Source organism: Patescibacteria group bacterium (assembly GCA_041645165.1).
Taxonomy (GTDB): Bacteria; Patescibacteriota; Patescibacteriia; order 2-02-FULL-49-11; family 2-02-FULL-49-11; genus 2-02-FULL-49-11.
The window spans coordinates 57672-115342 of sequence record JBAZQN010000003.1; the positions used below are offsets into that span (position 1 = coordinate 57672).

Below are 57671 nucleotides of genomic sequence, written 5' to 3' on the forward strand. Positions count from 1 at the left end.
GAAGCGTCTGCGCCGTACTGGGAATAAAAAACACCCTCCGAAAAGAGTGTTCTTGTTTGATTACCAACCTGCTGTGAGGTTTTTGAGACGGAAACGGGCCTGCCGCGCCGGAGTCCAGAATCTCTGGACGCAGGTGGGTCTCTTCCTCCAGAGGCGGACAAGCGAACCGCGCAATAATTTGACTCCGAGGGCGAGATTCGAATCCCAAACCAATCCGCCGCAATTTCTCTGGCTCCCTAGCTCGGTCTGGTACTGAAAGTATAGCGGTTTCGCAAGGATTTCCGCGCCTCTTTCTTGATGCCCCGGAACGGAGCTGGGTCAGGCTCTTAAATGGAGGGATGAGACAAATGAGACAGTTCTTAAGGGCGGTCTTTCGTGTCTCATTTGACGCGACTGTCTCATTCGTGGTCTTCTTATTTCTCACTTATAACTTGACCTTCTTCATCTTTGCGATGAACCAACGGATATCGTCGTACGTGACAGAGTCGGGGCACTTTTCTTTGATTGAGCCGAGACGGGCAGGATCTTCGCATTCGCTCATGGCTTTGAGGGTCGCGCGTTCATGGTCGCGGGAAAGAAAGGAGTTGATTACCTAAACAATGATCGCACCCTTGGCAATGGTCCTTCTGAAGAGAAGAGCCGCCACCGAAATAATCAAGGATGATCTTACGGCGACAGGCGCGGGCGGTGGAATATTCCTGAATTTTCTTAAGTTTCTCATATTTAATCACGCGCACGACGGTTGCCTCTTGCAAGGGCTTCCCCCGCTCCAATGATTCCTCATAATTCTTCCCAATGAAGAATTCGTGGAGCGCGCTGTCTTTCCTGCTATGCAGAAGCACACAGTACGCAATCTCGCCGTCCCTTCCTGCGCGTCCCGCTTCCTGGTAGTAATTCTCCAGAGAGGCAGGCATATGCGCGTGGATGACAAAACGGACATCGGGCTTGTCCACCCCCATGCCAAAGGCAATGGTCGCAGTGATTACGGGCACTTCGTCCCGCATGAATTTCTCTTGTACGCGTGTCCTCTCCTCTGAATCCATGCCTGCATGATACGGAAGCGCCTTAATCCCGTGTTCTTGAAGATACCATGCGAGTTCCTCAGTCTTGTCTCGCGTGCCGCAGTACACGATGCCGGAACCTTTCATAGAACGCGCGAGCCGCACTACTTCTTCATCCCGCTCAAAATCGGAGAGATACGCACGGGTGAAGAACCGGAGGTTGGGGCGGTCAAACCCCCGCACGAACGTTTGGGGATCCTTGAGCCCCAACCGCTTGATGATGTCCGCTTTCACCTCGGGCGTGGCGGTCGCGGTAAAGGCGGCGAGGATGGGACGCTGTGGGAGGCAGGAAATGTGTTTCTGAATTTCGAGATAATCCGGCCGGAAATCGTGCCCCCACGCGGACACGCAATGCGCCTCATCTATGGCGACGAGGGAAACGAAAACTTTCTTCAACATCTCAATAAAGCCGGTGGTCAGACGCTCCGGGGCAACGTAGAGGAGCTTAGTCTTTCCCGCTAACACCTCTTGTGTGCGCCGTTCAATTTCGTCATCCGGCAGGGATGAGTTAATAAAACTTGCCGCGATCCCCCTGACGTTCAGCGCATCCACCTGATCCTTCATGAGCGCAATCAAGGGCGAGATCACCACGGTCGTGCCGGGAAGCGCGAGCGCGGGCAGTTGGAAACACAAGGACTTCCCCCCTCCGGTGGGCATGAGCGCGAGCGTATCGCGTCCCGCAAGAATACTTGCGACAATCTCCTCCTGCCCGGGACGGAAAGAGACAAAGCCGTAATGGAATTTCAAGAGTTCATCAAGGTCAGGCATGGACTCTATTAAACCACCCTCCTTTCATGCATATATGAACGAATGGACACATCTTATTCCGCTGTGGCGCATTTGGCGAATTTCAACGCTTCAGCTTAATCTCATACGCGATCCGCTCCAATTTCACGAGATTGCGCTCCAGGTCGTCATACTTTTCCCGGAGCTTGCCGGAGAAGGATACATGAGAGAGCTCGTCCATAATTGATTGCGTTATACGGACATACGACTCAATCTCTTTAAGGTGCGTGGTGTCGGCAATGCTCATGGCCTTGCGCACCAGTTCTCCGGTAAAATCACAAACCCCGCCCAGAGCTTCGTCGGTATCGAGAGGAATGAACGATGGGATAGTGAGTCTCCCGCCAGTAAGAAAACTCAAATACGCTTTTGCCTCCACGTATTCCTCCAGCGCCTCGCGGAAGAAGCCTTCGGTGGCGAGCAGTGGCTGGCGCGTGAGCAGAGCTTGAACCGATCTCAGAGTGCGTTCGGCATCGGCCAGCAACCGCTTCCCGTCCTGAAACTTATCCTGCCGCATCAGGGTGATTGCCTGCTTGGCTAGAGAGCGCGTCTGATCGGAAGGCGCCTTCAGCCGATGCCGCAAGTCTTGATATTGCCGGTAGTCTTTGACTAACCGTCGAAGAGTTTTGGTATCAAACATAATGCGAATGTTAAAATTCGTACCCTTGACGCATCTTGGCGGGATATGCTATCTTAATACTGCGATAGCACTCTGGAGTATTCCGCAAGGAATAGCTCCAGATTCTTTTTTATTGGCTGATCTCGGCTTTTAACTTCCTTAGATCAACGAATTTCGCGAGGTTAAGGAGTTCTTTACCGACCCTTCCGCGCGTAGACATCACAATGACCCGCTTTCCCCTTTGTTTAAGCCGCTCCAGAGCGGGCGCAAAATCGCTGTCGCCGGAAACGAGAACGGCGGTATCGTATTTCTCCGCGAGCTCCACCATTTCAAAGGCGAGTTCAATGTCGAGACTGCCCTTATGTTTATTGCCTTCGTTAGTTTTAATCTCTTTGAGCGCTTTGGTACGCAGAATATAACCGTTGATATCGAGCATGTCAAGGAATTTGCGTTCGGCGAGATTGTTTTCATCGACGGCGGCGTAAGCGAAACACTTCATGCCCTCGCCGCATTCGCGCTTAAGGTACCGCATCAACTTGGCATAAGCAACCTTCCAGCCAAGCGTGCGCTGCGAATAGAAGACATTAGAAACGTCGATGAAAACGTAGACTTTGCCGTGGACGAATGAGGAAATCATAATGGTAGCGTAGCAAAAAAGCGTGTTTTTCACAATATTACCCGTTCATACGGGTTAACAACGACGGCGACACGTTCCACTGCCGCCCGTCGCCAGTTCTGACCGTGACACTCCGGCGGTTTACCCCGCAGTGCGGGGTGAAGGAGTAATTGTCATGTGGTATACTACAAGTAGAATCAGTTTGTTTCTTTACTTAATTTATGACCAAACTCATTCGGCTGAAAGTTTCCCGCATCAAATACACCGGCGATTCCATCGGCGATGACATCCGCATTGAAGTCGAGAGCCTGAACAAGTTCGTGGGGTTGAATATGCGGCTGAAGCGGGGAAGCGATAGAGCGCTGAATGTCGAAATAGGGCAATTCTTTGGCGACGGTGTGTCGTTCGCCCTGCCAGTAACAATCAGAATCATCGAACGAGATCTAGTATTCAACGACGTAGGAAGCGTGCAAAAAACGATCAAGGTCAATTTGAGCGACCCTTCGTCTCAACGTAACATCTATACGATAGAAGTGCGGGAACGGCGCGGTTATCTGACCCGGAAAAAGGCGGTCTTTGAAGTAACTTTGGAAGCAGGCGTGTCGGATACGATTTTGTACGTAGCAGACGAGAGCGGAGACGGCTGGGTGGTCACCGTGCCAGAACACGGTACCGAGAACATAAGCCTTCCATACCACTTAAAAATCTCGTTAGAAAAATACGATACTAAGCGCCAGTACTTTAAAATCATGGAAGGGATCATACAGGGCACGAAGGCTTCAGTACAAATCGAATCAAACGGCACATCACACCTCCGTACTGAAAATCCGCATACCGGATCGGCGCATCTCACATATTCGCTTTCTCGAGGAACGTTAAAGATGAACCGTAACGTCTACAAAGTCCTTAACTTCCCCCAAGACCCTGAACCATGGAAAAATGGTCTTTATGATATCGAAATACCTGACGCGCCGCATGAGCCCGGAGAAGCATATTTAGACCGTGCCAGATTGGCAAAAGTCTGGTTCCGCGTTGGTCACGGCGGAGAGAGGTACCTCCATACCGGCAGCGTGACACTTGGGTGCATCACGTTGACGGAAGTAGAACGCTGGGATTATATGTGTAAAGTACTCATGAAAGCGCGCAAAGGCGATGGGGAGAGCATCGGCGTGTTAGAGATAACCGACTGAGACTCTATGCACCGAAAATATGCTCTCATCGCGTGTATAAGTCTCATACTCGTGACTGGCTTGGCCGCGCTGGTTCTCTACCGCTTCCGGGTTTCAGCCCCCTTGCGGAGCGTGCGTGAATTTGGCCCATTAACATTAGGAAGCAGTATGCCGTTAGCAGGACCGGGAGATTGGACGTTCGCACCGTACAAAAAGATACCTGAGTCAGATTTTTACGTACTCGTCGTCCAATATGATAATTGGTGCATCCAAGCTTCATGCAGTCTTGATGGCGCTTTGGTACAAACTATGGGCGGATGGCTGCAAGGAGAAACAACGCGTAATTTCCCAGACTTACCGGAGATCATTGGTTTTGACCGGGAAGAAAATAGGAAAGTGAAATCCATCGTCGTCATCGGCGACTCGAAGGGGAGGATTGCCGGCATCTATCCGAACAAGGGCATGGAAGACCTTATCCCCGTCTTGAAACTCCATCCTGATATTGCCGACTTCAGCCTCTTAAACGGCGTGGACGCATTCGGTCCGCTCAAAGTCGGAGAACCTTCACCGGTACAGCCCGGCAATCCGACCGGCTACCAGGCGGGAGCGCCAACGTCGTTTCCTTACATCCAAATACCAGCAGGAAAAAAATTTTATGTATTCTCATTTCAACAAGAACTAACGGGAACAGGCTATTGCGCGTTCTGGAATTGCATCACGAGCAACTATGGCTACCGTAACTATACCGCGAACTATGTTGAAGATTTGGGCGGGTGGTGGTCAAGCGACGGATTACCTGAAACGGCACGGAAATTCGGCCTTGACCCTAACCGCGTGGCAAAAGGAGAAGCCTCGCTCGTGGTCGTGACCGACCCCTCCGGCGCCATCGTCGCCATTCATCCCAACAAAACCATACGGGACATCCTCTCCATCCTGCGGCAACTTCCCGAACTCGCTGACGTGGAACGGTTATTCGGGGACCGCGCCGACGACGCTCCCATTTGAAAATGCTATGCCTTGATCCTCGTTAAAAACGACGGCGAGACGTTCCATTGGCGCCCATCGCCAGTCTTGATTGTTACGCTCCGGCGGTTGAGTTTCATGACGATGCCGACGATCTGCTTCCCCTCATGTGTAAAGTACACTCTGTCCATGAGATTGAATTTCGCAAGACCCTTCAAGTCACGGGCTTTGTGATAGAGCTTTAATCGTTCAACGACCATTCGGTTAAGCAGCCTCAAATCTTCTTCACTCAAACGATTGAGGAAATGCTCGAATTCGGTGACAGGTTGGAGATGTTGATCCGGCATACATTAATCAAGCGCAGGATATTGTTCGGGCGCGACGCCGCGCTGGTCTATCACGCGCGGAAAATCGCGTGCTGTTTCTTGTTTATCAACGTGACGCGTTCCTTTCAACTTAACATCAAACCTGTGGCCGTCGCCAAAGTCAAACATGAATTCCAGCCTTGGGTGCCGGGAGTAATCGAGGTCGCAGATGCGGATTTCGTCTGTCTTGAACGTCGGATGCGGATCGTCTTCCCAACCCGGCGCAAAAAACGCAATGGATGAACCGGTGAACAATGGATCTGGTCTTTTACGCGTGTCGAGAAATTCAAAACCGTGCATGTGATCGTTATCCCAGCACATCGACTCAATTATCGTCTCGGCAAGATCGCAAAAAGTCTGCGTACCCAAAATTGCGATATCCCGCCATACAGGCCTTTTCAGGAGATACGTTGCACGGAACGCATACACCGCATCTTTGGGATTCTTGTCCGTAAAATTTTTCTCAAACTCCAGCTTATACTCCTTGTACTTCTTCAGCACTTCCTGTAAATACTCAACATGCCGCTCTTCTGTTATGGCACGATTGATACTCTCGTGAAAATTACCTTCTTGGATTTTTGGGTGCATATATAAGGCAGCTAAGCCATAGCGATACGCATACGGTCCATGGCGGCATTCCCACAACGCCCCCCTCGCTTTCAACGCCGACGGAATTTGTGCCAGCAGAAAGCTCTCGCGCCGCTTTATTTATTTTTTAATCCAAGTCCGAACAACTTCTTGAAAATTGCGAGGTTTCTGTTGTTGGGTTTCCCATTCTTCCTGTCTGACGTAAAGCATTTTGTAAACGACGTTCTTTTGATTCGCGTTTACATCCACGCACCATTGAGCAAGCCGTTTAATTTTCTCGACATCATCGAGATCCTCTCGCCCTTTGGTTTCAACGACATAGTATTCTTCAGGGCGTACTTTTACAATATAATCCGGGTAGTAATCTGAAATGCTTCCGTCCGCGTTTTTATAATCAATTTTGAAATGCACCGCAAAATAGTTTTTGGCGTAAGAAATTATATCCTCGCAATTTTCAAGAAAGCTCGCGAATTCCAACTCAAAATGGCTATCACCAATAATTTTATTAAAAATGCTTCGCTTTGGCACAATATACTCCTGATCTTTGACCACGAACGGGCGACTTTTGCCGATTTTTATATAGTCCCGAATTTCCGTCTCGCCTTTATCCAAAACAGTGAGCGTGTTGATTTCTTTTTTGAATGTTTCAAAGATCGTCCGCGAAGCCTCAATTTCGGATAGATTGCGAAGCGAATTGAGGTTATCAAGATCAATACGCGTATTAAATAAATGTCCTTGGATAAACTCCTTAACCTTGCCGTAAAGTATGTCATAGCCGGAAACAAGCCGGAGTTCTTTCATAATAACCTGCGTAAAATATCCGATTACGCTTTGATAGTTAGGCACAAAATTGCTATCAAGCTCCGTTTTGTGGGTAATATCTCCGCTCGCTATATCACGAAAGACAATCTCTCGTTTTTCCTCCTCCGAAAACTCTTTGATAGGGATTTTTTTATGACCGAATTTCGCGACATCAAGTCCGGACAAATTTTTATATTCGCGATAAATGCGGGGAGTAAGAACCGGAATTTGAATATCCATTTTCTCAATGTCCTTTTTCATATTCTCGCGATCAACTTCAACCACGAGCGGACTTTTTGGGCCGGTGCCTTCGCCCATCTTGCGGTGTTCAAATTCAACTCCCTCGTTTTTGATAGATTCCACAAAATCCATAAATGCGTCAGTGCCTACAACACTGACAAGCTCCGGCAAGTCCGGATCGCGATACATTCGGCGCAAACCTCGTCCAAGCGTCTGCTCGGGCAGAATGTTGCTTTGCGCAACATAAGCCCGTAGGCCGACAATAGTCGTTACATTACGAACATCCCAGCCCTCTTTGAGCATAAGCACCGAAACAATCGCTTTGTACGGACTGTCGAGCTGATCAATCTCATTAGCCGCCTTACGCAGTATTTTTAGTTCTTCCTCTTTTTTGCCAGTTACACTTTCCGAAATTTCTCCGTTGTTTTTCGTGTGAATCACTAACACCGCGTCTTTTAGCTCCGCATAGGTGTTTTCAAGATATTCCGCCACCTCATCGCAATTTTTTGTATCATCTGTCATCAAAAATAAGACTGCTTTTTTGCCGAGCTTAGTGTGCACGTCGTACACTTTTTTCCATTCAAGAAAACCGAGATGGATATAATCTTTATATTTCTCGGTATACTTCGCGCTTTTGTGTTCCTGTAATTTTGCGCGGCTGGCTGAATCCGGCAAAACAGGGTGCTTAACGACATTTTGATGGATTGCTTCAACAAGCGGGTAGTCGCTTATCGTTTGCACAAAAATTGCGCCGCTGTTGTGCTTCGGCGTAGCCGTTACATCAACCTGCAAAGCAAGCTGACCACCTTTCATCTTGAGCCGATTGTGAATATCCTCAATTGCCTTGAACCACGCCAAGCGCGGATCGTGGATATGGTGGGCTTCATCGTTTAGCACAATAAGTTCGTCCACATTGCGAACAATATCCCCAAGATCAAGTTTTGATTCGTTCGTCGCGCCAACCGGCTGCTTTCCAAGAAAATAATCGGTTGTATCGGGATCACCGAAGCTCGCCGACTCTATCGCGCCCTCGTAGACACGGTGAATGTTCGTAAGAAAGATATTGCCGGTTTTTCGCACAGTGCCAATTTCATCCTGAATATGAAGCGTCATTTGAAAATCATCGCGCCAGTTCCGTCCTTGATAGCCGTTGTCGGGAAGCACGGGATCCCCAAAAAATATTTTGAGTCCGTCAAAATCGGCGCGAATACGATCAAGAACGATAATATTGGGCGTAATGACCAGAAAATTGCGGGCCAACCGCGAATCGTCCTCATAAAGTTTGTGATAGTAGCACCATGCCAAAATCAAACTCAATACTTTTGTTTTTCCACTACCAGTTGCCATCTTTACTACATATCGCGTCCATGTCTCGCTAAACATACTTGTTGAAATCGCCCGCGAGCTATCAAATTGCATAAGTGCGTATGGATCTCTCGCCTTGGCGATTTCATACAGCCAAATAATCGTTTCCACCGCCTCTCGTTGGGCAAAGTAGTATTGAAAAAGAAATATCTCGCCGTCTGATGTTTCTGTCGGATGATCAGTTAAAAACCACCACTTGAGCAATGTTTTGCTTGTTTCGCTAGCGCCGTCATAACCGGACAATCGCCAATCCCGAACTTTTTTGCGAAGTTCGGCAACGAGTGGAGGGAGTAGTTTTTCATATCCCTTTTCACGCAAATTCTCATCAGCCGGAAACCACCGGATCGCCGGATCAAGAATTTCATATGGTGATTGTGGAAACTTTTGATGAAGTGCCATAAAACTATTTAAAGTTTCAACTAATTCCAGCCCTTATTTTAAGCCAAATTTTAATCATTTTTTAACTAATTCGTCTCTCTTTTAACTAACTTCCAAACCGCAATTCCGATCTTTTCTTCTAATCCCTTAGCTAGGATAATGACCCGCCCAGAAACGGCCTTAAAATAGAGCCTAAATCGGCCTATCATGTTTTATTATCAACCCCCCTTGAAAATAAACCCTTGGGCATCTCTTGCCCAGGCTTTCTATAGTAACGATCCTTTTTTGCCTTACCAATTTTTTCTAGCAGTCCTTTTTCAACCCAGGCCTTCAAAATCCTAGACATTCTTAAGACATCGTGTACGCCGGTTGTTTCACGGGCCTGTTTATTCGTAATGCGATAGTTTGCATCTAAATATTTACTGACGGTATCCCAATATTCAACTTTTTGCAGATTAAGAAGTATAAGCAACACCGAGTTCGGTTTTATTGTCGGCGGAAAGTATAACGGTTCGTATAGATTTTTCTCTTTCATCACTTTATACATACGATCAACGCCTTCTCCAATATCCAGGTTTGGAGCAACTTGAAAACGATTCAATGTTCTTAATATTAAAGGGTTTCTGGCGAATCTTTCTGACCGTATATTTTCAGTAGTGATGTGTCCCGGATAAGTCCCCGGACTTTCCACCTCAACACGATCGTCAAAGAATCTAACCTGTATATCGTTCTGGACAAAATAATTTCTATGAATAACTGCGTTCGTAATAGCTTCTTGAAATGCCCACTCGGGAATCATAAAAGTTGGTCTAAATGAGGCGCCGCTTAGTTTTGGTCGAGAACTTTTCGCCACACTCTTAAAATAGTCAACAGCTTTTTCTATCTGATGCAAGAGAGATCCTTCAAGAGTAAATGGCCGGTCTACAAAATTTGGCTCACCTGTATAATTTGGTTTGGTCCCATAATAGTGAGAAATTTTAATTCCGCATTTATTTTTCAACATAACCGATGGATTTTTACCGAACAATAAGACTCCGGCTGTGGTGAGCTCGTGCTTTCCAGCTTGATCAATCGAAAGTCCGTTATCTTTCAAAAACTGCCAGTCATTCAAGCTTTCACTTGCGGTATCCTTTTTATATTGCTTCAGTAAATTTTCATCCACGTCGTCGAGCGTAAAAATGTCTGATTTCTCACTTTCAAATTTTATAGCGCCCTTCTCATACTTAAGACGCATTATTTCCGTAGAGCCGATTTTTACATTCTGCCTGCCTTTCCTTACGAAAGTATCGCCGCGCTTGAGGGAATGCACATCATTGCTCTTTTTTACACTCACTACAAACAACTTGTCCGGCTGCCTATTCACATTGGTTATATCGAGTTCAAATTTTCCCCAAAGATTAAGCGGTGGTTCAATTTCTTTTTCAATGAGCTTCAAAAACTCTGAAATATTATCCAGGTTTTCACTGATTCCAAGTAGTCGTTTGTGGCCTTCTGCTTTTGACGGATCTTCAAGCCCAACGACAATGTAACCACCTTCCGTATTTGCAAAGGAAACAACCGTCTCTAAAAGTTTCGCCGGCTCAATAGCGGCTCGCTTACACTCAAAAGTCTGCCACTCCTGGGTATCTAGAAAAATCTTTATTATTTCTTGGTCATTCATATATTCACCTCAATTATCTTCATCGTATCATTGCCGAAAATATCCACGACCTTGATTGCAAGCTTGTGCTTGCCCTTTCCAAGCTCGCGGGAAATAGATGTAAGTTCAAGCTCGCGCTTCTTCTTCGTACGGAAATCCTGCCACTCGTTTTCAAACACATAATCGCCAGTCCATACTTCTTCATATTCCAAGAGGTTCACCTGCGTTGGATTCGTTGAGCCGTCCAGTTTTATCTGCGTGGCTTCTTTTTTGGGTACGCGAACAACTTCTTTTTTGCTCTCAAAATTAAAATCAACCGCCCAATAATCAATCCAGTCCGTCCATTTTTTCGTGAGCGTCTCTCGCTCCACAATACCATCTTTGTCTTTGGATATTTTGATGATTTGGCCGTTTTCCACCACCAGCTTTTTACCCCCGGCTTTAAGATTTTCCTCAACTTCTTTGATTGAATCCTGATTATAAAATACTGAAAAATCAGTCAGCTCAACCGCTACCATTCCTTTTTTAACAATAGGTTTTACTTCAATATAGCTCACATCATGGAATACTACTTGATTCTTCTCAATCGCGCGCTTGTCAAACACATCGCGGGGAATGTATTTGAGCGCGAGATCAACGCCTTTGCCTTTGGCTTCTTCCTGAATGTTGGGAAATAATCCCATTTCAAACTCAAACGCCAAAACATCAACTTTGGTGATTTGCTTTTCAACTGCTTCTGTTATCACCGCGTCAACGAACAGCCGCGAGACCGGCATATTGATTGGCCCAATGGCAACGAGGCGAGAATTTTTCTTACCATGAAATGTTTTAAAGCCGTCAAAACTTTCGGCTTTGTATGCCGAAATAATAAGTGCAATAAAATCTTTTTCTTTTTGAGCGATTTGCTTTTGTTTCTCATCTTCGCGCAGGTTCGGATTGATACCAACAAACATCTGGCGTTCGTATTTTCCGAGATTTAAAATTTCAAAGGCGCGAAAATCTTTTCCCGCTTTTGCCAGTTCACGCTGAACACCAATCATTCGCTTGCGAGTTGTATGAATTGAGAATTTGCCTAAATCAGAACCAATCCACTTACGCCCGAGCTTTTCCGCAACAGCGAGCGTAGTACCCGAACCAGCAAAAAAATCCGCAACGAGATCGCCTTCGTTAGACGATGCTTTAACAATTCTCTCTAATAAATCTTCATGTTTTTGAGTAGGATAACCAACTTTTTTGTCCCCTCTTAACGCTGGCAATTCGATAAAATTATCGGCCTTGTTTTCCGTAACTTCAAAATAAACAATTTTGCCATTTTCGTCTCTTAGTCTTTGGGCTTTCCCCGTAACTGGATCCCAGACATGCTTGCTTGCGGTTCTAAATCCTTCTTCATTTTTAATTTTTTCGTAAACAATATTCCAGATATGCTCACCCTTGTTTTTTGCGTAATAAAATACCGTCTCGGTATTTTGATGAAATTTTTTCGACAAAGCTTTTAAACCTACTGCTGTGTAATGTATGACAATTTCATTTTGAAAATTATTTTCATTGAATATCTCATCCAGTAATATTTTAATATACGGGCTTACTCTCCAATCGCAATGCACATAAATACTTCCATCTTCAGCAAGTAAACCGTGCATAAGCGACAATCTCTCATATATCATCGCGATAAAACTATCCGCGCCCTTGCCCCATGTGTCACGATACGCTAATTCTTCCAGCACGCCGGGCTTTTTAGTAAATTCTTCTTCCCCGACTTCAATGTTCATTGAAAAATCCGCACCAACATCAAACGGCGGATCAATGTAAATCAATTTAATTCCACCTTGTTCTTGGATTTCTTGCCGAAGCGGACCATTTTTCAAACTGGAAAGGATTAATTTGTTGTCGCCCCAAATGAGCTTATTCGTCCATCCTTTGAGCTGGCGGCCGCGAGTGTCCACGTCAAACAGGGCCTGCTGGAGCTTGACCTCTTTTTCGCTTCTCGGCTCATCAACCTGCTCAATAACTTGAAATGGCAAAACGACATTCGTAACCTCACTCGTTTTTCCATTCCAGACAAGCTCCACCTCCTGCTTATCCGCAAAAAGCAAAAAACGATATTTATCCGGCAACGGCTTATCGGCTTCCAAGTATTTGATAATATCCCGTTTTTCGTTATCTGCTATTTTCATAACTACTCGATGAAAAAATCCTACAGGTTTTTTGGAGAAGGTGGCGAATTGTTTTCATTATAGCAACTCTCGCACTCCCAATACTCAAAACACCCATACGGTTTTGGGTCCTGGTTGAGAACTCGGAGAGTAAAATTACCGATGCGTTCCGTTTTGTGCCCCGCTTTCTTGGCTCTCTGAAATTCTGCTTTTGAAATTTTCGGTACCTTGCCGAAGTAATGCCCGCCGAGGTAGGAGCGGTTAGCACTAAGCCTGATAGAAACAGCACATCCGCAAATGCTGCACTGACGTGCGAGCACCCGAGCCGTCACCCGATCTTTGAGATTTTTAGTGAGAGTTAATGGCCTTGCCATACCTCCATGATCCCACAAAAAACGGCTTGGGGCAAGGAAAAACGTGGCAAACATACTGCAAATTTGCCACATCGCCTAGACGCCGCCTGACAATTTATACTTGGCATGGCGTTGATCGCCCAGCCGCGCCACAAGACCGCGGTTGATGAGTTCTTTGAGCCGGTTAGTCGCGGTAGTGTCGGTGACGTGGAACGCATCCCGAATATCCTGATTGGTGACCAGCGTGCCCTTCTGTTTGATGAAATCCACGATCTCCTGAAGACGCGCTTCATACTGCGCGCGCTTCCTGGTGTGTGCAAGCGTGAGATTGGCGTCCAGCTTGTCCTGAAATATACGGTCTTTGTCCGCATCCGTGAGCGGCTTCTCTACCTCTTTTATAACTTCTTTCACCACAGGCTCTGCGACAGGCGACGTATCGTGTGTCTCCTGAATAGGTGGCTCGCTTTCTAGCGAAGGCGCGTCCGGTGCAGGCGGTTCAAATATAGACGATGGTTCTACCTCCGGCGCGGGCTCTATAACAGTCACCGGTTCAGCGACTGGAGCAGGTTCGGCAACTGGCGCAGGCGAAACCGGCGCGCTTTCCGGCATGGTCTCTTCTGAAGGCGCATCCACCTGCGCACTATCACTTGGGATTATAGTACTCTCATCGCTTATACATTAAATTCTCTCAAACCCGTCGTAGGCCCTTTCGTGCGAAAGGTATCACGACAACAAATAAATTTTATGCGATGAGGACTATCCGCCGACAACGGCTGGTGGAGTCTTCGCTTGCCGCTTGAGGCGGCGATGCGTGCGGATGATGAGAATGATGCTTACAATAAAATATATCAGACCCAAAAGTGATCCATAAAATTCTCCGCTCCCAATCCCCAACGAATTACCGTCTCCGTTAGAACTATCCAGCACGATAAAAAGAATAGAAAGGGGAATATATATGCGGGCGAATTTGAACCAGTTAATAAAAACCTCCTTCTTTAAAAAAGCAAGTATAAACAGAAATGCCGATATTCCTATTGACCACGCGAATACGACGCCAGCAACGGTGTCAAAAAAATTAAGGCAATCCCACCTAGCATTCATACAAATCCCACCATAATCTACCCGCGCAAGTAATACTGATGCTACAGTTAAAACCAAGAGAAAAACGATACTAATGATCAATTTTTTGGTGTGTGTCATAGGCAGTAGTTATTATACCAACGAAGCCCGTATCGTTTCAATGATTTGGATAAGCGGCTGGGCATCCGATGGTTTGATGAGGAACTTGGGGAAACCCTGCAATTGTTTGACCAATCCCTTGAGAATACCATCGGCGGCCTTCACAAGTCCTTTGTCTAGTAGTTTCTCCGCCACTTCTAATTGCTTGATAACCGCATTCTTCACTCCTTTCTTAATGGCAAGCGTATTCACCACTTGCTTAAGCGCTTTGAGCGATTCCTTCGGATCGGGTTCTGCCGAAGGGGAAACGGTAACATCCGGCGTGCCGTCTCCCTGCAGATCAATTGAAAGACTGCTTGTAGTCTCAACTGTTTGCGTGATGAGGAACGCTTTGGTGTCTGGCGTGACGGGTATATTCGTATAGGCGGTAGAGTCAACCACTTCGTCATTAAACACCTCATCGATTTCGAGCGTGAACGATCCGAGAGCAAGACCCTGAATCTCGATGCGGTACTGATCTTGCGTATCCAAGCCCAGGTAAGTCTTTTCTCCTATTTTGTAGTAATAACTATTGGGGACTTGCGCTTCGAAAAGTTGATCATTTGAATTTGGGACGGGGCCGGTGTGGTTGCCGAAGGAATTGGTCATATAACGGTCCTTTTGCGACACCCTCTCGAGGCGATACACGTAACAAATCAAACGCAAAAATCCCCCTAAAAAGGGAGAATCCACAAAGCTTAAAAGCAATTGTGGATTAGTTAGTAGGGAAGCGGATTTATGGACTGTCGCCCAATTGAGGTTTTGCAGCTGGGTTATTTGTTTGGAGTGACTGGAGACGACGGTGTTGTCTGTTTTGATCGGCGGAGTTTGACGTTTTCACGTACAATAAGGATGATGGAAGTTAGTAAGAAAATAACAACCATTGTCCATGTGATTGATTCGTGATCAATGCCTACACTAAAACCCATTCCTGTCTCACCGGTTGCTGGTGCGAGAATTATGAGTACAAAAGCGATGAGGAGATAAACACGGGCGAAATTTAGCCATGATTGAAAAACCTTGATCTCCATGAATGTCATGGTAAGTGAGAGTAGAAATACTATTACAGAGAAGTAGGCGATTGCTGCGCCGGACTCTCCAACAGAATCTGACTCTGAGTAATTTAAAAAAGCACCTAGCAAAAAGCTGATCACCGATAGGAATAAGATTTTTTTAGGGTTAATTTTCTGCATACGCGTATCGCGTCTTTATTGTACCAACCGCCCCCTTATCTCGTCAATGATCTTAATAAGCCGCGTCGCATCCTCGGGGCTAATAAGAAACGTGGGAAAGTGTGTAAGTTGAGTCGTCATTGTTTTGAGAATTTGGCTCGCCACCTTGGGAAACCCTTTCTTGACGACCTTTTCCGCAGCTTCTATCTGTGCGATCAGCGCTTTTTTGAGACCCTTTTGGATATCAAGAGTCTGAACTATCTTTTTCAATATTACCAACGACACCCCCGCGTTGTCGGCTGTATCAGGAGTCACCGTTATATCATTCGTTCCGTTCCCATCAATGTCCATATTCAAATTAATGGGCGTTAGTCCAGTATCTGTTGTTTGTACCGTGAGTGTCGCTATGGTGTGTTCGGCAACCGGGATATTTCTGATGGCCGTAGAGGCGACAAGTGTATCACCGCGCGCTTCGTCAATTTCGAGCGTAAAGGTGCCAAGATCCGTGCCTTTCAGGACGACGCGAATCGGTTCGCTTCCGTCCGCCCCAGCGTATTTCACTTCACCGGACTCCATGTAGTAGCTGTTCGGTATCGTCTTTTCATAGAGCCGGATATCTGAATCGGGATCAGAATTTTCTATCAAGCCCGTATGGCTGCCCAACGCATCGTAGAGATGAATGTCAACTGGCGAATGCAGGGTGAAATCTATGGTTGTGTCTGAGGATCCCTGTGTCGGCTCTGTTACGGTGATGTGTTTAGTGTTCTCTCCTTCTTCAGGGTGTTCTTTCCCCTGGATGATATTGACAATGAACTCCTGCAGATCATCTATTTCGAAGATGCTGCCGTGATCTCGATTTTTTCTAAGTCGAAGATTCTCTTTATTATGTTTTCTTATATTCACATAATACCGATCCACTCCCTCCATCATGAGCGCGCTGGGCAGCACGACCGTTCCATCGCCTTGTATAGTCATCGGTTTGACTGTTTTATCGAGCGAACTGAGAGAAGCGCAGAAGAGACCGCATGAATACGTGATATGCGAAATCGTCTTAACACCCCATCCGGCAACTTGCACTACCTGCATGTGCGGGGGCGGCGACCATATATCGAGCGTGTCGTTATGCGTGGCTATAGCCCGCGAGAGAAGGTGCGGTTTGAGCACGTTGGGGTATTCGGCATCTTCCTTGTCAGGTTCTTGTCGCGTTCCTTCATCGCCTAAGAGGAATTTGTAAAGTTCTTCAGAAGAGGAAATATGTGCACCCGCGCGATTCACAAGCGCACCAAGTTTGCTGACACTTTCATCGAAGTTGATGACTGGCGTATGCACGATGTCGAAATACTTTTCTGACGGCAGAAGATCATACGCGCTTATCATGTTTTCCGCGGCCTCGCGCGCACGTTCTTCGTCCATGAGGAAACCGATATCATCAAAAGGCAGCTGCGCAGACTCGGCGTGCAGAAGCGCCTCAATCGCTTTCGGCGTGCCTAGCTGTGGCGGAGCAACCATGACGAGACGGTCAATATGATTGTAAAGATCGTGGTAAGGGTGATTTTCGTTTGCAATCTGAGTCAGAAGCGTTTTAGCGATCAAGCCGCCCATGCTATGCGTAATAATGGTGACATTGCCGCTTTTCGAAGATACAATAAGTTTTTTTATCTCTTCGAGGAGATAGGGCGTTTCAGTGACTCCACTGTTGTAATTGACATTTTCTCCGTCCACGATACCGCTTCGTATGAGGTGTTCGAAATCAAGGCGCCAATCGTAGGGAAGGGCTTTCCACTCGTTGATGATTCCGTCATCGTCATCTGCTAATTCATCCATGAACTTTTTAAATTTTTCATAGAAATTTGCCTGCAATACTCCGGTCGGGTCTGGAATAATATTGGCTTCGTCAATGATGTCGCGGGTATAAATACTTTTATCCAGACTTTCTCCTGTGGTAGAAGATGTATATAATTTTTCCACGTCAAAATTTCGATTTGGTTCCCACAGTTGATTTTCGAAAATTTCTTTTTTGTAGAGTCTGCTACCTTGAATACCAGGAAGAAACGCCACATTCGAGTAGCCTGTTTCGAATGTGAGTTCTCCGGTTGCGGGTAATCGCGATGACTCCTCGCCGTCGCTGGTTTCAAAATGGTATTGGTAATGCCCTTTGGGGAAGGTATCGGTGCGGACGTATTGTTCTCCGTTGGTGTAATTGCCATCGCGCAGCGAGATAGGTATGGTTTCGGCAGTGTCAGGCTGCAGGAAGCTAAGGATGGCTCCGGTGCCGTCGTCTCTGGAGATTGCCACATACGGCGGCGGATCATTGTCGGCGTCGGTGTAAATTATCTTAAATACGAGCGGGGTAACATCCGCCGTGCCCTTGTCCGGATTGATACCGTCGGTTCCATAACCGCTCTCGGCAGAGAATGAAAGGATGGGCGCGTGATTCGAGGGGAGCGCGGGGGTGAGGGTAAAGGTGAAGGGGCCATCCACCCATGGTTGGCCAAGATACCGCCAGTGTTCACCGTCCGTGGCTTGGAAATAGTATTCGTAGTTAGCGGCGTACGGAAATCCCGCTGGTACGGTTACGGTAAATTGCTCGCCGTCCGTATAATCTCCATTGTGGAGGAGAGGGAAAACGGGATCGGGAGCGGTGTCGCGGTGCAGGCGCAGTTCAGTAAAGAAAAATGGGTAACTTTCGGTGGTGCTGACGAATAGTTTGATCGCTTCTTCCGTTTCATCGTCGTCATGCGCGAGCGCGGCAGGGATGAAATCGTGGCGCGTCAGTACGGGCGCTGCGATGACCGGAGGATGGTTGTCCGGATGGGTGTAAACCATGGAAAAGGTGAGCGGGGTATTGGCAGGCGCGGTGTCAAGATTAATTGCGTCCGTACCGTCAAACCCTTCGGCGGGAGAGAAGGCGAGCGTGGGAGGGTGCGCAGGAAAAAACGCCCTTGCCGGATCGACCGGATTGGGAAGAATGGAAGCAATCGCCCAGGCCGTAACAGTGCCTATGAGAAGTAAGGAAATGCGTTTGAGAATTGAGAAGTGCATGAGGGTAAGGATAATCCCTCCAAGTATGCCATTACCGTATCACGCGGACGGAATTGCGCAAGTGGATATATTTTCTGTTTGTTTTCTTGTCCCCCGATCAGGTGAGGACAGCGTCTGGATCCCCGATCAAGTCGGGGATGACAGGTGGAGAGCGCGGGAATGACAAAACAAAAACACCCCGTAAAAGGGGTGTTAAAAATCAAAACTCCAAGGGCGAGATTCGAATCCCAAACCAATCCGCCGCAATTTCTCTGGCTCCGAGACCGGGATTCGAACCCGGAACCAACTGCTTAACAGGCAGCTGCTCTACCATTGAGCTATCTCGGACGGTTAGCCAGAGAATTTGGGCGGACTGCTCTACCTCCGCCAGCTGGCGGAGAGCTACCTCGGATTATTGTTCATTGTGAAAGAACCATTTTGTCTTTATTCTTCTTGCATCTTTTTGTGCCGCGCCATCTGTGCGGCATAGGAGAACGCGTAGAAATATTTCTGCCAAAGCTCGTCAGTTGAGCCGTACTGGTTTTCTCCCACAAAATAATCAGCGAGCGCTTCCCGCACGCGCGCCACTTCTTTCAAGCGCGGATACATTCTATTGCGGGGATCTTGCAGTGTCAAATCAAGAAGTTCGAGCGCCCTGTCAAAGGCGAGGGCGCTATACTCCCCATTTCCTTTTTTTCTCCAGCTGATGGTCCGTTCCACTTCGCTGCCCACGTTCGCAAGCTGTTCCATGAATGGCAGCTCAAACCACCTGCCATTGGCCAATTGTTGATGCTGGAATGTCATAATTTCACTAAATCCCGCACCACCTCACATATTTTTTTTTGCAGTTCAGCGTTATCAACCCCGCGGCTCCGGTTATCCTGCCAGGGGCGTATATTAATCATCGAGTCAAATTCTATCCATTCCTCTCCCTCCGCCTCAGGTTGCAAATTGATGCCCCACAGATCTTTTTGCGCTGAACCGTTTTGTAACATGAACGCTTCCTCATCCGCATGCAAATCTCCCCCCACCGCCATAATTCTCTTCTCAATATCCACCACTGCCTTCACCAAATTTCCATAGAAACCCTTCGCCATATCCCGGAGCTCTGCGATAGTAATATGATCGTTCACAATTTGCATAATTCGTTTGATTAGTAATCCTTCAATTTTGCCATACCGGCGTGCGCCTCGATTTTTTCCAAAGCCTTCGCTTCGATCTGCCGAATGCGCTCCCTTGTCACGCCGAACTCCTGCCCCACTTCTTCCAGAGTGTGCGCGATGCCGTCCACCAGGCCGAAGCGCATTTCCAGGATCTTCTGTTCGCGCGGCGAGAGCCCTGAAATAATTTGCCGCACGTGGTCGCGCAGGAGCTGCAGGGCGGCCGCCTGGGAAGGGGTGACGGTTTTGACATCCTCTATGAAATCGCCGAGCTTTGATTCATCCTCCCCTTCATCCCCCACCGAGGTCTCGAGCGACACGGTATCCTGCGATATCTGGATGATGTGGCGGATTTTGGCGACCTCTTCGCCCATTTCCGCGGCGATCTCTTCAGGGAGCGGCTCTCTTCCAAGATCCTGGATGAGCTGCCGCTCCACTTGCTGGAACTTATTTATAGTCTCCACCATGTGCACGGGAATACGGATCGTGCGCGACTGGTCTGCCAAGGCCCTGGTGATAGCCTGCCGGATCCACCACGTGGCATAGGTGGAGAATTTATAGCCCTTGCGGTAATCAAATTTTTCAACCGCCCTAAAAAGCCCGATATTCCCCTCCTGAATAAGATCAAGAAGTGTTAAGCCCCCGCGCCCCACGAATTTTTTCGCAATGGATACCACGAGCCGAAGATTCGCTTCGACGAGCCGCTTGGTCGCTTCCCGTTCGCCCCGCTCTTTCCTCTTGGCAAGGTTCAGTTCCTCTTCCTGGACAAGGAGCGGCACTTTCCCTATCTCCCGAAGGTACATCTGGATCGAATCAGAAGAAATGTCGGAAAGGTCAAGCCGCTTCTGGTCGGCAGAGAGCCCTACTTCGCGCAGGATCTTTTGGCGCTCCTCAGGCTTCGCGAGTATCCCTAAATCCCTTTCAATCACCTGGATGCCTGCATGTTCAAGCTGGTCAATCGTCTCCTCAAATAGGTCAAGGTATTCCTCAAGCCGGGGAAAGGCGTACAGGAGCTCCATTTCAGTCACGAAACCGCGGGACCGCGCTTTCATGACCACCTGCGCTATGTCCGGTTTAAGATCTACGCGCGGCGCCTCTGCCGCAGCGCGCGGCTTGCGGACCGGCACATTCCTTTGCATCCGTGCACGGAACGCGCGGTGCTTGGGCCTGCGGATGAGCCTCTTTTGGTGTTTCATCTTTGTGCGTGAAGGATGTTTCATGCGTTGAAGAGAAAAAAATTCTGTAACTACTGACTTAGTCCTTATAGCGAAGGAATACCAATTTTTCGAGGACTTATGCCTGTTTCAGACAGGCATAAGCGTTCAAGCTGCTAAATCGCGTCCGCAGAAAAATTGTGTATTCCTGAGCGGGAAAAACCTGTGAGCAGATACAATCTTTAATGCAAAACGCTTCAATGCCGCGGGCTGACGCCCGCCGCAGTGAGTACAAAGGGGTAAACCCCGTTACCATGGGCTTGAGGTCCATGACATTGGTCGTCATTCCCCTTTTGGGTTGATGTACATTCATCTACGGTCTCAACGACTCTGTAACGCTCTAGTAACGGGGTAAATCAAAATTCAAGCTCGGCAAGCGCTTGCGTGAGCACGGTGAATTCCCTGCTCAGCGCGTCAAGCTCGGCAGTGTCCTTAGCTGCCGTTGTAGGCAAATTTTTTTGTTCGCGCTCCCGGATAATCCGCGAGAGCGCTTCCACACGCTCTTTCAGCACGAGCCGCTTCAGCGACCGTGCCAGATGAGTGATTTCTTGGAGAAGCTCCGAATCGCTTCTTCCTTGATACTCGAGGTCCCCGCGGGTGGCGAGGATTTGGACGTTTCTGTGAAGCTCTGGTAGAGACGCTTCAATCGTCGCAATGAGATGTTCGCTGGTGTGGATTCTTGACTCACTGTACCAAGAAGTGAGCATCTTGTAAAGCGCCTGATGCGGCTCCGGCACATACTCATGGGCAATGATCTGGACCGCATGCGGTATCATGGGAGGCGTAGTGAGCAAAAGCGAAAGCATGCGCTCCGTCAAACTCTGCGCAGGAAGAAAGGGCACTGCTTCCTTCACGGGCGCCGCGGCGGCGCGCGTGCCCTGCGATGAGGAGACAGCTTTGGCAAGCGCTTCGCGCAATGCCTGTTCTGACACACGCAGTTCTTCAGACATGCGCTTTACATAATGGTCGCGCTCAATCGGGTCCGCGAGCTTGAGAAGGTAAGGAAGCAGTGCGCCGGCAACCGCCTTTTTATCCTGTACGGTATCTCCAGGATGCTCTAGGCGGGCTTGCGTAAATAAATATTCAAGGATCGGCTGGCTTGCATTAACCGCCCCGATAAACGCTTCCTTGTCTTTCCGCACCACTTCATCAGGGTCTTTGCCTTTATTCTTAGGCAATCGGGCTAATTTTACCGTGAAGCCGGCTGCCCAGGCGAGTTCGAGCCCGCGCAGCGCCGCGCCTTTTCCGCCCGCATCGACATCGAAACACAACACGAGCGTGTCCGTGACGCGCTTGAGAAGGATGAGTTGCAGCTCCTCGAGATTAAATGAAGTTCCTGACGAGGCTATGGTATTGCGGATACCCGCCTGCCATAAGGAAGTAACATCCATTTGCCCCTCCACCACCAGCGCAAACCCTTGTGCGCGTATGTCCTGTTTGGCTTTATCGAGACCGAAAAGTACCGCACGTTTGTGATACAGCAGGGTTTCGGGCGTGTTCACGTACTTGCCCCCTTCCTCCTTATTTTCTTTGAGCTGCCTGCCGGTAAACCCAACGATGGCGCCATGGTGGTCCCGCAGAGGAAACATAATCCTGTCGCGGAAACGGTCGTAGACACCGCGCTCTCTCCCCGGCAAGGCCATACCCGCGTTTACCATCTCCTGGTCGCGATATCCTTTCGCGCGCAAAAAGCGCGTGAGCTCTTCCCAACCCTGCGGCGCGTAGCCTAAGAGCCATTCCTCGAGCGTGTCAGGGATAAGACCGCGTGTTTCTTTTAAATAACGCAGGGCTTCTGCGCCTCGCGCGGTCTGCAGCTGAACCGCAAACCACTGCGCGGACGCGGAAAGGAGCTCCCTCATCCTCTGCCGCTCACTCTTAAGCTGCGGATCCTCCCGTTTCAATTCAACATTCGCTTTTTTCGCGAGGATCTCCAACGCTTCCGGAAATTCAATATTCTCGATCTTCTGGATAAACGTAAACATGTCTCCCCCAAGATTACACCCGAAACAATGCCACATCTGCCTTCCCCGGTGCACCATGAATGAAGGGGTTTTTTCATGATGAAACGGGCACAAACCTTTGAGGTTTGCACCTGCCATCTTCAGCGGCACGTATTCTTGGATAATATCCACGATATCCAGCCGCGATTTGATGTCATCGACAGGAGAGAACATAATAAGTGAAAAATCCCAATGTCAAAATCCCAATGTCAAATGAAATCCCAATAACCAATATCAAATTTGACATTTGAAATTTGAATTTTGACATTACCGCGCCCTGCGCGGTTTATTCCCACTCGATCGTGCCCGGCGGTTTGCTGGTGAGATCATAAAGGACGCGGTTGACGCCCTCCACCTCATTGGTAATCCGCGTGGCGAGGCGTGCGAGCACGTCCTCGGGAATACGCGCCCAATCCGCGGTCATCGCATCCTCTGAGGTTACGGCGCGCACGACGATGGGATGCGCGTACGTACGCTCATCGCCCTGCACGCCCACAGAACGCACCTCCGGCAGAAACGCAGCATAATATTGCCACAATTTTAATTTTTTTGCGAGCGGGTCTAGCGTTTCGCGCACGATCGCGTCCGCCTGCGCGAGGGTCTTCAGGCGCCCTTCATCCACCGCGCCCACAATCCGCACGGCAAGGCCGGGACCGGGAAACGGCTGGCGCTCCACCACTGCGCGCGGGAGCCCCAAAATCCTTCCCACCTCCCTGACCTCATCTTTGAAGAGCATGCGCAGCGGTTCAATAAGTTTCAAATGCATGCGCGCAGGCAGCCCTCCCACGTTGTGGTGCGTTTTGATGGTGCTTGCCGTCCTGCCGCTTCCCGCCATTGCCGATTCGATCACGTCAGGATAAAGCGTGCCTTGGACCAAAAAGGCGGGTTTTGATTTCAGCCGTTTTGCCTCTCTCTGGAACACTTCAATAAAAGTCCGTCCTATGATCTTCCTCTTCTCCTCTGGATCGCTTACCCCTTTTAATTTATGCAAAAATAATTGCGGCACGCGCACCACCTTCAAATCCGCCTTCAGCATGCGCCGCATCGCCTGCGCCACTTCTTGTTCCTCGCCCAAGCGAAGCAGGCCGTGGTTCACGAACACCGCAATAAGCCGGTGGCCGAGGGCATGGTGCACGAGCGTGGTGGCCACCGCCGAGTCCACGCCGCCGGAAAGCGCGGCGATCGCGTATCCCTTGCCCGCCTTTGCTTTAATTTCCTCTATGGCTGACGTCACGAACGACGGCATAGACCAATCCGGCGTGAGGCCTGCAATACGGACCAGAAAATTCTCAAGCATTTTTTTTCCAAACTGCGTATGCACGACTTCCGGATGGAATTGCACGCCCCATATATTCTTTTCCTTATCCCCCACGAGGGCAAATGGGGAATGTGCAGTCACGCCATATGCGTGAGTGCCTTTGGGGAGCCGCACGACGGCATCGCCATGGGACATCCATACTCTCAATTGCTGAGGGAGACCGGCAGTGAATGGCGATCCGCGGACAATCTTTACGCTCGCGGGGCCGTATTCTCTCTGCTTCATCCTTACCACTTTCCCTCCGGTGAGATAACACGTCAGCTGCTGGCCATAACATATCCCTAAAATGGGAATGCCCAGCGCAAACAATTCTTTCGGCACGCGCGGCGCTCCCTCTGTATATACTGATGAAGGCCCTCCGGAAAGAATAATCGCGTGTGCCTGCTTGAGCCTCTCAAGCGGCGAGCGATAAGACACCAGCTCCGCGGAAAATCCCAACTCGCGCACCCTACGGGCGATCAACTGGCTGTACTGCGCGCCAAAATCAATGACAAAAACTTGGGACATAATGCTTAAAATGAGAATAGTGAATTATTAATCAGGGGTGCATCACGCCTTTATTAAGAAATGAGAGTATTTCATCAGCCGCCTTTCGGTAACCGCCGCTCGTTAAAAAAGATTGCCTTATTTTCTCAGCTGAACTCACATATGCTCCCTCATGTAACACCTTTTTTGCGGCCATCGCTAATATCTGTGGAGTTACCGCAGAACGATCAATCATGATACCCGCCCCAAGTCGCTCTACGCGGCGCGCATTTAATTCCTGCTCCAGAGTCGAAGGAATCATGACAAGAGGCGTCTGGTAATACATGCCTTCGCTCACACTATTCAATCCGCCATGGGTTATAAAGAGTTTCGCTCTTTTAAGAATCGCTTTTTGGTCAACAAACGTTTCGACTTGAAAATGAGAGGGCAGATGAGTGAAATGTGTCTGCGTAAGGCGCCCGCCCAGAGACAGTATGACATGATAATCCATGCCTTTGAATGCCTCAAAACATATTTCAAAAAAATTATCTAACCGATCAAATAAGGTGCCGAGAGAAATATAAATAATATTTTCCTTTGCCTCTCTGTTGCCTTCCTCCTGTTCCTCATCGATAGATGCCCCGATAAATTTGTATTCCTCGCCAAAGAATCGCTCAAAGGGTTGGAAATAACGCGAAGTATACACGATATTCAGCTTTTCCCTATTGTATATAATATCCTTAAATATGCTTTTGCGTACCCCAAAAGTCTTGCATAAACGGCGCGCAACATTTATATATTTCCCGAATTGGGACGCGCCTTTGAGGGTAAACTTCCAAAGATAAGGCGTTCTTAAGGTCATCCGTCCGTTCATCAAACCAATGGGGACGGAGCAAATGGCGGGGGTATTTGTCTTGAGGGCAGCTATTTTCCCTCCTAACACCATTGCATCATGAATGAGAAAATCCGGCTTCGTCTTTTCAATATCCTCAATACCTGAAGTGATGAATTTCTCCGTATATTCTAATATCGCAAGCCAAAAATCGGTGAGTCCGCGACTCCTCAAACACTGAACCAGCTTGTCTTCGAGCGCCGAATAAAAATCATTTCCGTAGGGATAGCGTTTAAACGCTATACCATGTCCTTCTATAACCTTCCTAAATTTATCTGTGGAGTAATATATCATTTCTACCCCTCTCCTCGTCAGCTCACGGCAGACAGGCAGGGTTGGCAAAGTATGTCCCCAAACTGGTAAACTAAAAAATAATCCTCTCATGTATTTTATGCGACTGATCGAAAAAATATAATCCAAGCTGGCTGTACTGCGCGCCAAAATCAATGACAAAAACTTGGGACATGGGAAAATAATGAAAAACTCAAAATGCATAATGGTTCGACAGGCTCACCATGACATTTCTGTCACCCTGAGCTTATCGAAGGGTCACGCCGAAGGCTCACCATAACAACCACTTTCTTGTCATCCTGAGCCCGACGAAGGATGATTTTTGAATCACGATCTTATAAAGCTCGCCTCGAACCCGTTCTCACTGCACTTGGTCAGTTCGCTTGCGGTGAAAATTTTATTTTTCTTAAGCAATTCATACTCCTGCTTTAGGTTGGTCCCGTGCATTTCAGGGCCGTCCGTGTTGATCGTGAGACGCACGTGGTGCTCTAAAAGAGTCCGGAAAATGCGGCGCATCTCTTCCACGCTCTTGATGACGCCCACATTCAGGTTGGAGGTGGGGCAGAGCTCAAGGGTAATATTTTTTTCTGCAACCATATGCATCAATCCCGTGTCCTGCCATGCGAGAAATCCATGCCCGATCCGGTGGGGGGCGATATGTTCCACAATATATTTCATCTCTTTCACAGATCCTTCCTCGCCCGTATGGATAGTGGCTCCGAAACCAAGATCTTTTGCTTCCTGAAACAAGCTCTCGTATTCCTCAATATGGAACGCAGGGCTCTGCGGCCCTGCAAGGTCAATGCCCACGATCCCCCGATGCTGGTATTTCTTTGCTTTTTCAAAAATGATGGTATTCAGCTTCTTGGGGTATTCCCGGTCAAGCATCAGGATTAATCCCGCGCGCACCGAAGGGTATTCAAAGAGCGCATTTTCCATTCCGCGGATTGCTGCAAGAATAATGTAATCAAGATCGCGCTCTCCGCCGCGATTGCGCTTCATGGGATTGAACCGGAGCTCGTGCACGACGACGTTATTCGCGCGGTACGCGCCTCCTATGGTGCCGTGCACTGCCGGCTCGATCGCCAAAGGGGATGATTGGATGAGCTCGGTCCAGTGATATAATTGCCGATCAACCTCCAAAAAGCGATGAAACTTTCCTTTCTCCTTAATAGTGACCATCCGTTCGAACTCCCAATAATCCTTCGTCGGCAATTTGATCCCCTGTTCGTGCGCCAAGGTCCACAAGATTGCGGCGTCCACGGCGCCGCCGAGATGAGAGTGAAGCTCGGTTAGAGGAGGACCGGCGGGATGATTAGTAATTGAAGACTCACTTTTCATAGCCTTACACTTATGATGAGTAAAAATATTTTACACGCTGAAGTTCAAAATCTCACCGCTTCAGCGGGATCCCGCATACTTTAGATAAATTAGTTCAATGTGCGGGACAAAACTCAAATGCCAAATTAAATTCAAAATCACAACGCCAAAACTTTGACATTTAGGCTTTGACATTTATTTGAACTTTGAAATTTGTCATTTGAACTTATCAATAATTTGGCGCATGCTTCGTAATAAATACTGAATGCGGGTGGCTCTCTCTCATGCCTGCATCGGTGATGCGGATAAAGTGAGCTTTCCTCTGGAGCTCGGGAATGTTGCGCGCGCCCACATATCCCATCCCGCTTCTTAATCCTCCCACAAGCTGGGTAATTATGTCCGAAAGCGGCCCCTTGAGAGGCACCGCGCCTTCCACCCCTTCGGGTACGTATTTTTTTGACCCTTTTTGGAAATATCGATCAGCGCTTTGCCCCACGTTCATGGCTCCCAAACTTCCCATACCGCGATAGGTTTTGTACGCCACGCCTTCGATGATCACTTTTTTCCCCGGCGCTTCATCCGTACCGGCAAACAGGCTCCCCAGCATGACAGCGGACGCGCCCGCGGCAAGCGCTTTCACAATATCGCCGGAGTGCCGGATGCCCCCGTCCGCGATCACGGGAATCCCTTTTTGTTTCGCGACCCGCGCCACTTCCATGATCGCGGTCAATTGCGGCACGCCTACACCAGCGACGATCCGCGTCGTGCAAATGGAACCAGGCCCTACACCCACCTTGAAGCCGTCGGCCACGCCTAAAAATGCGCGCGCCGCTTCTGCGGTTGCCATATTGCCCACAATGAGCTTTGCCTTTATTTTTTTCTTTAATGCTTTGGCAGCGGCAACGGAAGATGGCTTGTGGATATGCGCGGAATCAAATACTATCACGTCCACGCCCGCCTTATCAAGCGCAAGGGCCCTCTCTCTATCGCCTGGCCCTACGGCAGCGGCAACCTTATTTTTGATTTTTGATTTTTGATTTTTGATTTCGTGAATCATCTTTACCTGCTCTTCCACGGTGCAATTGCGATGCAATACCCCCATCCCCCCCGCTTCACCTAAGGCTGCGGCGAAACGGGCGTCGGTCACGGTGTCCATTGCCGCAGAGAGCAAAGGAAGGATAAGCGGCAATCCTTTGGCCGCATATGACGAAATATCAGCCTCGCGCGGGCTGATGGCAGATTCTTGCGGAATCAGGAGAACATCGTCAAAAGTAAGACCAAACGGAGTCTTTGAGGTTTCCATAGAGGAATCTTAGCAAACCTTTGGGAAATTTCAAAATTCACAGGTCTCCAATGGACTGCCGTACAGTTTCAAGAATCCGTACGACCGAATCATGCGGCGAAAACCATTTACTCCTTCGGTTTAAGTTTCGCAAGATGCTTTTGGAGTATCGCCTGCATGGCTTCAGGGAATTCGTTCACGCTCTTCGGAATAATGCTGTCTTTACCGAAATGGTACTGCACCATCCCCGCCACCTCTGGTTCAGGCGTGATCGCCGTCCCTTCGAGAGGAGTAAACTTACGCGCTTCATCGGCCGCTTGCTTAGTCGACGCTTCCTGCGTGGTGCTATCGGTAATAAATATCATCAAAGATCCAATCCGATCGACTTCTGCGCGTTTTCTCTGCAATATCTTCTTTAATCGCGGCACCGCCACTTCTATAGCCTCAGCATCCCGATTATCCCCGCCGAATCCTGACTTTTGACTATCCAACATCATGACGATGCGTGACTTGACCCTCCCATCGTATGGCTCATTGGCTGCCTTGATAATATACCTTTCATCGTGAGTTAAATTCTTATCGTCGCTCGCCAGGATCTCAATATAGACATTATAGTCTTTTGCCGCTTCGCATGTTGCAATGCATGACTTAACCGCGTTCACGATGCGTTGTTGATCATTACTATACATCGATCCGCTCACGTCAACAAGAATTTGCAACACCATTGCCGTTTCCTCAGGCGTTTCCCGGCGCCCCATGGGTTTCTCGGTGCCGGTGCCGATGCGCTGAACGTACCGTCTCACGTCAAAACGGATTCCTCTTCTGCTCCATTCGTATTCCAGTTCATCCACCTTTGGGACAAATCTTTTAAAGATTCGCTTGAGTCTCTGGGTCGCGGAATTTACTTCGAGCCGGAGTTCATTGTATTTTTCGCGCAGGACGGGATCGTTAAAGTTATCTCTGCTTTTTTGTAACTCATGTTTTTCTTGCTCCCGCTCCGCTTGTGTTTCTTTATTTTGCTCTGCACGCTCTTTTGCTTCTCTAGCCCTCTGCTCCAGCCGCTGGTTATGCTGTTCAATCATCTTCTTCAGAATCTTTTGGAAATGTATAGGCCAGGAAGATGGATCGTGAGGGTCGAGATTGGGATCTTCTTCGGGCTTGGTGCCGCCTTCGGAAGGTTGGCCTCTCTTGCCTTGTTGCTGTTGCTTACCGCCTTTCGCTTGACCTTGCTCTGATGGTTTACCTTCCTGCTCTCCACTCTCATCTTGATCTCTCCGATCTTGTTCACCTTCTCCGCCAGTCTTACTTGTATCATCTTTGCTACCTTGAGCACTAGCACCATCTTTCTCATCGGGAAATCCATTCCCATCTTTCGATTCATCAGCACTTTGTGATCCTTCTTTCGATTCATCGCCTCCATCTTGTGCAGTATCTTTTTCATCACCACTATCTTTGCCGCTTCCTTGATCGTCTTTACCATCATCTTTTTTACCATCGCTTCGATCTGCTTCCTCATCTTCTCCATTAGCTTCTTTACCACTTTGCTTACTCCGTTGATCCACGCCTTCCGTACTCTGAGATTGATCCTCTCCCGGCTCGCCGTCCTCTCCTTCACCATCGCCTCCTCCTGACCCTTGTTGTTTCTGCTCTCTACTCTTATCAGGAAATTCATCAATGAGCCTTTTGAGCGCAGGCCAAATATGCTCAACAATGAGCTTCTCTATCTCGGGGTTTACCTTCATCGCTGGTTTTACTGCGTCACCAGTAATTTGAGCGACAATTTGTTCAATTTTTAGATACTCCTCCCTTACCCGCGGATGGAGGTCGTCTAGACCCCACGGCTTCTCGACTCCTTTTACTTCTTTTTCATGCAACGCCCAAAGTCGCTCTAGCTTGATCATGAATTTGAACTGATCGGTGGGAGACATCTTCGCCACTCCACCCGCTTCTCCGTCAATGTTTTCCATCTCTTTACCGTGTATCCCTTCAACGATATCGGGGATGATCATCTTGCTATTTTTTTCAAATAACTGCAAACGAGCATTCTCATGAAGAGGTCCCCCAACGAGGCGCTCCATGCGAGGATCTTCAAGACAATTGTTTAGTTCGAGAATCTCCTGCGGATCGTACCCTTCCTGCCGCGCGAGCGACTCGAATCGTTTCAAGCGGCCGTAGTCAGTCCATTCCGTATGACCTTTTTCATGGCGAATCTCTCCCAATAAAAAGTTAAGGGGAGCATCGCCGGCGATGAATCCAAACGGCGCGCCAATGATGTATTGCTTGCGTACCGGATCGTCGACGATCTCGCCTTCCAAGGTCACTCTCTTGGCAGGTACTTGAGCGCAGAAAAAGGTGTCGAGTTCGGGATCGGTGTAAATCTCGATTGCACGGTCTGGCGACTGGGAAGCGTGCTCAAGCGTGGCGAGGACATACGCCATGCGTTCAGGATTCGGCCGCGCGGCATTCTCTTGAAGCCGCTGCATGAAAGCTTGGTAACCCTCAATCATCGGGTGCTTCCCTGTCTCTGCGGGTTTATAAAAATCAAAATCTTCGTGCTTAATCATACTTAATCATTACGATGTTTTTGCCTCCACTGCGGTTTATATTGATCAATGATCAGATCGACAGATTGTGGAACATCTAACCTAAAAGTAAATTGTGCCAAGATTTTCGCTGTCTCCATGTCAACCGCTTGAAGGCCGTTAAGCATTATCTTGTTTTCATGTTTGACCAACTCTTTCGCTATATCAGAATCAAGAGCGGTCAAACCATTCAATTCAAGTGGGCCTCGAACCCTCGCAAGCGCCTTTGCAGTAGCAACTGAAAGCGTAGTAAGATTATTCAATTTGAGCCAATCAGTAGTATAGGCAGGTGACGGATAGCTTGGAGGGACGAAAAGGCAATCCGCTACTTCCGACGATATTTCTTTTATGCCTAAAGTCTTAGATGGAATCTTCGCTAAACATGTTGCAACCTTAGGAGTAAGCGACTTCATTCCATTCAAGGAAATGGAGACGCTACTCTTACCTAATATTTCTGCTATTTCGACTGGAAGATTGTTTAATCCATCCAATTCTATACGGAGACGGCGAACAGATGATAATTCCTGAGCCGTTTTATACGATATCGACTTAAGGCTGTTTAACCACACCGTAATGCCTTCAATGGGGCTGTTTGCTTGTTTGATTAAAATGATTCGTCTCAGGATATTAGGAGGACAAAATGTTAATCTGTAGGTATTATCAACGTTGCCGTCTTCAATCTCGTGCCAAATCTTAACATCTTCCTCGATCAAAGACGAGAGATTATCTATTAAACACTCCTCGCCTTCAACATCAATGGTGAGTCCATTGATTGATTCCTCAAGATTATGAACTTGCCCCACGGTAACCGGCCTGTCATTCTCAACAGTGGCCACGAGTTCTTTTGCGTGATTCACTACATCGTCCAATTCCGGTGTTCTCGCAATTTCCAGATTCAAGTATACCGATTGCTCACTTTCACGATCCAGCTTTACTTCAAACATGTTTTCACTTTTCTCAGACATAATGGAGTTGAATGCATGTTTACGATTTTCCGACTGCTGCCTTCTCGGATTTTTCTTTATACGCACAAATCCTTCTATCTACATCCACTGAGAATCCATATTTTTGTACCTTCTCCCACGGAGCGCTTGCCAAAATCGGTATCGCTTCGGGAGATACTTTCACGCAAATCAAGTCAAAAACACCAGGATTATCGAATGATATCAATTCCTTTGCCGCTGCGGGAGAAAGCTCAAAATCAAGATTGCTAAAATTTATAGATCGATCTGCCAACTTCCATTTTCCTTTGAATGCCCGTATAACCTCTGGGGTAGGTTCGAGTTGCTCAAAATAATATTTCCCATGATTTTTCGCCAACTCCTCAAGCGCCCCCGATTCAAAAGACTGCAGACCATGTAATGAAAATTTGTCATGCGAAGAAGCCCCTCTTCGCCCAAAAGCTTCTGCAGCCTCGACCGTAATTGATGTAATGCCATGTAAATCTATTTCACTGCCATACCTGGTCGTTAACAACGCACGCGCTATCTCTGGTGATAATTCAGAAAGCCCATTCAATTCGACCTGGCGGCCAGTTTGACTGAGCGCCTGCGCAGTCTCTGGAGAAACATGATGGATATTGTTAAAATTAAGCCTTACTCCATGAGCGTCAGCTAATGCTTTTGCTGTCCCTGATGAGAGCCATCGTAAGCTCTTGAAATTCCATGTTTTAATATCGTCAAAATGGTGTTCCTTAGTATACTCAGCCAATATCCGCGCATACCTCTCGGGCAACATGGTGAGCGCTTGTATTGATTCGCGGTTAAGCACACGACCGTAATTCTTCGAAAAATCCTCCATGGCTTCCCAAATCGGATGATTTCTCTCAATTTCGTCCTTTAGATCAGCAATCGGCACTCCTTCGATAGTTAGCTGTCCGATGGAATCATTGAGAGTCTGGAATTCGCCAGCAGCTATTGGCTGATCCTTCAACATTACTTCCTTCAAGGTCGTCAAATTTTTTAGTACTGAACCCAATGCAACATCGGGGGCAATTTCCAAGGAAGTGACTGATTTGGTCTCATGCATCTCCACTGCATCGTACACTTGTTCATTTAGCTCCGACATAGTACAAGAACTTAATTTATTGTGCCTCCCCCGACACCGCCTCAACTTTCGCTTCGTTGAATGAGCTTGACCGAAGAAGAGAATCCTCACGCTCGTGAGGATGCACTTCCTGATGTGATATTTCGTTCACTTCTAGCATAATTTATTCGCTCGAAACTTTGTCTCATCCCTAGCCAAAGTGACAAAAGCGCTGGTGTTCCGGAACGCTTGTTAAAATTTGTTTCACCTCATCGTTGAGCTGCGAGAATAATGTTTCTGGAAAATAGACCCCTCCATGCCGATCATGAGGTTGTGATACGAACTCCATCGCCGCTTCCGCAGAGATATCAGTCACCCCGAAGAGTCTCACGCCAGTCGTGCTTTTCGTGAGTGCTCTTGCCAACTCAGGTGAAATACTTGTCAAACCATTCAGAAAAATTACTCCCCTGTTGCGCTTGACCAGGATTTCTACGACTTCAGGCTTTATTGAAGTGATGCTGTCGAGTTTAATGGCGCCTTCATGAAAGTGAAAAGCAGACGCTGCTCCCTCATCCAAAGAAGTAAGGCCGGACAGATCAATGTCCTCGCTATACATACCATGATTATCGTTGAGGTAGAAAACTGTACTACGGTCAATAAAAGTCAACTTTTTCGAGAGTTTATCAACTTCAAATCCACCCGATCTTAACGCTCCGTCCTGTTTAATCTTTTGTTTGAACATTTGCAACGTCTGGACAGTATCCTTGAACCCCTTAATCTTTAGCAATTCACTAAAGGTCGCTCCCTGCCCGTCTCCTCTATCCAAGAGTAGTAAAGATACCAGATGCTCTAGCCTTGCCATTTGTCCTTCCGTCACGGCCTGATTAGTATCTACTCGCGCGGCTAAACCTTGAATATGAGAAAGTGCCTCCTGGAAATGGGGCGTCTGCATTATTTCCACCCGCGCCAGCTCTTCGGTCTCACGTTCATGAGGACTCGATTCTTCTATTGTGTTCAAGTGCTCCATAAAATTTAGAGAAGGGGAACACTTACTTAGACGGTGCTACAAGCGTATCGTCAATGAGTTGTTCAAGAGATATGAGTACCGTATCGAGTCCTTCGATCGGATTTTTTCGGTAATCATCCATCACTCGCAGCCATGCGATGCGCACATCCCGGGTTTTCCTATACTCACGTACCACCGCAATCGTGTCGCGCCGGCTGACGCCGATGAGATCGAATCGCTGGCGTTTCTCATAACCCTTCCGCCAGCTGTCCGCAATGCGCAGAATATCCCGCAGATCGATCAATATTTTTTTGATATGTTCAGCGGAGGGAGGCGTTTCAATGAGCTTCTTTAATTTAGGATTCGTTTCGATCTCGGTGATTCTCGACCCTTGAGTATCTTCATTCACGAAATAGTCCCACAGGAGGGCAAATTCCTGATCGTTAATGCCGGTGAATTCATTCAGTTCCTGGTAGAGACTCAACACTTCGCTCGCCGCATAATCACGGAGCGAATTGTCTTCCGTCTCTTTCTGTTGCAGCGCTGCATCTGACCAGTGGTTCTTCTTTTGTAACAACTCTCCTTTTCTCAGAGAGGGATAATCCATAACCATGGATTGTCCGCGCGTACGGCTCAAAAGCGCTTCGCCGATATTTCCCGCCGAGCCAAAAGTGGCAGGGTTTCCGTCAATGATGACCAGCGCTCCTTCAGCCACGGGAATGTTGACGCCGTCAAAATTCAAGGCGCGATTGCTGTCCCCTACGCCGTGGAGGGTAGCCTGCACGGGAGGCTTGAGCGCATTGATTTCATTCACATAGACAATCGCGCCCGGCGTCTGAAGTCCCTCAGCGAGTGCGGTCATGAAACGCTTCGTGCCTTCTTTCGTGTCAAATTCATAGTGGGTGACCAATTCGCCCGCTTCCATGCCTCGCCCGCAAGGAAACCAAAAATATGGCCGATGCGTCTTTGCGGCGAAATACTCCGCGGCGATCGTTTTCCCCACGCCTGCTTCGCCGAGCATGAGCGTGATTCCCATGTTCGTCTCTCGCTGGGTATCTAGACAATTACTCAACAAGGAAAGACTGTGCTCGAAATCAGGATCCTCTTTGATGTTCTTTTTCACCTTCGGCACTCGCTCTTTGCCGTCGCCGCGTGTCCGATTCAGCACCACGAGCTGGCTGAGCATTTCCGCGACTCTCTGTGAAAGCTGCTCAATGTTTACCGCTTCTTTCTTGAAACCCCGGGAAGTCTTCGCCGTCTGTTCCAGTGCGGTACGTACTTGGGCAGTGATGGTCTCCGGTGCCGCCCCCTCCCCCTTCCTGAAGAGATTCTCCTCCCTCACAACACTGTGGAGATATATCCGCGCGTTTTCTCTTATTTCTTTATCAGGACTCTGGAGATCTTCCTCAACCTTTCGGTATTCATTGATCACTTGTTCAACCACCTTCCATTCCTCAATAGTGAACGTATCGTCAATCGGCGCAAGCGTGCGTTCTTGCTCTGTTTCGGTCTTGCCTGGCTTTAACTCTTTTTGCCGCCGCGTGTAAGCAATGCGAATTTCCTTCCCGTACTGAGTTGCTTTGACATCCCACAGCGGATTTTCTTGCGCTCCGTGCCATATCAATCCTTCATGTCCCTGTAACCAGCTCGGCACTTCGGTCGGTTCCTTTTCACGCGGGGAAACGAGCTCTCTTTGAAGGATAGGAGGTTCGTAATGTTCCAAGGGTCCCATAATCATATTAAGCACTTCTTCAAGAGATTTGCCGCTTATATCGTCATCGCCAAGTTTAGTACCCTGCGGAAAAATCACCTCCACCCCTAACTCAGTTTTCAATTTTGTGCAATATCGCTCCTTGATCTGACTCAAACGGTCTTTAACTTTAGCTGGCGTGAGCTCGCGATTTAAATCGCTATCATTTTGATCTAATTCGGTAAGTTGAGTCATAGTAACTTCAGTAGAATCCATAAAAGAAAGTCCAAAAAAATAATATGCCAGATTTAATTTAAGTTATTTTATCCTAGCAGAAAAATCATCGTTTGGCAACTCAAATAAGGATAATAAAGTGTCGCGGTAGCGTCAGAGCTTGTCTCTGACAATGCGAGTGGCAGATAAACTGCCACGCTACAATGTATACATGAACGAATTTACGAGGCAATTCCAAGAAACTGCTTCAAGTGCGCATCTTCCTCGGTCTCTTTCTTGCCGCGCTGGTAAGTGTCCGCCAATTTCTCAAGCGTATAATTGAGGCGCGTCACCATGGTTTCCTTGGGGCGCACAAGGTACACCCGATCGTCAAGGTGTAGAGGCTCGGGATAAGGCAGTGCGCACATACGCGCGATTGCGTCCCGCAACCCTTGCGCTTTATGTCGCGCGTACCGCCGCATTGCCATGCGCTGCCACCAGCACATCGCGCTCGAGAGGTCCAAGGCGATTACTTTGTCAGCGCCTTCTGCAAACGCTTTATCTACCAAATCCTGCATCGTTGCCGCAATGCCGCCGTCAAGGTATGGCTCTCCTGCCACTGCAACAGGGGTGGGCGAAAGCATGGGTATGGATATGGTTGCCCGCACCGCTTGGAGCGCGTCGTCCGTGTTGGTAAAATAGCGGCACTTACCCGTCATGAAATGGGTGACCGCGATAAAAACCCTTGTGGCGGAATCCCTCACGCGCTCATTTGTGATCCCGTACGTCTTGAAAAGATCCATGAGATAATCCACATTGGTAAACCACCGTACCCGATGAGGATTGATAAATACGCCGCGATGGAGATGCTCCATCCATATCTTGCGCGTTTCTTGATATAATCCTCCGGCCACCGCAAGCGCATTGGCGCCGCCCGCGGAAGTCCCCAGCACCAAATCAACCTTGCGGGGCGCAATGATGCCCTGCAGCGCATCGATAACCCCCGCGCCATATGCGCCGCGCATTCCCCCGCCGTGCATTACCAGTGCGAGATGTGAGATACCCATATATGGAAATATCTAACGCCCAAATCCCAATCCCAACCAAAGCGAGAATTTTCAATGCTCAATTTTCAATTTCTCCCTCTTCGCGGGATCCCGCCTACCTCAGATATAAGAATCAAGGAGCGGGACAATCAATGTTCCAATGAGTCAATTTTCAAATACTTGAACATTGTGTCTTGGAATCTCATTGGTCATTGATCATTGGAAATTGGGGTTTAAAGTACCCTCACATGCTCGTGCCGTTACAATTTATTCGGGCAACACCACCCTGTATGGCGCCTCATAGGGAGAGACTAAATACGAGTTCTGCATTTTAAAAAACTTAATTGTAACGGTACTCGTGAGGCGCTCAAGCACATGCCAGTCGGTAAAGGCAAAAGCAGAGATCACCACCATAAGCATGATGGTCTGGGCGATAACCGATGCGTGCTGGATGCGGATCCGGACGAAAATAGTGAGAGAGAGCGCGAGCGCAAGGTACACCAATGCCGCATAAGATATCCTCTTCGTCCATACGACAAGCTGATACACAAACGCAACGACGGACGCTGAAGGCATTCTTTGCGCGATCTCGGAAACGGGCGGCGCTACAAGCGTCACCGCGCGCGCCTGCGCCTTCTGGCTATTGTCATTGTCCGGCGATACGGGCGCCGTACTGGCGCCTTCTTTCTGCTCCACGGGAAGGACGGCGCTTGATTGCAAGGCCTCCTTGTTCGTTTCATCCTTGGTTTCTGGGAATATTACGCTCAACACCCGCGAAGGATTCGCGGCTGCCAAAGCGGGCGAAGGAGAAAGCCTCTCTTGTTTCGCGTTTTTCCCCGCGCTCAATGGCCGCGAGAGCGTATGGGACGCCGCGAATAATTCCACCAAGATATTCGTGTCCCTTCCTTTGAACGTTCCGCTCGCCACGCCGATGCCCACGTGCTGGTATGCCTTCTGCACGATATTCGCATGGTGCGAAGGGCTTGCCATGAGCGCCGCATGCACCGCATCGCTTGTCACGAAATCAATCGCGAGATTCTCCCCGACCGCCCTATATGGATATTTTTGCACATTGATTAATTCCCACGGCTTTTTGCCTTCTGGGGTGATATGGTTAAAATATCCGCGTGCAAGCATATCATTCGCTTTGTATTGAGCTGCACGCGTGAGCTCTGGATCGACGATTAAGGGCGGCATCTTCACCTGAGCACGGGTACCATTAATAAGGCGGATAATCTCCTGATTGAGCTCCTGCGAGAGCCGCGCAAAATCAGGATAAGAAACAAACAGCACCACCGTCGTAATAACCTTGAGGCCTACCAGTACGGCCGTGTACCAAAAGAGCGCCTTCGGGCGCAATGCGTGAGGCTTGTGGCCATTGCCCTCGTGGGGGATGAAAAAATTGTGAATTATTTTAAGCATGACCAATATGATAAATGTGAGTTGTCAGTTCTCAGTTATCGGTTATCAGCATGCGGCATATCAGTGATATCAATCGGCTTTAAACTGGTCACTAAAACCGACACACCAGCATCTGAGTACTGAAATACCGAATACTGATCACAGGACAGGTTCAAGAAATTGATGAGATATAAATTATAAACAAATAATCTGATTTTATATGTGTTTAAAACAAGAAGAGCTGGGATAAATTTTCAAGAAAAGAATCCATCTTAATATTAATTTAAACCATAGACTTCCCTATAGTATCTGCCGTCTTGGTAAATATATATTACCAAATTCTCATTTAAATCAAACGTCGATTTCATTAACATTGGCTTTACTACAACGTCTTTATCATATCCGACGTAATTATCCAATAATTTATACTTCTTATTATCAACCACGAGAAAAGTATTTTTAAAGTGGATGCCGCCTTCTTCATTAATCTGATAGGTAAAATGTTTCCCCGAAATGGAATATTGCAAGTTCGCCAGATCATCTTCGCTAGAATAATTGTATTTTTCCCTACCATCAAATCCAATGGTTATATTTGGATAAATATGCTGTTTTGAATACATAAAACGTTCATCTGATACTTTATCTTTGATGGTCATGATTGGCTCTATCTCTGGCGCTTGTGGGTTAATGTGGTAATTTATTAAATCTTCTAATTCTGGAGATTCGAAAATTATCTTGTCTTGTCCATTTTGATTAACAACCAATAACCATTTACCCTCCGTGTTTCTGGCACGGTAAGAAATTAAACCATTTTCATAATATTTTAATTTATCGATGTAATCCCATTTTGTCTGTGCTTTTTTATTAATAACCACAAACCACTTTTCCCCACTTCCTTTTGAAATCTCTTTGGCCCTATACAGAAAATTTTCAGCGTTCGTCGTATACAATATATTATCAATATAATCATAAGAACTAATCTCTTTTCCATTTTCTAATAATCTCCATTTTTCATCTTCGGTTTTTACTACGCTGTACAAATTTCCGTCTTTAGTATAAAAGCTAGTATAAACATATGCGTAAGCCCTGCTTTTATTTTCGTTGGTGATTACGTACCACTTTTCCAAACCGTTATCTTTTTTCAAAGCGCGATATGTTAAAGACTCAAAATCCGAATTATAAACCAGCTGATCAATAAAATTATAACGTTCAAGCGCAACACCATCAGCAACAACGAAAGATATTTTTTTATTTTCACCCACACTAAAGGCAAAGTGGTCTTTATTTGGGCTGATAGTGCAAAGAGTAAGATGGTATATATTATCACCCTGTTTTTTACCCTCGACTGGTTGCCAGTATTTATTATATATTTCTTGGTATTCTTCAGGTGATGAATATTTATCACAGTTTGGATCAAATATTCCTTTTTGCCCAGTAATCTGTTGATAGGCTAACATAGGCCAAGTATTACGATCTGGATTATTGGATGGACCTATATAATTGTTGATACGAGCGGGACTGCCCGCAAATCCATAAGATTTTATAGAAATTGCTTTCTCTTCATCCTCAAATTTGGGAAAGGTTTCCTTAACATATTTAGCCCAAGTGATGGCCTTGACTTCCTCCCAAATAACTCCATTTGTAATATCAGTGCGAGAAATTGGATTTTTTAATAAATCTAGATTATCCAGAGTACCGCAATATTTATGCGGTATTTGTAAAACGTGTTCAGGAAATATCAAAGGCCGGCCATTCAAAAGTAAAGAAATTGGTTTATTGGCTTCAGAAATTGTCCACCATAAATATCCGGTGCCACATTTTTCTTCAGCAATAGACCACAAACTATCGCCTTTGCTGACTTTGTAAGAATAAAAATCTTCTGACAAAGCATGAATGTCTCCCCCCGCTAATAAACCCATCACCACCACTGTAATAACAATTATTAAAACTGGTTTGAGGCTTCTCGTGAGTTTTGGGCTTGTGTGTGGATTAGGCTGTGTGATTTGTTGTGACATATTCATAATAAGCCTTCTGCACTTATTGTTTGCGTCGGTCTGCGTTACGCTGATTTACACGGAAAGAAAGATTATGATTCCGATACTATTGAATGATGTCCGTCTTGATCAGATCCGCAATGACGACGAGCCGTAACTTTGAAGTAAACTTTGGCGTGCAGGTAAACACGGTAAGGACAGGGGTACGCGTGGCCTTGAGTACGCTTACCTCGTCAGGCTTCACAATCTTCACCTCGCGCACCTTATAATGATACCGCATCCCTTTCCAATCGACTACTGCCACATCATCTTTTTTCACTTTATCCAGGTTAAAACAGGTGCGCGCCCCCGAGGTAAACAGGTAGCGGTGGCAGCCTATCACGGTATTGCCGCCCTTGTCCGGCATGGAAGTATAGGGGAGCATCCATGCCAGGCCCTTATTGAGCACTTTTTCGCTCATTCCTCCCGCGACCTCCATATCTACTTTAATACCGGGAATTTTTATACGGTTTTTCGTGTTGCGTACCGCAGCTTTGGGAGCGTCACCCGATACCGCTGCGGCCACCACGAGCGAATCCTGATTATCAGGCGCTGATACTGAAGGGTTGCTAACGGTGGCCGCATGCACCGCACCCACAAGCGCAAATGCCCTCATGCGCGCACGCGCAAGATCCGCCTTATCCTCACTCTGGGGCAGACGCCCTATCGCGCGCTCCTCGCGTCCGGAGAGCCGCGCGATAGTCTGCGTCGCCCCTTTGGCAATAGTGCTCGCCTGCCATTGCACTTCAAGGAGGAGTGGCGCTGACGCTAAGCCTGCGAATAAAATGCCTATGATGATGCAGCCGTAGCCAAACCTTCGGAGATGCGTAGAGCGCTTGAATTGTTGGTATCGTCTTAAAAACACAAATTCAATCTTAGTATTGCGGGATAAAATTAATGAGTACTTGTTCACGCACTGCTTCTTTGAAAAGAATGCGGTAGCGGTATGCAAAGAGCATGCCAATGCCGAGCATCGCGAACGCGGCAAATGCAATAGTAAGAGGGCTCATGCTTCCGGTGCCGGTATCAGGGAGCGTGGTAAAGCCCAAAACCTCTATCTCGCGGATTTCCACGTCTGTCTGTGCGCTAGCCGGTCCCGCATTATCGGCGCGGGCAGTCGCATAGTTGGTATACACGCCCACTTTCATTTCAGCGGCCGCATGGACCGTATAGTCTACTGAAGCGCTCTGGCCTGCAGTGAGATCACCAACCGTAATTACTTTGATGCTTGCGCCTCCATCAATAAAGGTGAATCCGGTGGGAAGCACGTCTTCAACGACCACGTTCAGCGCAGCCGCGTTTCCTGTATTCTTCACCACTACGGTATATACAAAATCAGTATCCGGGTTGGTGAATGTGACCGACGCGGATTTGGTCACCTCAAGGCGAGGTTCCGGACTACTGCCGCCACCGCTTGTGGTCACTTCCACGGTGGCGCGCGCTTCGCTCCGGTTATCGTCGGGAATGCCGTTCGCAATAGTGGCAACTGCCACATTTTTATATTTACCGGAAGCGACCGATGCGCCGATAAGCACGTCATAGGATTCCGTCATACTCGCGCCTGGAACCATGGTGCCAAAATCCCAGGTGCGGCTGCTTTGGGCGCCTTCCACAAAGGTAAATCCTTGCGGTAAGGTGTCAGTCACCGTAACCAGAGAAGACGCTTCGTCGCCGCCCGCAGTCACCGTAAAGGTGTAGGTCACCACTTCGCCAGGCTGCGCCACCGGTTTATCCACCGATTTCACAATCGTGATCTTAGGATAGGTTGATCTCCCGCTGCCTCCGCCGCAATTCTCCGCGCACCCGCCCGGAGGGCCTGGAGGTTCTGTCGCCTTCACCGTTGCGCTTGCCTGGTCGTCTTCGTTTGGATTGCTGTTGCCGGGAATGGAATCCACATCAGCTTGGTCCGCCGCGGAAACCTGCGCAATATTTTCGAAAGTGCCAGTCGTGCGCGCCCGTACGCGGATATCGATCGAAGAGGAAGCATTTTTTGCTAAAGAACCCACGGTCCAGAGTCCAGTATCCTTGTTATACGCACCCGCGCCAGTATCTGCAACATACACAAATGCGTTAGGGATAAGATCAGTCACTGCAACACCGCTCGCATCTTCAGGACCGCCGTTTAAGACCATGATGGTGAATACCGTCTCATGGTCATTCTGCACACTGGTAGGATTTGCTGATTTCGTAAGGCTCAGGTCAATTCCCGCGGCAGGAGGTGGAGGCGCCTCTACCGTAGTGCGCACCGTATCGCTCACCTCTGGCACACCCGTGGCGCTTGCGTGCGCGATATTATCAAACTGTGCACCATCTACCGCATCAGCTTTTACTTGTACGGTTACAGTCGTCGTGGTTGACTGGGACGGCGGCAAATCTCCCGCCGCCCATGTAATAGCGGTGCCGCCGTTGAGGCCCCCATGAGTATCCGTGACGGTAATATCGCTTTCGGAATAATCATCGCTCATCATCACGTCGGACGCTGTGGCGGTGCCAGTGTTGGTAACCACGATGGTATAGGTGAGTATTTCGTCGCGATGCGCCGTATTGGCATCCACGAGCGTCTCATCGCTGTCACTCACCTTCTTGCCCACCGTAAGTTGAGGGGTTGTGGGAGGAAGCTTTGCCACCGTAGTGGTCTCTTCATCGCATACCCAGCTGCCCGCATCTTCGTAAAGACCGAGCTGTTCCGCCCATGCGCACGCTTTATTCAGGAGCTCATCGCCGTTTTCCAATCCTAACTCGGTAGAAACGGTGATATCCACCACATGCTCCTCACCCGGCTCCACGACGTCAAAATTCCAAACATTATCACCGCTCGTGGGCAACGGCACGCTCGTAATGAACGCAGTCCGACTGTCATAATATTCTTTCAATTCGACGCCTCCTCCGGTACAGTCTGCCGTACCGGTATTTTTCACCTTCACAGAATAATGAAGATCGCTCCCCGCGGTCACAGGGTCAGAATCGTCGGTTTTTGTCACTTCCAATGTGCACTCGCCCGTAGGAGGGGGCGGAACCACTACCCTAGTAGTCACGGTGGCGCACTTCCAATTCTCCGGATTTGACTTGTCACCCTGCTGTTCTGCCCACACGCACGCCTTATTGATAAGCGCATCGTTGTCTTTCACGGTCTCTGATGCCTGCACTTCAATATTCACCGCCTGCTCTTCTCCCGGCTCTACCGTGCCAAAATTCCATGTATCATTGCCGTCATCAGGCATGGGAGCGCTTGTGACAAACGCAGTGCTTGGATCATAGTATTCCTTGAGTTCCACGCCGCCGCCGGTGCAGTCTGCGTCGCCCGCGTTTCTAATCCTTATGGTATAAGTTATGTTCTCGCCGGGTTTCACCTCTCCCGGGGTGCCAATTTTCTCAATCTCCATCTTGCACTCTTTCGCCGGTTCCTCGATGACAAATGCGATAGACTCCACGTCACGGTAAGGGATCCCATAATTCGTCGGCGTTATATCACAGGAACTTGGATTTATTTCAAAAATACTCAACGCTTCATCATCAGCGTTGTGCCACCCGCCAAAAAGCTTGCCGTCCTGGCGGAAATCAAGCGCTTCGGTGGGCTTAGGCAAATTTTCGCACAGTTTCACCGCCGTCTGGGTCCCCGCATCCCAGCGGTACAATTTATTGCCCTGCGCGCCATAGAGCTGCTGGCCTTGAAGATCCCACGCTAACCCTTCCCAATTATCGTCTACTCCTTGCGCATCAGCCGCTCCTTTCAAGGTGAGCGCGCCATTGGAAAGGTTTACTTCCATAATGCCCACGTTTTCCTGAAACGACCACAGCGTGCCGTCATTGCGGAACGACGCAGATACCATTTCTTCATCTCCCGATGCGCCTGTATCACCGATGAGCGTGAGCGCGCCTGTCGATTTGTCCACGAGAAAAAATTTTCCGTCTTGATCGCCGCCGCCTCCCGCGAGAGCATAGAGTGCGCCCGTGGAAGGATGCGTATCAATGCCTTCAATGTCATATTGGGGATATTCCGACCCCAAGGCAGTGGCGACGCCCGGGTCAAGCTCCAGCGTGAAAAACTGTGTGTTTGACTCACCTGAATCCTGTACCCCGTACATGAGATAGGTATCAGCGGCAAGCGCCGGTTTAAAATTCGCAAACGAGTATATGCCAGTGACTTGTATGGTCACGGCAACCGCTACTACGATCCCCAGAACCCTTCGCAGGGATTTGGGGAAACTATTGGGGACGTAATTGATATGCATATTATTGAATTGATAATTGATAAAATAGTTAAAATATAGGCTATGTGGTCGACCGTACTAAAAGTTAAATTAAACATGCGAGCTTATCACTTCTGGTTATTTTTGTCAAACTGTGTACAGTTACCACCTACGATTGGAATCTACTTATCTTTTGGCAATCAAAAACCCCCTAAAAGGGGGTATGCACTGGTAATAGAACGAACTATTATAAATTGTTAAGGCCCAAAGAATATTCCAGCGTCTTCTCGGCGTGAATATCAAGAGTATTGAGAAGAGTAAGTGTCGTGTCGGTTTGTTTGATTAACATAGGAAGTTCCGTACATCCCAAAACGACCCCGTCGACTTCATATGTTTCTATCATCTTTTTAAACCAATTCGCGCTGGCCTCTTTAATCTTACCATGCACCAATTCTGCAAATATAATTCTGTTGATTTCTTGTTGGTCTCTTTCACCTGGCACCACCATATGAATGCCGTATTTTTCAAATTCCAACTTATAATAATCTGACTGCATCGTGTAAAGGGTGCCAGTGAGGAGCAGCCTTTTGAAGTCCATCGATTTAGCTTTTTGAGCGGTATTTTCTACGATGCTGAGAATTGGTTTTGAAGATAATGCTGCAAGCTCGTGATATACCACGTGTGGAGCATTTGAAGGGATGGTGATGAAGTCCGCTCCCGCGGTAATAAGCGAATTGATGCCTATCATCAATGCCTGTATATACGATTTTTTATCGCCGCCTTCTTGCAGTGCAATCATTTTTTGGAAGTCGACGCAAAAAATCAAAATTTCCGGATAAGAATTATCCTTATATTTCGAAAAGTATTTGCTCACGATGCCAAGATAAAACTCTGCAGTAGATTCAGGACTCATGCCTCCTAGTATTCCTATTCTTTTCTTCATAATGATCGCGTACTGGGGTTAAAATAGAAGCCATTGCGGAAACCCACGGATTGATGAAGCTCCACGGCTTTACCGCCGTGGCATCTTCACGTTCTTCGGCGGAACCCGCCGAAGCGTATCCGCCTTCGCTTGGAGGCTACGGCGGATTACCCGCATCGCATTCATCCACCCCGCCATGGCGGGGTGGCTTTCTGCGGAGGCGGGTAAAATAATGATTCCCGTCAGGGACGCATCCCTGCAAGGAAATGTCTCTTCAAAAAAGCTCTTCCGGATCCGGTTTTCAAATATTTCTCAAATTCTTTTGCTTTGCGTTCATCAGCGAACGCGGAGTAATAAATCAATTTCCATGGCTTAAACTTAGAAGTGTGTTTGGATTTTCCCTCATTATGATCCTTGAGCCTATTCTTGAGGTCGGGAGTATAGCCCACGTAATGTTGATCCAGATAACTGACACTTTGCAATAAATAGACGTAATACATATCCTTAATGTTGTTCTTCTTTTCCTCTATACCGTCGATACGGGCGACTTAGCCCGCCTTCACTAAAGTTTCGGCGCGCTCAGACTTCGCTCACGAATAAACACACCCTATCACTGAACAACCTTATCTGCCAATTTTGGTATAGCCAGACGAAGCCTTGGCGAAGTCTGGAGCGGGTAGGGGGAATCGAACCCCCGGCATCAGCTTGGAAAGCTGAGGTATTGCCATTATACGATACCCGCGTACCGAAAATTCCGAATCCTAAACCCTTACTCCCAAATAATATCCAAAATCTCCCGCTCCGGCGGGATCCCGCATACCTTAGATAATAATATTCAAAGTGCGGGACAAATCCCAATCAAATCCTAAATCCAATATCCAAAACAAGTTCGGTTATTGAAATTTTAAAATTTATTTAGGGTTTCGTGCTTAGTGCTTCGTGCTTCTCACTATAGGTTGCCACAAATATTTCTTTAAATCAACCCACCCGCTCCCGTCGCGGCGCGTGATTACCGCAATCCCTTCTTTGCGCAGAAGTGCTGCCTGGAGGCTCGCGGGGTGCTCGCGGCAGGTGGTGGAAATCATGCCGCGGGAGTTGATGACGCGGTGCCACGGTATATCCTGGTATTGCGCGGGAGTCATCACATGGAGCGCCCAGCCTACCACGCGCGCCGCGCGCGGATTGCCGGCAAGCGCCGCAATCTGCCCATAGGACGCCACGTTCCCCCGCGGGATAAGCGCCACGATGCCGTACACGCGCTGAAAGAAGTTCATACCCTGTATATCAACATCCAATGCCAAACGCGATGAGTATTGTATTGTTATGATGAATGAATGCGACCATTGGAGAAAAATACTTCATAAGGCTCCAACGAGCGTTTGGCAAGTGGTGAGGGAGGCTTGTAAAAAATTTGTTACATTTTAATCATTTAATAATTTTATCCTCGACGCTTGAATTAAGGAAACCACCCCTCAATGTCCCCTCCTCAGTAAGGAGGGGAAGGGGAGGTCTCATCCGCTCTTATTATATAACTTCTGCCCTCCGATGGATATCGGAGGGCAGATTCGTAATCTATCCTTACATGATGCTTCGTAATCCTTTATTGTACTCCGCTTGGTGTGGCTGTGTGCATTGCTGCACTCAAACCCCCGGTGCCGCTTTCAAGGCTGAACGTAATCGTATAACTACTCTCTGTGGGACCACTATAGGTATAGGGAACAGCATTGGGGGTCGGGTTTGATGGGACAAGACCCATATAGGGAACAGCACAGCCAACTGCACCCCATCCTGCTGTACCAAGACATTGCAAAGCGCCTGATCCGAGTAGTGTAGCTGCCGCTACTGTGGGATACTTATTTTGATCTGAATAGTAGAGCTCCAGCGCGGTCTGGATTTGCTTGATATCAGATACTCGCTTTGCGTCGCGTGATTTTGTCCTGGCATTGTTTAATGCCACGACCGCAAGGGTTGCGAGCAACCCAATGATCGCGATGACTACCAACAATTCAATAAGAGTAAAACCTTTTCGTGTACGCATGGGATAAAATTAGTTTAATGTAAGACGTTCTTATCTTTAACTTTATTAGAGAGCGAGGTACCTCAGCGCCCTCTATATCTACCACGCACATTTCGACCTTTCTACCCGCCTAAGTTTTGCCACGATTACTCCTTAATGCCATCCCACACCACCGTTATGTAATACGAAATGTTGTTAAGGATGTTTGATTTGATAGGAGCAAAATTTAGGCGGGTGTAGTTATCCACATTATACCATAATATTGTTATAAAACACAGTACGGGTTAATCTGCGCATACCTGCCCGCCATATGCCTTCCATCGGGAACGTCCCGTGCGTCAAGGTGAAATTTCAACATGGGGGATATTACCGTTCTCCTCGACAGGCGTTGGCAGGCGGGTCTGCGTTTTATCGGCGTTTACCCCACACTTTCCATTCATGAGAGTATCATCAACGCGCTGATCGAAAAGCGAAGCGGCTTCGCCTCCCGCAGTTTGGTCAATGTTCCTTCAGTGCGCAGAAAGTGCGGGGTGAATCTGCGTCTAGAGCGAGGACGCCAGGTTGTACATGGGCATAATGATCGCAGCAACCATGACGCCTACCGCAAGCCCCATCACGATCATGATAAGCGGCTCGACGAGCGACACCAGGTTAGACACGAGGTTGTCTACCTCTCTGGCGTAAAACTGGGTAAGCCGGTCTAAAATCTGCTCCAACTGTCCTGTCGTCTCGCCCACCGAGAGCATGTGCGACACCATGACAGGCACCTCCGGGCTGTTGACAAATTCGACCGCTATCGGATTCCCGTCCTGCACCTGCTTCACGGTGCGCAGAATGAGGTCGCGATACACCGCGCTTCCCACCACCTCTGCGGTAATCTCGAGCGCATGCGGGAGCGGTACGCCCCCTTTGAGAAGCGTGTTCATGGAACGCGTGAAGCGGATAATGTAGATGCGCTGGAAAAGCTTTCCGAAAATCGGCAGCTTTATCTTCATCCAATCCCACCAACGGCGCACCGGCCGCTGTTTGAGCGAAAAGCGGAGGCCTACGACCGCACCGACCACAAGGATCAGGAGTAACCACCAGAACTTGGCCATGAAGCCCGAAGTGCCAATGAGAATCCGCGTAGGCACGGGAAGCTCTCCTCCCGTTTCGGTGAGAATGGAAGTGAGCCGCGGCACGACAAACACCATCATAATAACGCCTACCACGCAAAGCGCGGAAAGGATGAATGCGGGATAAATCATCGCGCCGCGTATCTTGCTCATGAGGTCGTAATCTTTCTCCCGCTGGTCCGCAAGATACGAAAGCACCTCATCGAGGTGACCCGAGGTCTCGCCCGAGCGCACCATGTTCACATAAAAATTATTAAATACCTCTGGATGCCGCGCGAATGCTTGCGAGAGCCGTGCGCCTCCGTCCACTTCATCCGCGATTTCGGAGATGATGGTTTTCAGCTTCTGACTCTCGGTTTGCTTGATGAGGATGCGCAGCGCCGCCACAATCGGAAGGGTAGCCGCGGACATGGTCGAGAGCTGACGGAAAAACACCACCAGCTCTTTCGGCCTTACGTGATCAAACAGCTTGAACGTCTGCAGTTTCGACCTCATCTCCCGCACCGAAATCATGATGGGGATGAGGGAGCGCTCTTCCAGCGCTTCCTGCGCCGCCTGTTCAGACGGCGCTTCCACTACCCCCTGGATATCCTTCCCCTCCGCGTCCTTTGCCTTAAAATCGTAAAACATACCTTGGTGTGAAATCCAAAAATCAAAAGTCAAAAACTAAAATGAAGGTATTCCGCCCCGTTTTGCGGGGCTCCATAATTATGTCCCGCACCTTGAATTGTCGTAGTTTTAAGGTATGCGGGATCCCGCAAAGCGGGACATTTTGAGTTTTGCATTTTGATTTTATTTATGATCCTTTCACCATTCTCTGGAAATTCTCCTTATCGGACACCTCCCTTAGCGCGTCCTCCAGCAGCACTTCTCCGGTCTTTACCAGCTCTGCCAAGGAACGGTCAAGGCTTACCGTGCCTCCTTCCCGCGCAGTTAAGACCCATGAACTGATTTGGCTGAAGCGCCCGTCGCGGATGAGCGCTTTTACCGGCGCAGAAACGACGAGCACCTCGACTACCAATATCCGTCCGCCCCCTACGCGCGGCACCAGCCGCACCCCGATCACCGACACAAGGTTGTCCGCAAGGCTATGGCAGATCCGCTCGCGCTCGTGCGCGGCGTACGATTCAACAATATGCTCAAACGCTTGGGATAATGTCTCCGCATCCAGCGGCGCCACCACGAGGCGCCCGCCCTCCGTGAGATTGATAAGCTCCTCAAATACGAAACGATCGGATATTTCGGATACCGCAAGCACGTCGACGTCCTCATCCTTCAACGCCTTCAATCCCTCAAGGATGCTCGGCACATCCCTCCCCGCCTCCTGCTGCTCTATCACGCTTTTATCGCCTGTTAACACGTATTCGATAGGGTGCTCGATGGTAATAATGTTCTCCGACCGGTTTATGTTTATCGTATTCAAAAAAGACGCCATGAGGGTAGACCGCCCTGATCCGTGAGGGCCGGTAATAATAATGAGCCCTTTGCGCATAAAGGTAAGCTCCTCTACCACTTTCGGGAGTCCTAATTCTTTCAACGTTCTGATTGAGGGAGAGAGGAAATGGAGGAATATAAAAGGATACCCTTGCTGGTAGATAACTGAAGCCTTGAACCGCACGCGGCTGCCATAGGTTCTCGCAATGGTCGCTCTCCGCTTCACGGCAAGCTCTTGCTGCGCGTGTTCGTCAAAGAGGAGCATCACGAGCTCTTCCATGGTCGCAGGGGCAAGCACGCCTTCTTCCTCTAGTGGGCTCAGAGCCCCATCCACCCGCACCACCGGAGGCTGTCCTACGGTTAAATGCGCGTCAGAAGCGCCCCGCGCCGCGGCAGAGGCAAGAATTCTTTGAAAAAGCACGTCCGTTTGGGAAGACATTTAAACTGATAATTAAAAAAAATATAAAGCGCTTTCTACTCTCATTATTTAGCTGTCTGTTTCTTTTTCTTCGTTGCGACAAAATTTTCCACCACCATGGCAATCACCTCATCCGGCCTGTGATGATATTTGCTGAATACCATGGACACATACGGCTGCAACGCTGACAAATGAAGGCTTGCCGCATCATCCAAAGATGCAACGACTGCGAGCAGCGGGGTGGCGCCCCGCGCTTCGGCAAACCAGTGAGCGAGTGATCTGCCCATCTCGATTTGAGCCTCATGCTCATGATACACTATCGCCGCAATTTGTTCATGCTCAAGCATGGGTAAAGCTTCGCCAATGCTCGCCGCATACCGTATGGCGCCTTGGGGGGCAACAGAGCGCTGGTATGCGGGCAGCAAGAGGGAAGGGGCGATCACGAGCACCGAACCGTAATGTGTAGGGCGTTTGAGCATACTTGATAAAACTCTAAATCCTAAGCACGAAACACTAAACACCCTTCGACAGGCTCAGGGTGACAAAGACGGTTGTCATGATGAGCTTGTCGAACCATGTTTAGGATTTAGAACCTAACGGCTGACTTTGGTATGAAACTTTACCCCCCTACAAGTTCAACCGAAATCGTATTTGCTTGATGAGGGTAATGACCTTGTGGTATTCGGAATAAAATGACAACTGTTCTTTTTCAAGATTCCATTCGACGAACACAAACTGATGCGTAAACTTTTCTGGTAAGGGGACGTATTCATTCATGATGACGGTATGGGCAACTCCGTGGCGTTCGAGCGACTCCACAAACCGGGTAAAATAGACTTTCTGGTCTTTGCGCGATACCAGCCGATCAGTCGGAACGTCCTCGTGATGCTCAAGGTAGTTGAACTGTCCATTTACGATCAGCGGCGCGTACTTGTAGTGAAAGTACTCAAGACTCTCGGAATTGAACCGTTCGCATTCATGGTCGATCTGCTCCAGACTTGTGAACCAATTCTGTCCCCACACCTTTTCATTGAACACTCGATTATGGCCTTCAACATGCGGATTCGTCCACGGTTTTGACGGTGAGCCAAACAACGGAGTCACTCCCAGATTCAAGAGAAAGCGTAATACGATCCCAATCGCTCTCTTGCCACTGGCAGTGCCTCTGAACTGGAGGCCGTTATCAAGGCGTTGAACATCCGGTATTGGATAAATACGCCATTGTTCTTTCCAATGTTCGATCGCATACACTGCTTTTTCGGCTAATGTTCGCTTAATCTGGTAGAGCTTGAACGGCGCATAGTAGCTGGTGGAAAAGATATTCACTGGATCAGAACTGCCCGCCATATACTTCTTGCCGATGAAATCTGCGGACTGGTGGACGTACCCGAGGTTTCTGATGCACTGGACAGGATACAGCAGATACTCTGATCCACCCGTGCGTTTCGTCTTCGGCTAGCGCGTCTGCAGTTTCGCTTCACGGACAATCTTGTCAATGTACCAGATCGCAGGCAGTTCATCGATAGGATACTGGCGAGCGTAATCCATCTGCACGTATTCGCTGCCGACGAAATACTTGCTCGTAATCCGTTTCCGCTTGAGTTCACAGATGTGTTCAGCGATAGTCGGATCAGTGTACTTACGAGCCTTGCCTTCGTGCCAACCGCGGTTTTCATGGTAGCGGTCATGCTTGAGCCACGCGATGATCGTTGGCTTGCTTACTTTTAAAATGTTGACAATTTGATTTTTGCTTTTGCCTTCTTGATAGAGACGGTGCGCCTCTTGAAAATTTTTTAGCGTCTGTTTGATTCATAGCGCTGAGATGACAATAATCACTGGTTGATAAAGACCTTGAACGATTATTGTAATATCAGCGCCCTGAATGAGCAAGAAGGGGGTAAAGTTTTATACCAAAGTCAGCCTTTAGGATTTAGTATTTTCTGCACTTAGGCGCCGTAAAAAAATAACCTTTCCATTGATACGTGGTATCAACTTGGGAATATATGGGGAAATTTTATGCAGAATGGTTATGTTATTTTTTTAAGCGCCCTTACTCCTTCGTCGCGCTCAATACTTCTTCTATGGTCGTGGAACCCGCGATCGCCTTCAAGATGCCATCCTGCTTCAAGGTAAGCATCCCCTGCCGATTGAATGCATCTCGAATCTGATCGTACTTCGCACCGTTAGCGATAATCGTTTTCAGCTCTTTATTAACGCCCAAAACTTCACCGATCGCAGTCCGTCCGGCATACCCCTCCCCATTGCATCGCTGGCACCCTTTACCTCTCCAAAACGTTAACGGCGCATCAAGCTTCACAGTCTCCGGGAGACTCGCACGCACCGATTCAAGCTCCTTACGCACTTCTTGCATAAGATTATCAGGCACCTCAAGAGGCTCCTTACAGAATTGACACATCTTCCGCACTAAACGCTGGGCTACCACCACATTAAGCGTGGATGCGATGAGGAACGGCTCCACTTTCATATCAATAAAACGCGGGATGGCGCCAAATGCATCATTGGTGTGAAGTGTGGAGAGCACAATATGCCCTGTCAAAGCCGCGTGGATCGCAAGCTCTGCGGTCTCATTATCGCGAATTTCTCCCACCATGACCGTATCAGGATCCTGCCGAAGGATAGAACGAAGCCCTGAAGCGAACGTAAAGCCCACTTCGGGGCGCACCTGAGATTGGTTAACCCCTTTCAGGTAGTACTCCACAGGATCTTCCAGGGTGACAATATTCACCCCTTCGCTATTGAGCACATTGAGAATTGCATAAAGGGTGGTGGATTTACCGCTCCCTGTAGGCCCCGTGACCAGAAACATGCCATGCGGCTTATCAATGTTATCTTTCATGATAGCAAAGTTCTTCCCGTCAAATCCTAAACCCTCAAGGGTAGGCACCCCTTCGGCGGTATCGAGGATACGCATCACCACCTTTTCATTGCTATAAAGCGGTAAAGTGGAAATACGGAAATCTATTTCCCTTCCCTCGATCTCAAGCCTAATGCGCCCGTCCTGGGGCACGCGGGTTTCATCAATCCTCAAGTTCGCGAGCACCTTTACGCGCGAGACAATCGCCGAATGGATGTATTTAGGAAGCACGAGCGAGGTATGAAGCTCGCCATCAATGCGGTATCGCACGCGGGTTTCATTAAACACGGGCTCTATGTGGATGTCGGAAGCTCTTGCTTCTACCGCGTGCTTCAATATTACCGAAAGCATCTTTGATACCGGGGCGGATTTCACCACCTCCTCCATACCCTCCATTTTTTCCTTCGCGGATGGCGCAAATTTACCGGCCGCGACATCCAGCGCCTCTTTCGCTTCAGTGCCAAGGCTTCCATATTGCTTTATGATTCCTTGGTAAGCACTTAGGGTGGTGATCGCATAATGCACCTTTAAGCCTCTCTCGCGCACGAGAAATTCTACTGCTTCCTGGGCTTTAAGGTCCGTCGCATTGATGAGTGCGACCGAGAGCACGTCCCCTTTGAGGTCATACGCCGCGACTTGGTAATGCACCGCTACCTCTAGGGGGATGTTTTTCAGCACTTTTTGGTCTATCTTGCGGCCGATGAGGTCTTCATACGGAAATCCAAATGCTTTTCCCCGCGCCTTGGCAAGCACCTCCTCGGGTATCCCTCCTTGCGCGGCCAGGATGCCCTCCACCGCATCGATGGTTTCTTCTTTAATGAGCTGCTGATACGCATCAAGCGTAATAACCTTCTCCTGAAGAAGGCTTTTTAAAAATTCTGTTTTCGGCTGTTCTCTACGAGGCATACCTTGATGAAAATACTAAATCCTAAGCTCTAAATCCTAAACTCGACCCCTCTCCTGTCCTCCCCTTACTAAGGGGAGGAGTAAAGTGGGGTGTTTAGAATTTTGGATTTTGACTTTTAAATTAATGTCTATGGTCCAAATGCCGGAATAAATGGATTCACCTTGCCAGTGCGCGCTTCCCCCAGCGGCCAGGCGCCATACTTCTGCAGCGACCGGTATTCTTCGCTTTCTATGACGGAGCGGTCTAAGCTCCCCGCAAGCGTCTCCACGGCCGCGATTGCCGCGCTCACTTTCGAAGGAGTGGCGGAGACGATGGGCGCTTCTTGCACGCGGGGGGCGCTCTTGGTGTGAAAAAAATTCTGATACAGCAAATACCCCACCACGCTGTTGACGAGCACGATCGCCACCAACATAGTGGTTTGTTTCCGCCGTGATGCTTGCCGTTCAACTAACATATTATTATAAATTACATGCTTTAATTTACTTCTGCGTGCATCTGCGTTACTTTCTGCGTATACCTGCCCGCCATAGCCTAATTCATGGAATAGATACGACCTTTGATTATAAGTGTATCCTTCCTTTACAGTTCATTTTCAGTGACAGGCGTTGGCAGGCGGGTCTGCTTCTATACCTATTAGATGCGGAAGAACGCGGATGATGACGCAGAATAACGCAGAAAACATTGATATAAAAAGATACTAATCTTGAACGCCGGGAGTACGCTGATAATACGCGCTCACGCTCATTTTTATCATTTCGTCTTTCGGATTAAACGAAATCGATGGGACGTCAAGGAGGCGGAGATTTGTTTCTATGCGATAAAGAAGCTCCTTAAAGGTCAGATAATTGCTGCCCTTCGCCCAAAAACTCACCGAGAGCGGATGGACATTCACAGGCAATGCGGAAACCGCCGCAGCATCAGGGAGCGCTATCGCTGGCCCTTCAGACGATTGAGCCACTGACACGGATTCAAGCGTTAATCCGCTTAAAGTCACGATCGACTCTATGTTGGGTATAAGATCAGCGGTGCCAGGTTCAGACGGCAGCACGTCGCTTAATTTTTCATAATCTTCAGGGGTAATTTGCAAAAATTGCTCCTCAATGAGCCGGGCTTTTTTAAGGCTGCTGCGCCGCTCATCGATGCGGAGATCTAAATCCGACAGAGAGGTTTCACTCACTCTCTGATACGCCCCGATGGCGGGGCGCACCGCAAGGAACCAACCCAAAAGTGCGAGCGCTATAAGCGTACCGCTCCCAATGACCAAAAGATGCTGCTCCATAAAAGCGCGTATTGACCGATCTTTAGGGACAGAAGTGATTATTGGGTCAGACATAACATAACGGCATTAGGGCGCTTAAAAAAATAACATTTCACTTTTCCCATAGGCTTGTCCTTATTTTGTTGATGTACGGCGTAGATGGCGGGATATGTTATTTTTTTACGGCGCCTTAGGGTAGCGATGCGGGTAAACCCCCGTTACCATGAACTCGCGCCCATGGCATTGATCAGCAATCCTCTTCGGGATTGATTGTCATTTACCCCGTTGAGACATTGATGTCTCACGGGGTGAATCTACGGGCTCAACGACTCTGTAGCGTTCTGGTAACGGGGTAAAATAATTTTCGGATCAACGGATACGACAAAATCGACAATCACCGTCTTACCGCCCGTCTCACTCTTATCCTTTACTTCGACGGGTGATACCACTATTTTCCTGATTTCTGGGACGCGCATGAAACTGATTACTTGTTCGGCAACTGCATTATAGCTCTTGGCTTGCGCCTTCAAGTTCACGGTGCCGTCGGGGTTGGCCTGAAAAGAATCATAAAATAATTCTTGGGAAGTATGTTGCTCAATAAATGCGAGAAGTTTCAGCCAGTGCGTATGTTTTTTAAGCAACGCGCCGACTGCGTTGCTTTTTTCATGGAATACCAATGCCCGATTTAAAACATCCGTGCGTATGCCAAGGTCGCGCTCAATGCTCGAAATTTCCTGCAGTTTCATGTGGATATCGCGCTCAAGTGTGCTCGCGTGATACCGGTACCACACGGTAACGCCCCCCATCACAAAAATGATAAGTATACCCACCCCTATAAACAAGGTCACGAGATTCTCAAAGCTTATATTCGTCCGCCCATGGGAAGGCAGGAGATTCACATCCACCAGTGCGGATTTTTTCTCTTCAAGAGGTGTAGAAAGCGTGGCATTTTTTGGGGAGGGTGGTGCAACCTGCGGCTCAGGACGAAGGAGTGGCGGGGAAGGTGCCATAAGAGGGGCGGGTACGGGAGCGATTGGCGGTGCAGATGAAGGCGGCGGAGTGGGCAGTGATGGTGATTTTTGTTCTGCTTTTTGCGGTAATGCTGGTGCAGAGGGTAATGGCAGTTTTGGTTTCCGGGTAAAAAATTTATGTACAAACATCGCCAGAGGGTTTGGCGGCGCAGGGCGGGGGGAGCGGGGAGGAGGCGGAAGCTTTATTTTGCGGATAGGCTCTTCTGGTTCAGGGACAATGCGCAGCGCAGGGATTGGATGTGTTTTTTTAGATGTGGGACGGCGCAAATCCTGAAAAAATTTTTTCAGGATTTGCATAAACGGCACAGATTTATGCACGTTCGGATACTTTAAATCAATCTCCTGCTTCGTGGGGAGACGGCGCCGAGGCTTGCCTTTCTCTGATTGGGGAGCGAGAAAATCAATGTCGTCGAACATGGGGAACGAAACTCAAAACGCAAATCTTAAAACTCAAACCTATTGAGATCCGACGCAACGTCGGATTGAAATACCTAAGTTTTGACATTTGAACTTTGACATTTGACATTTCACGATATCTCCCTCATCGCCAATCCTATGGCGACGGAAAAACGAGGCCCGAGCTCTTCGAGCGCAGGACGAAGTTCAGTCGGATAAATCACGCGCGCCCACGGATCGCCTACGAATACCTTGATGGAGAGCAGGCGCGAAAGATAATCAGACAAACCCGGCAGAAACGCCGACCCTCCGGTAAGGATAATCTTTGAAACATGCCCAATGCCCTCCTGGGAACGATAAAGATCGAAACAATATTTCAGTTCATTAATGATGGGATTGATGCTTGATTCAATGGTCTTCAAAATGCCGCCGTCTCCCTGGCTGGTAAAGCCAATATCCCTCTTAAACTGTTCTGCGCGCAAGGTGTCCACTCCCAGGCTCCCTGCTATCATCTTGGTGATGGAGTTTCCGCCCACGTCCACGCTCCTGTTAAGAAGAGGAATCCCCTTCTCTGCCACGATAATATTCGAGGTGAGCGCCCCAATATCGACAATCATGATAGGATTGGGGTCATTCCCCACGAGCGACCGCTCAAGCGCAAATGAC

The 57671-nt window shown here is 48.4% G+C and carries 49 protein-coding genes and 2 tRNA genes (2 of these 51 cut by a window edge); 2 read left to right on the plus strand and 49 right to left on the minus strand.

The window, feature by feature from the left end; translation table 11 throughout:
* The 4 genes from WC659_01785 to WC659_01800 form a co-directional block, all read right to left on the minus strand.
* Positions 1-424, minus strand: partial view of a hypothetical protein gene (locus tag WC659_01785; protein MFA4872646.1) — the 5' portion only. 182 nt of this gene lie to the left of the window's left edge; only the first 424 of its 606 coding nucleotides appear in the window; the start codon lies at positions 422-424; the stop codon falls past the left edge of the window.
* Between the two features lie 136 nt (positions 425-560).
* Positions 561-1829, minus strand: coding sequence for an ATP-dependent DNA helicase RecQ (locus WC659_01790; protein ID MFA4872647.1), 1269 nt, complete (start codon positions 1827-1829; stop codon positions 561-563).
* A gap of 82 nt (positions 1830-1911) precedes the next feature.
* Positions 1912-2427 carry a hypothetical protein gene (locus WC659_01795; GenBank protein MFA4872648.1) on the minus strand — a complete coding sequence of 172 codons (516 nt, stop codon included), beginning with the start codon at positions 2425-2427 and terminating at the stop codon, positions 1912-1914.
* 166 nt (positions 2428-2593) lie between these two features.
* Entirely contained in the window at positions 2594-3100 is a 507-nt protein-coding gene (locus WC659_01800; GenBank protein ID MFA4872649.1) for an NYN domain-containing protein, read from the minus strand.
* 200 nt (positions 3101-3300) lie between these two features.
* Between WC659_01800 and WC659_01805 the strand changes: the two genes are divergently transcribed.
* Complete coding sequence (locus WC659_01805) at positions 3301-4269, plus strand: hypothetical protein (protein MFA4872650.1); 969 nt, start codon at positions 3301-3303, stop codon at positions 4267-4269.
* 6 nt (positions 4270-4275) lie between these two features.
* Entirely contained in the window at positions 4276-5253 is a 978-nt protein-coding gene (locus WC659_01810) for a hypothetical protein (GenBank protein ID MFA4872651.1), read from the plus strand.
* A 5-nt stretch (positions 5254-5258) separates the two neighbouring features.
* On the opposite strand, the gene WC659_01815 is transcribed toward WC659_01810, so the two are convergent.
* From WC659_01815 to pilM, 45 genes are all read right to left on the minus strand, one after another.
* The gene (locus tag WC659_01815; protein ID MFA4872652.1) at positions 5259-5558 is read right to left on the minus strand and encodes a hypothetical protein; all 300 of its coding nucleotides are present in this window, start codon (positions 5556-5558) and stop codon (positions 5259-5261) included.
* A gap of 3 nt (positions 5559-5561) precedes the next feature.
* A complete protein-coding gene (locus WC659_01820; GenBank protein MFA4872653.1) occupies positions 5562-6164 on the minus strand; it encodes a hypothetical protein in 603 nt (200 codons plus the stop codon).
* 120 nt (positions 6165-6284) lie between these two features.
* Positions 6285-8969 (minus strand): DEAD/DEAH box helicase family protein, encoded by a 2685-nt coding sequence (locus tag WC659_01825; protein MFA4872654.1) that lies wholly within the window; start codon positions 8967-8969, stop codon positions 6285-6287.
* Between the two features lie 184 nt (positions 8970-9153).
* Positions 9154-10608, minus strand: coding sequence for an RNA-binding domain-containing protein (locus WC659_01830; protein ID MFA4872655.1), 1455 nt, complete (start codon positions 10606-10608; stop codon positions 9154-9156).
* Positions 10605-12761, minus strand: a complete 2157-nt coding sequence (locus WC659_01835; GenBank protein ID MFA4872656.1) for a site-specific DNA-methyltransferase — start codon at positions 12759-12761, stop codon at positions 10605-10607. The genes WC659_01830 and WC659_01835 overlap by 4 nt, the downstream gene beginning before the upstream one ends.
* 20 nt (positions 12762-12781) lie before the next feature.
* Complete coding sequence (locus WC659_01840) at positions 12782-13168, minus strand: hypothetical protein (protein ID MFA4872657.1); 387 nt, start codon at positions 13166-13168, stop codon at positions 12782-12784.
* A 21-nt stretch (positions 13169-13189) separates the two neighbouring features.
* Positions 13190-13702 carry a hypothetical protein gene (locus WC659_01845; protein MFA4872658.1) on the minus strand — a complete coding sequence of 171 codons (513 nt, stop codon included), beginning with the start codon at positions 13700-13702 and terminating at the stop codon, positions 13190-13192.
* 147 nt (positions 13703-13849) lie between these two features.
* Entirely contained in the window at positions 13850-14194 is a 345-nt protein-coding gene (locus WC659_01850; protein ID MFA4872659.1) for a hypothetical protein, read from the minus strand.
* A 111-nt stretch (positions 14195-14305) separates the two neighbouring features.
* A complete protein-coding gene (locus WC659_01855; GenBank protein MFA4872660.1) occupies positions 14306-14920 on the minus strand; it encodes a hypothetical protein in 615 nt (204 codons plus the stop codon).
* A 164-nt stretch (positions 14921-15084) separates the two neighbouring features.
* Positions 15085-15504, minus strand: coding sequence for a hypothetical protein (locus WC659_01860; protein ID MFA4872661.1), 420 nt, complete (start codon positions 15502-15504; stop codon positions 15085-15087).
* A gap of 15 nt (positions 15505-15519) precedes the next feature.
* On the minus strand, positions 15520-18525 hold the full coding sequence (locus tag WC659_01865) for an alpha/beta hydrolase (GenBank protein MFA4872662.1): 3006 nt from the start codon (positions 18523-18525) through the stop codon (positions 15520-15522).
* A 252-nt stretch (positions 18526-18777) separates the two neighbouring features.
* A tRNA-Asn gene (locus tag WC659_01870) sits at positions 18778-18852 on the minus strand.
* 96 nt (positions 18853-18948) lie between these two features.
* A complete protein-coding gene (locus tag WC659_01875; protein ID MFA4872663.1) occupies positions 18949-19308 on the minus strand; it encodes a hypothetical protein in 360 nt (119 codons plus the stop codon).
* Positions 19305-19646, minus strand: coding sequence for a DUF5674 family protein (locus tag WC659_01880; protein MFA4872664.1), 342 nt, complete (start codon positions 19644-19646; stop codon positions 19305-19307). Before WC659_01880 ends, WC659_01875 begins: the two co-directional genes overlap by 4 nt.
* Before the next feature lie 11 nt (positions 19647-19657).
* Positions 19658-20884, minus strand: a complete 1227-nt coding sequence (locus WC659_01885) for a sigma-70 family RNA polymerase sigma factor (protein ID MFA4872665.1) — start codon at positions 20882-20884, stop codon at positions 19658-19660.
* Between the two features lie 350 nt (positions 20885-21234).
* The gene (dnaG, locus tag WC659_01890) at positions 21235-23052 is read right to left on the minus strand and encodes a DNA primase (protein ID MFA4872666.1); all 1818 of its coding nucleotides are present in this window, start codon (positions 23050-23052) and stop codon (positions 21235-21237) included.
* Between the two features lie 112 nt (positions 23053-23164).
* Entirely contained in the window at positions 23165-24703 is a 1539-nt protein-coding gene (gene guaA, locus WC659_01895) for a glutamine-hydrolyzing GMP synthase (protein ID MFA4872667.1), read from the minus strand.
* A gap of 31 nt (positions 24704-24734) precedes the next feature.
* Positions 24735-26048: a macrolide family glycosyltransferase gene (locus tag WC659_01900; GenBank protein ID MFA4872668.1), complete on the minus strand. Its 1314-nt coding sequence runs from the start codon at positions 26046-26048 to the stop codon at positions 24735-24737.
* A gap of 123 nt (positions 26049-26171) precedes the next feature.
* The gene (locus WC659_01905) at positions 26172-27185 is read right to left on the minus strand and encodes an amidohydrolase family protein (protein ID MFA4872669.1); all 1014 of its coding nucleotides are present in this window, start codon (positions 27183-27185) and stop codon (positions 26172-26174) included.
* Between the two features lie 208 nt (positions 27186-27393).
* Positions 27394-28467 carry an IMP dehydrogenase gene (locus tag WC659_01910; GenBank protein MFA4872670.1) on the minus strand — a complete coding sequence of 358 codons (1074 nt, stop codon included), beginning with the start codon at positions 28465-28467 and terminating at the stop codon, positions 27394-27396.
* Positions 28468-28574: 107 nt separating this feature from the next.
* The gene (locus WC659_01915) at positions 28575-31010 is read right to left on the minus strand and encodes a hypothetical protein (protein ID MFA4872671.1); all 2436 of its coding nucleotides are present in this window, start codon (positions 31008-31010) and stop codon (positions 28575-28577) included.
* Positions 31011-31012: 2 nt separating this feature from the next.
* Positions 31013-31993 (minus strand): hypothetical protein, encoded by a 981-nt coding sequence (locus tag WC659_01920; protein ID MFA4872672.1) that lies wholly within the window; start codon positions 31991-31993, stop codon positions 31013-31015.
* A 19-nt stretch (positions 31994-32012) separates the two neighbouring features.
* Positions 32013-33095, minus strand: coding sequence for a hypothetical protein (locus WC659_01925; GenBank protein ID MFA4872673.1), 1083 nt, complete (start codon positions 33093-33095; stop codon positions 32013-32015).
* Between the two features lie 16 nt (positions 33096-33111).
* The gene (locus WC659_01930; protein ID MFA4872674.1) at positions 33112-33234 is read right to left on the minus strand and encodes a hypothetical protein; all 123 of its coding nucleotides are present in this window, start codon (positions 33232-33234) and stop codon (positions 33112-33114) included.
* A gap of 30 nt (positions 33235-33264) precedes the next feature.
* A complete protein-coding gene (locus WC659_01935; GenBank protein MFA4872675.1) occupies positions 33265-34080 on the minus strand; it encodes a hypothetical protein in 816 nt (271 codons plus the stop codon).
* A 22-nt stretch (positions 34081-34102) separates the two neighbouring features.
* The gene (locus WC659_01940) at positions 34103-36004 is read right to left on the minus strand and encodes an AAA family ATPase (GenBank protein MFA4872676.1); all 1902 of its coding nucleotides are present in this window, start codon (positions 36002-36004) and stop codon (positions 34103-34105) included.
* A gap of 200 nt (positions 36005-36204) precedes the next feature.
* Complete coding sequence (locus WC659_01945; protein MFA4872677.1) at positions 36205-37029, minus strand: patatin-like phospholipase family protein; 825 nt, start codon at positions 37027-37029, stop codon at positions 36205-36207.
* Between the two features lie 246 nt (positions 37030-37275).
* Entirely contained in the window at positions 37276-38430 is a 1155-nt protein-coding gene (locus WC659_01950; protein ID MFA4872678.1) for a CAP domain-containing protein, read from the minus strand.
* A gap of 257 nt (positions 38431-38687) precedes the next feature.
* Positions 38688-40424: a hypothetical protein gene (locus WC659_01955; protein ID MFA4872679.1), complete on the minus strand. Its 1737-nt coding sequence runs from the start codon at positions 40422-40424 to the stop codon at positions 38688-38690.
* A gap of 85 nt (positions 40425-40509) precedes the next feature.
* Positions 40510-41307 carry a sortase gene (locus tag WC659_01960; protein MFA4872680.1) on the minus strand — a complete coding sequence of 266 codons (798 nt, stop codon included), beginning with the start codon at positions 41305-41307 and terminating at the stop codon, positions 40510-40512.
* A 10-nt stretch (positions 41308-41317) separates the two neighbouring features.
* A complete protein-coding gene (locus WC659_01965) occupies positions 41318-44674 on the minus strand; it encodes a DUF11 domain-containing protein (GenBank protein MFA4872681.1) in 3357 nt (1118 codons plus the stop codon).
* 205 nt (positions 44675-44879) lie between these two features.
* Entirely contained in the window at positions 44880-45575 is a 696-nt protein-coding gene (locus WC659_01970) for an amino acid racemase (GenBank protein MFA4872682.1), read from the minus strand.
* Between the two features lie 221 nt (positions 45576-45796).
* Positions 45797-46054 (minus strand): GIY-YIG nuclease family protein, encoded by a 258-nt coding sequence (locus tag WC659_01975; protein MFA4872683.1) that lies wholly within the window; start codon positions 46052-46054, stop codon positions 45797-45799.
* 168 nt (positions 46055-46222) lie between these two features.
* Positions 46223-46296: transfer RNA gene (locus tag WC659_01980), tRNA-Gly, on the minus strand.
* A gap of 187 nt (positions 46297-46483) precedes the next feature.
* Positions 46484-46828 (minus strand): methylated-DNA--[protein]-cysteine S-methyltransferase, encoded by a 345-nt coding sequence (locus WC659_01985; GenBank protein ID MFA4872684.1) that lies wholly within the window; start codon positions 46826-46828, stop codon positions 46484-46486.
* A 326-nt stretch (positions 46829-47154) separates the two neighbouring features.
* Positions 47155-47592 (minus strand): prepilin-type N-terminal cleavage/methylation domain-containing protein, encoded by a 438-nt coding sequence (locus WC659_01990; GenBank protein MFA4872685.1) that lies wholly within the window; start codon positions 47590-47592, stop codon positions 47155-47157.
* Positions 47593-48113: 521 nt separating this feature from the next.
* Positions 48114-49316 carry a type II secretion system F family protein gene (locus WC659_01995; protein MFA4872686.1) on the minus strand — a complete coding sequence of 401 codons (1203 nt, stop codon included), beginning with the start codon at positions 49314-49316 and terminating at the stop codon, positions 48114-48116.
* 166 nt (positions 49317-49482) lie between these two features.
* Positions 49483-50559, minus strand: a complete 1077-nt coding sequence (locus WC659_02000; GenBank protein MFA4872687.1) for an ATPase, T2SS/T4P/T4SS family — start codon at positions 50557-50559, stop codon at positions 49483-49485.
* Positions 50560-50603: 44 nt separating this feature from the next.
* A complete protein-coding gene (locus tag WC659_02005) occupies positions 50604-51017 on the minus strand; it encodes a hypothetical protein (GenBank protein MFA4872688.1) in 414 nt (137 codons plus the stop codon).
* Between the two features lie 148 nt (positions 51018-51165).
* On the minus strand, positions 51166-51885 hold the full coding sequence (locus tag WC659_02010; protein MFA4872689.1) for a hypothetical protein: 720 nt from the start codon (positions 51883-51885) through the stop codon (positions 51166-51168).
* A 703-nt stretch (positions 51886-52588) separates the two neighbouring features.
* Positions 52589-54319 (minus strand): GspE/PulE family protein, encoded by a 1731-nt coding sequence (locus WC659_02015; protein ID MFA4872690.1) that lies wholly within the window; start codon positions 54317-54319, stop codon positions 52589-52591.
* A 128-nt stretch (positions 54320-54447) separates the two neighbouring features.
* Complete coding sequence (locus WC659_02020; protein MFA4872691.1) at positions 54448-54774, minus strand: hypothetical protein; 327 nt, start codon at positions 54772-54774, stop codon at positions 54448-54450.
* Positions 54775-55017: 243 nt separating this feature from the next.
* Positions 55018-55653, minus strand: coding sequence for a hypothetical protein (locus tag WC659_02025; protein ID MFA4872692.1), 636 nt, complete (start codon positions 55651-55653; stop codon positions 55018-55020).
* Positions 55654-55892: 239 nt separating this feature from the next.
* A complete protein-coding gene (locus tag WC659_02030; GenBank protein ID MFA4872693.1) occupies positions 55893-57026 on the minus strand; it encodes a hypothetical protein in 1134 nt (377 codons plus the stop codon).
* A 110-nt stretch (positions 57027-57136) separates the two neighbouring features.
* A protein-coding gene (pilM, locus tag WC659_02035) for a pilus assembly protein PilM (GenBank protein ID MFA4872694.1) crosses the window boundary here: on the minus strand, positions 57137-57671 show its 3' portion. The gene runs 599 nt beyond the window's last position; 535 of the gene's 1134 nt are visible here — the last part of the coding sequence; the start codon falls outside the window, past its right edge; it ends in the stop codon at positions 57137-57139.

What these genes read in the sequence shown, in the direction of transcription:
- WC659_01790 (MFA4872647.1), bottom strand. Translation starts at nt 1,829, where the DNA reads ATGCCTGACCTTGATGAACTCTTGAAATTCCATTACGGCTTTGTCTCT.
- WC659_01800 (MFA4872649.1), bottom strand. Translation starts at nt 3,100, where the DNA reads ATGATTTCCTCATTCGTCCACGGCAAAGTCTACGTTTTCATCGACGTT.
- WC659_01805 (MFA4872650.1), top strand. Translation starts at nt 3,301, where the DNA reads ATGACCAAACTCATTCGGCTGAAAGTTTCCCGCATCAAATACACCGGC.
- WC659_01810 (MFA4872651.1), top strand. Translation starts at nt 4,276, where the DNA reads ATGCACCGAAAATATGCTCTCATCGCGTGTATAAGTCTCATACTCGTG.
- WC659_01815 (MFA4872652.1), bottom strand. Translation starts at nt 5,558, where the DNA reads ATGCCGGATCAACATCTCCAACCTGTCACCGAATTCGAGCATTTCCTC.
- WC659_01820 (MFA4872653.1), bottom strand. Translation starts at nt 6,164, where the DNA reads ATGCACCCAAAAATCCAAGAAGGTAATTTTCACGAGAGTATCAATCGT.
- WC659_01825 (MFA4872654.1), bottom strand. Translation starts at nt 8,969, where the DNA reads ATGGCACTTCATCAAAAGTTTCCACAATCACCATATGAAATTCTTGAT.
- WC659_01830 (MFA4872655.1), bottom strand. Translation starts at nt 10,608, where the DNA reads ATGAATGACCAAGAAATAATAAAGATTTTTCTAGATACCCAGGAGTGG.
- WC659_01835 (MFA4872656.1), bottom strand. Translation starts at nt 12,761, where the DNA reads ATGAAAATAGCAGATAACGAAAAACGGGATATTATCAAATACTTGGAA.
- WC659_01840 (MFA4872657.1), bottom strand. Translation starts at nt 13,168, where the DNA reads ATGTTTGCCACGTTTTTCCTTGCCCCAAGCCGTTTTTTGTGGGATCAT.
- WC659_01845 (MFA4872658.1), bottom strand. Translation starts at nt 13,702, where the DNA reads ATGCCGGAAAGCGCGCCGGTTTCGCCTGCGCCAGTTGCCGAACCTGCT.
- WC659_01850 (MFA4872659.1), bottom strand. Translation starts at nt 14,194, where the DNA reads ATGAATGCTAGGTGGGATTGCCTTAATTTTTTTGACACCGTTGCTGGC.
- WC659_01855 (MFA4872660.1), bottom strand. Translation starts at nt 14,920, where the DNA reads ATGACCAATTCCTTCGGCAACCACACCGGCCCCGTCCCAAATTCAAAT.
- WC659_01860 (MFA4872661.1), bottom strand. Translation starts at nt 15,504, where the DNA reads ATGCAGAAAATTAACCCTAAAAAAATCTTATTCCTATCGGTGATCAGC.
- WC659_01865 (MFA4872662.1), bottom strand. Translation starts at nt 18,525, where the DNA reads ATGCACTTCTCAATTCTCAAACGCATTTCCTTACTTCTCATAGGCACT.
- WC659_01875 (MFA4872663.1), bottom strand. Translation starts at nt 19,308, where the DNA reads ATGACATTCCAGCATCAACAATTGGCCAATGGCAGGTGGTTTGAGCTG.
- WC659_01880 (MFA4872664.1), bottom strand. Translation starts at nt 19,646, where the DNA reads ATGCAAATTGTGAACGATCATATTACTATCGCAGAGCTCCGGGATATG.
- WC659_01885 (MFA4872665.1), bottom strand. Translation starts at nt 20,884, where the DNA reads ATGAAACATCCTTCACGCACAAAGATGAAACACCAAAAGAGGCTCATC.
- dnaG (MFA4872666.1), bottom strand. Translation starts at nt 23,052, where the DNA reads ATGTTCTCTCCTGTCGATGACATCAAATCGCGGCTGGATATCGTGGAT.
- guaA (MFA4872667.1), bottom strand. Translation starts at nt 24,703, where the DNA reads ATGTCCCAAGTTTTTGTCATTGATTTTGGCGCGCAGTACAGCCAGTTG.
- WC659_01900 (MFA4872668.1), bottom strand. Translation starts at nt 26,048, where the DNA reads ATGCATTTTGAGTTTTTCATTATTTTCCCATGTCCCAAGTTTTTGTCA.
- WC659_01905 (MFA4872669.1), bottom strand. Translation starts at nt 27,185, where the DNA reads ATGAAAAGTGAGTCTTCAATTACTAATCATCCCGCCGGTCCTCCTCTA.
- WC659_01910 (MFA4872670.1), bottom strand. Translation starts at nt 28,467, where the DNA reads ATGGAAACCTCAAAGACTCCGTTTGGTCTTACTTTTGACGATGTTCTC.
- WC659_01915 (MFA4872671.1), bottom strand. Translation starts at nt 31,010, where the DNA reads ATGATTAAGCACGAAGATTTTGATTTTTATAAACCCGCAGAGACAGGG.
- WC659_01920 (MFA4872672.1), bottom strand. Translation starts at nt 31,993, where the DNA reads ATGTCTGAGAAAAGTGAAAACATGTTTGAAGTAAAGCTGGATCGTGAA.
- WC659_01925 (MFA4872673.1), bottom strand. Translation starts at nt 33,095, where the DNA reads ATGTCGGAGCTAAATGAACAAGTGTACGATGCAGTGGAGATGCATGAG.
- WC659_01930 (MFA4872674.1), bottom strand. Translation starts at nt 33,234, where the DNA reads ATGCTAGAAGTGAACGAAATATCACATCAGGAAGTGCATCCTCACGAG.
- WC659_01935 (MFA4872675.1), bottom strand. Translation starts at nt 34,080, where the DNA reads ATGGAGCACTTGAACACAATAGAAGAATCGAGTCCTCATGAACGTGAG.
- WC659_01940 (MFA4872676.1), bottom strand. Translation starts at nt 36,004, where the DNA reads ATGACTCAACTTACCGAATTAGATCAAAATGATAGCGATTTAAATCGC.
- WC659_01945 (MFA4872677.1), bottom strand. Translation starts at nt 37,029, where the DNA reads ATGGGTATCTCACATCTCGCACTGGTAATGCACGGCGGGGGAATGCGC.
- WC659_01950 (MFA4872678.1), bottom strand. Translation starts at nt 38,430, where the DNA reads ATGCTTAAAATAATTCACAATTTTTTCATCCCCCACGAGGGCAATGGC.
- WC659_01955 (MFA4872679.1), bottom strand. Translation starts at nt 40,424, where the DNA reads ATGTCACAACAAATCACACAGCCTAATCCACACACAAGCCCAAAACTC.
- WC659_01965 (MFA4872681.1), bottom strand. Translation starts at nt 44,674, where the DNA reads ATGCATATCAATTACGTCCCCAATAGTTTCCCCAAATCCCTGCGAAGG.
- WC659_01970 (MFA4872682.1), bottom strand. Translation starts at nt 45,575, where the DNA reads ATGAAGAAAAGAATAGGAATACTAGGAGGCATGAGTCCTGAATCTACT.
- WC659_01975 (MFA4872683.1), bottom strand. Translation starts at nt 46,054, where the DNA reads ATGTATTACGTCTATTTATTGCAAAGTGTCAGTTATCTGGATCAACAT.
- WC659_01985 (MFA4872684.1), bottom strand. Translation starts at nt 46,828, where the DNA reads ATGAACTTCTTTCAGCGCGTGTACGGCATCGTGGCGCTTATCCCGCGG.
- WC659_01990 (MFA4872685.1), bottom strand. Translation starts at nt 47,592, where the DNA reads ATGCGTACACGAAAAGGTTTTACTCTTATTGAATTGTTGGTAGTCATC.
- WC659_01995 (MFA4872686.1), bottom strand. Translation starts at nt 49,316, where the DNA reads ATGTTTTACGATTTTAAGGCAAAGGACGCGGAGGGGAAGGATATCCAG.
- WC659_02000 (MFA4872687.1), bottom strand. Translation starts at nt 50,559, where the DNA reads ATGTCTTCCCAAACGGACGTGCTTTTTCAAAGAATTCTTGCCTCTGCC.
- WC659_02005 (MFA4872688.1), bottom strand. Translation starts at nt 51,017, where the DNA reads ATGCTCAAACGCCCTACACATTACGGTTCGGTGCTCGTGATCGCCCCT.
- WC659_02010 (MFA4872689.1), bottom strand. Translation starts at nt 51,885, where the DNA reads ATGGCGGGCAGTTCTGATCCAGTGAATATCTTTTCCACCAGCTACTAT.
- WC659_02015 (MFA4872690.1), bottom strand. Translation starts at nt 54,319, where the DNA reads ATGCCTCGTAGAGAACAGCCGAAAACAGAATTTTTAAAAAGCCTTCTT.
- WC659_02020 (MFA4872691.1), bottom strand. Translation starts at nt 54,774, where the DNA reads ATGTTAGTTGAACGGCAAGCATCACGGCGGAAACAAACCACTATGTTG.
- WC659_02025 (MFA4872692.1), bottom strand. Translation starts at nt 55,653, where the DNA reads ATGTCTGACCCAATAATCACTTCTGTCCCTAAAGATCGGTCAATACGC.
- WC659_02030 (MFA4872693.1), bottom strand. Translation starts at nt 57,026, where the DNA reads ATGTTCGACGACATTGATTTTCTCGCTCCCCAATCAGAGAAAGGCAAG.